Raw genomic sequence first — 50,152 nt, forward strand, 5'->3', positions numbered from 1 at the left:
ATGACACCATACGAATACGGATCGACACTGCTCAACGCATAGGGGTTGACGTGTCCAAATCAAAGGGTCCACCTTAGAAGGCCGCATTTTCCCCGCCCCCGGGGCCCCCACCCCTTTTTTGGCCGCGCTTAAGTTGTAAGAAAATGCCTGCGGCATTTTCTACAAATTGGGCCGTGTCGTGGAAAGAAGAATGTGCGTCGGGCGAAGTTTTTCTTTCGCCAATAAGAATTCTGCGCCCAACTCATTTTCTTTCTTCCGCGACACGGCCCAACAGGAATCAAATGCCGTCAGGCATTTGCACATATAGAAGGCGTTTGTGGGTGGATGGGGATGGGGCCCCGGGGAAGGGGCAGAGGGCGAATCGCAACGCCCTGGCCCCTTCCCCGGGTCTCAAAGCCGTGCGGGAATGGTACTTTAACGACTAAGAAAATACCGCGAGTCATTATTCGGTCCGCGATCTGAAGGCTTAGATAAAATAGGAGCGAATGAAAAAACACCATGCAATAAAAAAACCACCGCATCTTTCCCTGGGTATGAAAAAAACAGCCTCATTCAGAGACTGTCAGAGTGATGACAAAGGGAGGGAGAATCACCCGATTCACCCTCCCTTTTTTGTGCGCTTTAGCATGAATAAACCACCAGCTATGCTGGTGGTAGGCGTAAAAAGCTTTAGCTTTAAGTAAAAAAAGAACCTCCCATGATAAAATTATTGTGTTATCGGCAATAAAATATCAAGGAGNCTTAAGCGCGGCCAAAAAAGGGGTGGGGGCCCCGGGGGCGGGGAAAATGCGGCCTTCTAAGGTGGACCCTTTGATTTGGACACGTCAACCCCTATGCGTTGAGCAGTGTCGATCCGTATTCGTATGGTGTCATGTCGCCGAGGCCTTCTTGGTATCGGCGGTAGCGGTAGTAGCTTATGTAATCGGCGACGGCAGCTTCGATCTCTTGGTCGCTGGCGTTTTCGTCGAATGTTGCTTCTTGTTTCATTTTGCCGAAGAAGGATTCGCAGGGTGCATTATCCCAACAGTTGCCTTTTCTCGACATGGATTGAATGAGGCCCATGGATTGGATGGTGTCGCGGAATTTTTTCGCGGTGTAGTGGACGCCTTGATCGGAGTGGATGATGGCGTTTTGGCTGTATCCGCAGGTTTTGAGTTGTTCGAGGGTCTCGAGGACGAAATCGAGGTTGTAGTTTGTGCTGGTTTTGTAGGCGACGGGTTCGTTGGTTTGGGAATCGATGATGACGGAGACGTAGGAGAAGTGGCCTTGGTGTTTGATGTAGGTGATGTCGGTGAGGAAGAGTTTTCTGGCTTCGCCCGGCTTGAAGGCGCGTTTGACGCGGTTGGGCGCGATTTTGTTTTCTTGGCCGTCGTTTTTTCGTTTGCCGTAGGGTCGGGATTGTTTCACGGGGCAGATGAGTTGGTATTTCCGCATGATGCGTTGGATTTTTTTGCGGTTGTAGATGATGTCGTAGTCGTTTTTCAGGACCATGCGCAGGGAGCGGCTGCCTTTATGGTAGTATTTGCCGCTATGGTCGAAGGCTTTTTGTATGAAGTACAGGGCTTCTCGATCAGCGTCTTCTCTTCGTTGCCGGTTTTCTTTGCTGGCTTTGTAGTAGTAATAGGTGCTTCGCGGCAGATGAAGGTTTTTGCAAAGGGCTTTAATGTTGACGGCTTTTCCGTAGGTTTCGACGGTGTCTTCTACGATTTTGCAGAGATCAGTCTTTCCATAGGCCTTCTTGTCGCATCGCCTCCCTCCTAGCCAGCCAGCTTTTTTTAATGCTTCGATCTCCGCAGCTTGTTGCTGAATGATTTTTTCTTGCTTTGCCAGTTTGTCTTTTGCTTTTCTCATGTCGTCGATGGCGTCAATGGCCTGAAGGGCTTCATTCGCGGCTTCCTGGTCAATTGATGCGAGAATGGTGTCCCGAATGTGGCGTTCTTTCCAACGTGCAGTGGCCCGTTCGATGCGTTTGTCGCCTAAGATTTCAGGATCGAAGCCGGCCTCGATAAAGATTTGTTTTGGTCGTTTGCCCATGGTAAGGGCATCGATGAAATGCTTTTTAAATTCGGCCGTATAAAAGACACGATAATCATCGACTGATTCGACATTTGGATTGGCGCGTAAGATGGCTTGCTCTTCAGTGGTTAGTTTTCCTCGTCCCATGGTTTCCCTCCTTAATTGAATTATACACGATTTGAGGTGGGGGGGATGTCCAAATCTTGGGGACCGGGTTATTCCGCTCTGAGCTCTTTTCCCCGCCCCCGGGTTTCAAAACAATGGAAGAATGGATTTTTTGAGTTAAAGAAAAGAGGATCGCGAATCACAAAAACTGAGCACTTGGAAAGCGAAAACAAAACCAGGTAAAGAAAAAAAGAAAATGTCCTCACAAATTCCGAGCGCAATAAAAATAAGGAAAGGATCGATTCCTCTCGATCCTTTCCTTATTTTTTAAAAGTCTGCGGGTTTCTCTTCAACCACCATGTCTTCGGGTTTAGCCGCATCGCCGTAGGTGGGGGCGAGGGTTTCTTCAAATGCTTTGGTGAAGAATTTTTCTCCGTAGAGTTTTTCGATAATTCCGTTCACGCAGTCGAGCATTTCTTTGTTGCCTTTTTTTACGGCGGGGGCGATGTAGTCCACATCTCCCAGGGTTTTAATGCCCACGTCGTAGCCGTCGTTTTCAAGTGCCCAGGCCAAAACCTCGGTGTTGTCGGTGCTCATGGCGTCGCCGCGGCCGTCTAAGAGGGCGCTGTAGGCTTCGGCGTATTGGTCGTATTTTTGCAGTTTTACTTCGGGGTGTTTTTCAGTGAAGTAGGTTTCCGCCGTGGTGCCTTTGGAGATGATGAGGGTTTTGTCTTTCAGTTGAGAAACGTCGGTGATTTCGCCTTTCGGGGAAACGACGCCCAGGGAGACTTTCATGTAGGGCAGGGCGAAGTCGACTTGTTCTTTTCGCTCGTCGGTGACGGTGAAGTTGGCGAGCAAGAGGTCGATTTTGTTGGCGTTCAGGTATTCGACGCGGCTTGCGGCTTCCACGGGAATGTATTTGACTTTGACGCCCAGTTCTTCGCCGATGCGATCGCCGAGGGCGATGTCGTAGCCTTTAAATTGGCCTTTTTCGTCCATGTAGCCGAAGGGTTTTTTGTCGCCGAAGACGCCGATGGTGATTTCGCCGGATTTTTTGATTTCGTCGACGGTGCGTACGCCGGCTTTGTCGGCGGCCGGGGCGCCTTCTTCTTCCGCGCCGCCGCAGGCTACGAGGCCCAGGGCGAGTGTGGCGATCATAAGTACGGTAAGCAGTTTTTTCATTTTGTCCTCCTTAGTTGTAATGCAGTCCTTCTAAAAATCGGCGGCTTCGTTCGGTGGTCGGGTGCTCGAAAAATTCTTCCGGCCCCGTGTCTTCGATGATGTGGCCTTCTTCCATAAACAAGATGCGATTCGCGACTTTTCTCGCGAATTCCATCTCGTGGGTGACGATGAGCATGGTTTTTCCCTCTTTGGCCAATTCGCCGACGAGGGATAAGACTTCCTGCACCATTTCCGGGTCCAGGGCGGCGGTGACTTCGTCGAAGAGGAATATTTCCGGGTCCATGAGCATGGCCCGAAGGATGGCGACGCGCTGTTGCTGGCCGCCGGAGAGGTTTCTCGGAAAGCTTTGGGCTTTGTCTTTGAGTCCCACCCGATCCAAGAGGGCCAGGGCGCGCTTTTCGGCCTCGGCTTTGTCTTCGCCTTTGGCCTTCACGGGCCCGAGGGTAAGGTTGTCGAGGACCGTCATGTGGCCGAAGAGTTCGTAGGACTGAAAGACCATGCCGATTTTTTTCCTGACGCCGGGCATGTCTTTTTCTTCTTTTACGACGCTTTCGCCGTTCAGGAGAATGTCGCCTCCCTGAATTTTTTCCAGGCCGTTGATGCAACGAAGCATGGTGCTTTTGCCGCAGCCCGAGGGGCCCAGAACGGCGATGACGTCGCCTTTTTCAACGTTTAGGGAAAAGCCGCTGAAGATGGGGGCGCCGTCGTAGGCTTTTACCATGTCTTTTATTTCCAGTATGGCCATTATGCCTCCTTCCATTTCTTTTCTAAGTGCCCGGCCCATTTGGACAGGGGATAGCAAACCAAAAAGTATAAAATCAAGATGACGAGGTAGATCCAAAGGGCCGCGGAGGCGAATTCCAGCCGCACGGCTTCCACGATTTGTTGCCCGGTTTTGATGACTTCCACGACGCCGATGAGGGCGATGAGGGAGGTGGTTTTGATCATGCGGGTCACGAGGTTCATGGCCTGGGGTATGAGGCGGCGAAGTGCTTGTGGAAGCACGACGTAGCCCATGACCTGAAGGCGGGTGAGGCCGATGGATTGGGCGGCTTCGTATTGGTGTTTCGGAATGGATGAGATGGCGCCGCGGACGAGATCGCCCATTTCCGCCGTGCCCCAGAGGGTGAAGACGATGATGGCGGCGTTAAATCCCGAGATATGCACGCCCAGGGCCCGCGCCATGCCGAAGTAGACGATAAAGAGGAGCACGAGTTGGGGCATGAGGCGCATGAATTCCAAGTAGATTTTCGAAAGGATTTTGATGACCGGGGATTTTTTGGTCATGGTCCAGCCGAATACGAGGCCGAAGAGGATGGAGAGGGCCACGGAGATGAGAGACACGCGCAGGGTAACGGAGAGGCCTTTCAGGAGTCTTGTGATTGTATGTGGATTAAGCAATAGCGCTTGTGCCGATGCCACGTCGCATCCTCCTTTCAAGCAGGCTGAAGATCACGGCTACGGGAACCAGGATCACCAGGTAAGATAAGACCAAGAGCAAGAGGGCTTCGTCGGTTTCGTAGTAGATGCCGATTAAGTCTTTTGCCACGTACATAAGATCCGCCAGGGCCACGGCGCTGAAGACGGAGGTTTCTTTCAAGAGAAAGATGGTGTTGGCGCCCAAAGAGGGGATGGCGATGGCCAATGCCTGGGGCAGGACGACGTGGCGGATGCGCTGGTGCTTGGTGAGGCCGATGGCCATGGCCGCTTCGATCTGCCGCACATCCACGGCTTCGATGCCGGAGCGGAAGGACTCAGCCATGTAGCTTGCCCCGAGAAAGATCAGGCCCACGATGGCACAGGCTTCCGAGGAGAGGACGATGCCGATCTTCGGCAGGCCGAAGTAGAGAAAAAACAATTGAATCAACAGGGGGGTATTTCTGGAGATTTCTATGTAGGCTTTGGCCAAGCCGTTTAGGACGGGGACTTTTTCCACCCGAATAAAGGCGAGGATGAGCCCCAAGAGGACGGATCCCGCCACTCCGATGAGCCCGATAGACAGGGTGAGCTTCGCCGCCGCGGCGTACTGCGGCAGCATGGCCACGAGAAATTCTCGGTTCATGACAACTCCTTTCAGGCAAATAAAAAAGCGAGCCGAAGCCCGCTTCAAGATGCCTATGGAAAATAACAATCAGGACAAAACCATGTCGTTTCCCAACATCTGCGCAGGCAAATAACCCGTACAACAACAGGTACAGGAACAAGCACATTTGCAGATGCTTTGGAATAAGGTGTTCATGGTTTCTCCTTTTGATTTTTTCTTATCATAACACGGCACCCTTGCCTTGTCAAACCAATTTACTCTGATTTGTCCTTTTTCGGACTAAAGTGTTTCTTTCAAAAGACCTTCGAGTAGCCGGATGGCCCCGTCGATTTCATCTTTCGTCGTGTTGTAATCGGTGACGAAGCGCACAGGCACGGTTCCGTCTTCTTTCGGGCCCATAATGTCGAATTGGCCGTGTTTTTCCAGTTCGTCGGCCACAGCTTTCGGCAGGCGAATAAATAACTGATTGCTCTCGGGGGGATAGATAAATTCCACGTCCAGGTAGGCGAGTTCTCGGGCGAGGTAGCTCGCGGCCCGATTGGCGGCGCGGCCGTTTTCGAAGAAGAGGTCGTCGGTGAAGAGGGCTTCGTACTGGGCGCCCAGGGTAAAGCCTTTGGCCATCAAGAGGGCACGCTGTTTTTGGAAGTAGATAAATTCCCGGGCCAGGTCTTCGCTTTTAAAGACCAGGGCTTCGCCGAAGAGGGCGCCGTTTTTCGTGCCGCCGACGGAAAAGATATCGGCGTAGTTCATGTATTCGGAAAGCTTCACGTCGTTGACCTCGCTTGTGAGGGCGCTGGCCATGCGGGCGCCGTCGATATAGACGGGGAGATTGTATTTATCCGCCACTTTTTTAATGGCGGCGAGCTCTTCTTTTCGGTAGACGAGGCCGGTTTCCGTGGTGTTTGAGAGGTAGATGATGCCGGGGAGGACATTGTGGAAGTCGCCGAAGGAGGCGATGAATTCGTCGAGGGCCTGGGGATCGTATTTGCCGGCTTCGGTTTTCACGGTGACCACTTTGTGGCCCGCCGCTTCCATGGCGCCCACTTCGTGTCCCACCACGTGGCCCAGATCAGCACTTACGATGGCTTCGTGGGGGCGGAGGTGGAAGGTGAGGGCCAGGACATTGGCCGCCGTGCCGCCGTGGACGAAGTGTACGGGGTAGTCGCCCCCTGCAGCTTCCTGAATCAGGCGCGTGGCCCGCTCCGTGTGGGGATCGAAGCCGTAGCCCATATTTCCCTCGCCGTCGGTGGCGGCCAGTGCTTTCAATACATTCGGATGGCATAAATCGTGGTAGTCGTTTCTGAAATTAAACATAGGCACCCCTTTTTCATTGTCTTTTTGTTTTTGTCATTATATCATAGGTCCGAAAGGAAGGATCCTATGAAAAAGAATCGCCACGGCGCCGATCTCTACGCCTTGGAAACAAAATACCACTACCGCCCGGAAGACATACGGGATTTTTCGTCGAACATCAATCCCCTGGGCCCTTCGCCGAAAGCCATGGAGGCGGCGGCGAAAAACATTCGGGCTCTGTGCCGCTATCCGGATCCCGAGTACCGGAAATTGAAGGCGGCCATTGGTGATTACCTGAATGTGGATCAGGCGGCCGTGCTCTTGGGAAGCGGCACGTCGCAACTGATTCAGGAAGCCATCGCCTTTATTAAGCCCGCCCGGGCCTTGATCAACAGCCCCTGTTACAGCGAATACGCCCGGGAGCTGGAAAAGATCGGGGCAGAGATTTTTGAATACCACTTGGATTACCACAAAAATTTCTCCATCGACGTAAACGAAATCATCGCGCGGATCAACGAGGAAGCCGTGGATCTTTACGTGCTTACCAATCCCAACAATCCCACGGGCTCCATTTTAACCCGGGCGGACGTGGCGCGGATTTTGGACGAGACCTCTGCCCACGTGCTGGTGGATGAAACCTACATCGAGTTTACGGATCCCGCCATTTACTCCGCCGTGTCTTTGGTGAAAAGCCGCGAAAAGCTCATCGTAATCCGGGGCACGAGCAAATTTTTCGCCACGCCGGGGATTCGCCTGGGCTACGCCGTGACCGGAGATGAGGCCCTTCATGCGGCCCTTGCCGCGGATCTTTCCATGTGGGGGATCAACGCCATGGCCGATGTCATGGGGCGGGTCATGTTTCAGGATGTGGCTTTTCGCGAGGAAAGCTTTCGCCTAATTCAGCGGGAGAAGGCCAAGGTCATCGCCGCTTTGGAGGCCAAGGGCGCCCTGAAGGTGTTTCCCTCCTACGGAAATTTCGTCTTGGTGAAGATCAAGGACAAAAGTCGCACGGCGGCGGAACTTCGCGAAGCCCTTCTCGCGCAGAAAATGGTGATCCGGGACTGTTCGAATTTTAAGAATTTGGACGAACGCTTCTTCCGCTTCTGCCTCTTGGATCCGGAATCCAACGAGGCTTTGATGAAGGCCATCGACGATTTCTTTAAAACGCCTTAGCCGAAAACGGCTTGATTTCGCCATTGCAACCTGTGGTTGCGAAAATTCCAAGGCCTGTGTATGGCATGCAACCGGCTCATGGCGTATTCTTTTTTCAGAAAGCGAACCGACTATGTTTACAAGGAGTGTCTCATGTTATTTTCTGAAAAGCTCGTCTACCTAAGGAAAAAATCCGGCCTCACTCAGGAAGCTTTGGCCGAGGCCTTGGGCGTGTCCCGCCAATCCGTTTCGAAGTGGGAAGCAGCCGGCGCCATGCCAGAAATGGCAAAGATCATCGAAATCAGCAAGTACTTTCACGTGTCCACGGACTTTTTGCTCTTGGATTCCATGGATCCCTCCGAGGATGGGGCGGATCAGCCGGCGGAAGAAGCCCTCTCGTCCGTTGCATTGGAAGATGCCGATGCCTACATGAATTACCTCGCCGAGCGCGCGCCGAAGGTGGCCCTGGCCGTGAGTCTGTTTATTCTCTCCGCCATTCCGCCGATCCTGGCCGACATTGCCGATACCGACGCCGCCTCCACCTTGGGCATCATCGCCACCCTGGCCGTGGTGGCCGTGGGCGTCTTTCTTCTGGTCTACGGTCCGAAAATGCCCGACGATTTCGAATCCTTCGACGAACCCGTGGATACGGCCTACGGCGTGGACGGTGCCGTAAAAAAACGCAAGGAGAACTACGCCCCTCTTCACAACCGCCGCTTGAGCGCCGGGATCATTCTGTGTATTCTCTCCGCCGCGCCCATGCTCTTTTCCTCGGCGGCGGGAAGAGGCGATGCCTTCACCACCACGGGCTTTGCGACCACATTATGTATCGTGGCGGCCGGCGTCTTTTTCATCGTGCGCACTTCGGTCATCGAGGCGGGCTTCGATAAAATTTTGGAACAGGGGGATTATACCCGCCGCAAAAAAATCGCCCGTCGCCGCACAGTGCCTATTCAACGGGCCTACTACCTTTCGGTGCTCTTGATCTATTTGGCCCTGTCCTTTTACACGAATAAGTGGCAGTGGACGTGGATTATTTGGCCCGGGGCGGCGCTGGTCAACGTCATCTGCCGCAGCATCGCCGAGTCCATTCGGGCCTTCGACGAAGACTAGCCGGCTTCCCTACTTCAACCCGTAAATTTTCCCAATAAAAAATCCCCCACCGCTTGGTGAGGGACATTTTTATGCTTATCTTTGAGCCAATTCGCGGTCGAAGATGTAGAGGCCGTTCCAGGATTCGTTGATGCGTTCTAAACGTTCGACGATTCCGCGGAAGGTGTCTTCTTCTTCCCGTTGTTCTTCGATGAACTTGTTCAGGAATTCTTGGGTATCTAAGCAGCCCACTTCGATGGCTTCTTTGTAGATGGCCTTGATGCGGCTGGTGACTTCTTGTTCGTGTTCGTAAGCGGCACGGAAGGTGTCGGTGAAGTTACCGAATTCCTTCGGCGGTTTGGCGATGGCTTCGTATTCCGGAGCCCAGTCCATTTCTTGAAGGAAATCGTAGAATGCCTTGGCGTGTTCCATTTCTTCCTTGGCTTGATGCACGAAGAAGTGGTCGAAACCGGACATGCCTTGGGTGTCCATGTAGTTGGCCATGGCCATGTAGATGTAGGCCGATTCGATTTCAAAGTTAAATTGTTCGTTCAGCTTTTTGCTTAATTCATTGGACATAGTTTTCCTCCTAGTCTTACTCCTAAAAGTACGGTTCATAAACGCCATACACCGGCACGCCTTTATTTACGAGGAGTGCCAGGACAGTGGGGATTTCATCGACTTCCAACTTGAGACGAATGCCGTTGTAGCGAAACAGACAGCGCCCGGCATAGGGGCTGTCGGGCTTGTTTAATAGGTCCATGAGCTCGCCGATGTGCGCATCCATATCGCCGATTTGGAAAAAGACGTTCCGCAAACCGGCTTGATCTCTGTTGATTGTTTTTATTAAAAGTGTATCGTGCATGAACGTAACCCCCCGAACTCTGTTCGCATTACTTATACCCGAGGGATTCGGTTTTAATCGCTTTCGATACGAATATTGTCGATTTCCGTAAGGCCCCCCACGGTGATTTCCACGCGGCTCAGGTCCTTCATGTTAAAGGCGGGATTCTCGCTCGCCATGGCGCTTTTCGTGAGGCGCACCGTCTCCAGGGCCCGCTTGTATTCCCACTTTTTCGCCGCGTACTGCCATTTTAAAAGGCCGGTTTCGTGGGCGGCGTGGAGCGCGTCTTTTTTCGGAGTAAAGTGTACGGCCTCGCCGGAGGCGTCGATTAAGGTGATTTTTACATCGGCGCGACCGCTTTTTGCCGCCACGTCCAGGGCGAAGTCCCCGTCCCCTCCGCCGTTCACGTTGAGGGCGTAGGTGCCGATGAGTCGGGCCACGTGGTTGGTGCCGCCGCGATCGGAGGGAATGAAGGCCCCTTCCTGATAGGTGGTGGCGCCTTTTATGTCCGGCGCGGCGTCTGTGGCGGTGGTAAGGTCCGCGTCTTCTTCGAAATCAGCGAGGACGCGGCTCTTCGGCTGGGTGGCGAGGGCAAAGCCCGATTGAGGCAGGTAGGCTTTCAGGTCATTAAATAAATTGCGGTCCTCGATAAAGGCGTAGGCCGCCACTTCCAAAAAGTGCTCTTGATCGGCTTTGTCCAATATGTTTCCCGTGGCAAGAGCCAGGGCGGCGAGGCCTTCCCGGTCCAGGCGGCCCCAGTTGGAATTGAATTGGCTGTGATTGGCGTAGTCCACGAAGAGTTGGCCCCGCCAGGCGCCGGCGCGGAGGTATTGATCCATGCCTTCCAGGGAGGACACGTCCTGATCCCATGCCCCGGTGACGAGGAAGTAGGGCACATTTAAATCCACCGCACGATCCCCGGGCTTGTACTGGCCGTCGGTGGGGGCCACGGCCAGGACGCCGGCCACCACGATGTCTTTCGTGGCTCGGCCGGTGTCGGGGTTGTATGGGAGTTCAGCGAAGGATGCCGCCACGGCCGCCGCTTCGCCGCCGCGGCTGTGGCCGCCGAGGTAGACGCGATCTTTATCGATGCGGTCTTTGAAGCGGGGATCGTTCAGAATTTTGTCGGCGTGATCCAAAAGGCTCAGGGCCCGGGCGTCGTTTTCGCCGGAAAGGCCCTTGCCGAAGTAGGCGTTAAAATGGGATTGCTCCACGGATTGAAAGGCCACGCCCCGCGCCGCCAGGTAGCGGCCCAAATACTCGTAGCCCCCTTTGTTGTCTTCGATCATGTTGTGATTGCCGTGAACGAAGACGAGGAGGGGGGCATTTTTTACGCCTACGGGCAGGTAGAGATCCCCTTCGTAGGGCACGTGGGCCGGGGTGTAGCCGAAAAACAACTTCCGCCAGCGGTCCTGGCCCTTGGGCAGGCGCAGGTAGGAGGCGTAGTTTTCCTCCCCGTAGTCGTAGGCGCTCTTCGGGCCGTAGGTAATTTTTTCCACCTTATAGGCGGCGGGAATCGTCTTTTCTGCACGGGCCACGTCCGGGCGAGTCTTCGGGCCGGGCCAGGCGCAGACAAAGATGAGCCCCGCCATAAGTAGGCCGCCGAGAACAGCCGCCATGGGATAGAGCTTCCGCGCCCCCACGTCCAGGGCGAAGAGCCAGATGATCGCCACCACGGCGGCGGTGGCGCCGTAGATGTAGGCGTCGGAGGAAGGGCCCAAAGAGGAAGTGGCGCGAAGCACATCGCTTACCTCGTAGATCAAAAGCCCGAGAAGGATGAGCTCCGTCGCCGCCGGAGTAAGTATGGCCGAGGCGAATTTTCTTATGAGGACGAGGATCCCTAAAAGGGCACAAAAATAGATCCCCCACAGGGCCACGTCGGCCGCGGCGTGGGGAATCTTCGTCTGAAAGTAGAAGCCGGGGAATTCGTCGAGGAAAAAGAGCGCCAAGAAGCCTGCGAGCCACGCCAGTCGCCCGCCGTTGAACGCGCCTCTATTCAGCTTCTTCCATATCCCCTTCATGGGCACACCCCTTTCCCCGGCAGGGCTTTCTCGCCAGATCTTCGGCGGAGACCACGACAAATTCCACTCCGTCGTCGGTTTCGATCTTTACCTTCACCAAGGCCTGCAAGGTGTTGGTGGAAACCACCACGCCCTTTCCCTCGGCGGTGTAGACCGTGCGTCCCACGCGGGGCATGATTTTTAAATTGGTCTCGTAGCCCGGCTGTTCGTACCGGAGGCAGCACAAGAGCCTGCCGCAGACGCCGCTGATGGCGTCGGGATTCAGGGAAAGGCCCTGATCCTTGGCCATGTTAATGGACACGGGAGAAAAATCCCCGAGAAAGGACGCGCAGCAGCATTCCCGGCCGCAAATGCCGATGCCGCCCAAAAGCTTGGCTTCGTCGCGAACGCCGATTTGTCTGAGCTCGATGCGGGTGCGGAAAATCGCCGCCAAGTCGCGAACCAGGCGGCGGAAATCCACCCGGCCGTCGGCGGTGAAGTAAAAGAGGAGCTTGGAATTGTCGAAGGTATATTCCGCGCTGATCAGGCGCATTTTCAAGCCGTGTTCTTTTATTTTTTCCTCGCAGACCACCATGGCCTCCCGGGCCAAATTGCGATTGGACAGGTGGCGCCGCTCGTCGTCTTCTGAGGCCGTGCGGAGAATGGGCTTCAGCTCGCCCACGATGTCCTCGGCCGCGACGGCCTTGCGCTCCATGGCCACGTAGCCGTATTCCACGCCCCTGGAGGTCTCCACGATGACGCCGCCGTCTAAGGCAGGCTCGGCGTCTTTCGGATCGAAGTAATAAATTTTTCCGCGGCGCTTAAATCGCACGCCGACTACATCTCTCGTCTCTGTCAAATTCCCTGGCCTCCCATCGTTAAAAGCAGCCACTCAAAGGCAAAGCTTTTGTTTACATTCATCTCCACGTAGCGCCGCGCCCGGTAGAGGGCGTCGATGATGTCGTAGACCCGCATCCCCACGATCTGCGACTGACGGGCAATGGGCACGCGGTAGTCTTTGTTTACAACTTTATTTTCGTCGCCGGTTTCGTAATACACGGCCATGTCCCGAAAGTAGGCGAGGAAGTGGTCGAAGATCTCGGGCAGATGGTCCTTTTCTTCTTCGAAAAAGCTGCGCGCCAAAAATACTTCCTCGGGCCGGGACAACACTTTTTCCACGAGGCGATAGCTTTTGTGGCGCCGCTCGGGATCGTAGGCGGGCTCCTCGCTCTTTAAATCCAAAAAGCCCGCCCGTGAGCGCACCGTGGGAAGAATCTTCTCCGGCGATTCGCTTAAAAGCAAAAAGCGGGTCTTCGCCGGAGGCTCTTCCAGCACTTTTAAGAGGGCGTTTTGTCCCTCGACGGTGGTGGTGTCGAAGTCCGCAAAGACGAAGACCTTGCCTCCGCCGGCGTAGTCCGTCATGGCCGCCGCCTTCAGCACTTCTTCGATGCGCTCCTTTTTTATGGACGCCTTGGAGGTCTTTTTGGACGGGGCGATTTCCACGTAGTCCGGATGATTTTCCCCCCGGCCTTCTCCCGACAAAAAGAGCTTGCAGGAGGGGCAGCTGCCGCAGGGCGCCTCATCACTCGCGCACAAATAGCCCATGGCCAAGTGGCGCGCCGCTTCGAGAGCCGCCTCGCCGCTTCCCTTTAAAATGTAGGCGTGAAGGCCGGAGTGTAAGAGATCCGCCGTCAAATGTGAATGCCCTTAATTAAGTCGATGGCGAAGACGTGGGCCCCGGCGTGGGTTTCGTCTCGGCCGCTGTTTTTGCCGACGATGCGTTCAAATATTTCTTTTAATTTTTCGTACTGGCTGTTGGTGACGCCGACGACCACCGTCGTGTTTCCCTCTTTCAGGAAGCCGCCGGTGGAGGCCATTTCCGTGACGGAAATTTCCGCCTCCAGCAATTCGTCGATGACGTCGCCGACGAAGCGATCGGCGATAATAGCAAACACCATTTTATCCATGATGCGGCCCCCTTAATACCGATTGTATTCGGCTACGTCGAGAATAAAGATCGTGGCGCCCCCGACGCGCACGTTTAAGGGATAGGGCATAAAGGATTCCCCCGGCGACATGGAGACCATGGAGGTGGGCTCTTCGCGCACGGAGCAATTGGCTTCCATGATGTCGAAGAGCTCGTCCATGTCTTTTTCTTCCACGCCCATGAGGAGGGTGGTGTTGCCCGCTTTTAAGAAGCCTCCGGAAGACGATAATTTCGTTACGCGGAAGCGCTTTTCGGTCAATGCGTCGATTAAACCCGGTGCGTCCTGATCCTGCACAATGGCGAATATAAGTTTCATTTTACCGGTACTCCTTTTCGATGGCTTCCACGGCGGCCGAAAGCACCTGCTCCGCATCCATGGACGCGTCGATAAAGCAAAGTTCTCCTCGGCGCCGTTCAGCCAAGATTCTATAATAGGCCTCCACCGTGTCCGTGATCTTCTTGTCGGACTCCAGGCGATCGGCGAGGCGATCTTTCATGCGTTCCTTGCCCGTGCCTTCGGGCACGTCGAGATACAGGGTGATGTCGGGGACGAGGCCGTCGGTGGCGAAGGCGTTGATTGCTTCGACGGGCGCGAGGCCCAATTGACGGCACAGGCCCTGGTAGACCAGGCTCGAGAAGACGAAGCGTTCCGACAGGACCAAGGCCCCTTCGGCCAGGGCGGGACGAATCACTTCCTCCACGTGTTGGGCCCGGGCGGCGGCGTAAAGCAGCGCCTCGCAGCGCGGATCCATGGCCTTGTTCTCGGGATCCAGAAGAATCTCCCGCACGGCTTCTGAAATGGCCGTGCCGCCGGGCTCTCTCGTGTGGATCACGTCCACACCCTTTTCCTTAAAGTGGCGGCAAATGCCCTCGGCGACGGTGGATTTTCCCGAGCCGTCCGGCCCTTCGATGACGACAAACAATCCTTTCATGGAAACACCCCCTTGGCCTTATTATAACATAGCTCAGTGGAGCTCGTAGGCGTCGAAGCCTTCGGCGAAGCGGGTTTCGATTCCGTAGCTTGCGAAGACTTCATCCAACACCTTAAAGAGAGCGCTGAAGTTTTCCTCGGAAATATTGGCTCCCATGTGGCCGATGCGGATGATGCGGTCGTGGAGCTTGCCGGCGCCTTTGGAGATAAATACGCCCCTCTCCCGGCACTTGGCGAGAAATTCCGTGGCGGAGATTTCATCGGGCAGGCACACGGCGGTGACGGTGTCGGCGAAGGAATCCTTCGGGTAGAGCTCAAAGCCTTCCTTCACGAAAAGCGCCCGGGTCATCTTGCCGTAGGCCTTGTGCAGGGCGACGCTGTCTTTCGTCTCCCAAAGATCCAGGGCCTTGTTCAGGGCGCCGGTTAAGTGTTCGCTCATGGTGTAGGGGAAGGCGAAATCTTCTTGGCCGCTCATGTAGTTTAAGACATTCATGTAGTAGCTCGGGATGGGTTCCTTGCGGCTCCGCATCTTTTCTTCCGCCGCTTCGGAAATGGTAATCATTGAAAGACCCGTGGGGGCGGAGAGGCATTTTTGCGTAGCGGAAAGCATCATGTCCACACCGTAGGCGTCGAAGTCGATGTCCTCGCCCCCGAAGGAAGACACGCAGTCCACGATGGACAAAATACCGTAGTCCTTTAAGAGATTGCAAATGGCCTTTACGTCGTTGGTGAGGCCCGAGGGGGTTTCGCAATGGACCATGGTGGCCATGGCGAAGTCGGAATCCTTTTCCAGGTAGGCCTTTAATTCATCCAAATCGAAGCCCCGGCGATGGTCCTTTTCGTAAAGGACGGCTTCCCCGCCGAAGAAATTCACGTAATCGGCAAAGCCGCCGCCGAAGACGCCATTGCTCATGACCAGCACCCGCTCGCCCGGCTCCATCAACGAGCAGACGGCGGCCTCAAGGGCGAGCATCCCTTCGCCCAACATAATCACCGTGGGGCGGTCGGTCTTTACCACGGCGGAAAGGCGCTTCTCCACATTTCTGTGAAAGGCTTCGTAAGCCGGATCCAAGTCCGGATTGGTCACTACCTCGGTCATGGCCGCTTCCACTTCCGGTAAAAGGGTGGTCGGGCCCGCACATAAAATTCGCATGATCGTCTCCTTTATTTCATTCCTATTTTCTCATTCTTACTACCAGTATAACACGGCCGAGGCGGTTGAACGTAGGTGGAAATTGGGGTATACTGATTGCAACCGCGTATTCTATGAGAAATAGGAGGAAATCATGTCATTAAAAGGAACCAAGACCGCAAACAATCTGTTAATCTCCTTCGCCGGGGAATCTCAAGCCACGGCGCGCTACACCATGTACGCCAAGCAAGCGGACAAAGACGCTTCCGTTCAAATTAAGAACATCTTCTTGGAAACGGCCCGCAACGAAGAAGAACACGGCAAGCGCTTCTTCAAGTACTTAGTCGACGACTTTAACGAAGACGAACTCGAAGTGAAATGGGACTATCCTGTGGCCTTAGGCAGCACGGAATTGAACCTGAAAAACGCCGCCGAAGGGGAAGACGGCGAAGCCACCGACATGTATCCGAAATTTGCGGAAATTGCCCGCGAAGAAGGCTTCGATGAAATCGCCGACAACTGGATCGAAATCGCCGAAGTGGAAGAAGCTCACCGGGATCGCTACCTGAAGCTTTTGGAAAATGTAAAGGAAGGCAAGCTCTTTAAGCGCGACGAAGTCGTCCTCTGGAAGTGCAACAACTGCGGCTACATTCACGAAGGCAAAGAAGCACCGGAAAAATGCCCCGCCTGCTTCCACCCGCAAAAATGGTTTGAACTTTTCGTGGAAACCTATTAAAATAATCCGGAAACCAAGCACCGAGCCTCGGCTTCGGTGCTTTTTTCTTGAAAGGAGATACCATGGATCGAAACGAACGGGTGGCCGAAATGGAGGCCATTTTAAACAAACACACGGACGCCGTAAAGGCTTTTAAAAAAGCCCTGGCCACCTTCGACGAGGCGCAGATCGCCTACGACAAGCTGGATGCCTACTACAGCTCCAAGGATTGGTTCGACGATGTTGACGCCTACGACAAGGGCGAGATCACCGTGGACTGCGGCGTGCTCACGGAAGATGCCGTCTACGATTTAATCGGAGACAATTACGAAATGGCCAAGGAAATGATTCGCGTGGCCAACGATATTTTTCAAAAACACTGAAAAAGCGGGCAGCCCCCGCTTTTTTTATTGCAAGAAATCCGCCCGCTTTATGTCCGATCGCCGGTTGTTTTCCCCTTCACAAAAATTTCCGCAAAATAAACATCCCCCGGCGTTAGAGTGACCCCATAAAGTTGGACTTAATCGAGTAAGCATTTCGCTTGCTCGATTTTGTTTTACATAACATTCGTTCTATGCTGCGTTCATTCGTTCACGGTATTGCTTCGGACTTAGACCTCCTAACTTTTCTTTGATTCGATCGTTGTTGTAGTAGCGGATGAAATTTTCGATGGCCCGAACGAGTTCTTGTCGGCTTCGGTAGACGTAACCGTCGTAGATTTCTCTTTTCAAAACACTGAAGAAGTTTTCCATGGGTGCGTTGTCGTAGCAGTTGCCTTTTCTGGACATGCTTTGAAAGATGTGGTGTTCTTCCAACATGGCTTGATAGGCGGTCATTTGGTAGCCCCACCCACGGTCGGAGTGGAAGGTGCGCCGGTAGGGGCAGCCGTTGGTTCGTTCGATAGCTTCCTCTAAGCCTTGTAGCATGGTGACGCCGTTGGGTTGGTCGGAGAGGACGTAGCTGATGATTTCCAGATTGTACATGTCCATGTACGGATCGAGGTAGAGTTTCTTTGTTTGAAGTTTCCCCGCTTTGTCTTCGATGTAGTATTTGAATTCCGTGGTGTCGGTGGTAATTTTCTGGTAAGGGACAGAGGTATTGAAGCGACGGTTGATTCGATTCTTCTTGATTTTACCGACAACGCCTTTGTAGGAGTTGTACTTCTTGTATTTCCTGCCATAGGAGCGGACTTGAAGGCCCGTGACCTGAACCAGTCGTTGAACTTTCTTTTTGTTGATCGCCCAACCCCGGTTCTTCAGCTCCAGGTGGATCCTTCGATAGCCGTAGTCTTTGTGTTCGCGCCGTATGGACAAGATTTCATCTTTCAAGGATTGATCTTTATCTTCTTCACTCCACTTTTTCTGCCAGTACATAAATGTGGATTTGGGAAAGTTGATGGCGGCGAGGATCTCGTTTAGTTGGAATTGTTCTCGGAGTTTAGCGACGATCTTCGCCTTTTCTTCATTGCTTCTTCCCTCGCCAAACTCCTTAACTGTTCCAAGTACATCTTTTGAATGGTAAGTTTCCGATTCTCAGCTTCTAATTCTTTGATGCGATTTTCCAATGCCTCCCGTGTGGATGCATCAAGGGGCTCGTCATTCGTTGAAGACTTCGGTGTTTGATTGGAGTCGTCTTTTTTCGTCACAGGTCTCCCTCGCTTGTGTGGTCGCAGACCCTCAATGCCCTCCTCTCGGTATTTCCTGCGCCAGTTAACGATCATGGATGGGTTCGTCAAGCCGAGTTCAAGGGCCAATTGCTGGTAGCTGCATTCGCTCGTTTCGTAGCGTGTAATGGCTTCTAACTTAAACTCTACACTGTACGCACGATTATTTCTAGAGCGCATTAAACCTTCATCACCAAAATGTTTGTAATTATTCACCCAGTTCTTGATCAGTGATTCATCAATTTGATATTTATCTTCTAAGACGGAATAGCTTGTCTTCCCGGACAGGTATTCTTCGACGATTTTCTTCTTCAATTCATAACTATATTTTGCCATTAAAAGACCCCCAAAGGTTGGATTTCTTGGTCCAACTTTTGGGGGTCAGTGCACGTAGCCGGGGGTTTTCCTTTATCGGCCCAAAGGGCCTGTATTACTAGCTGCGCCTGAAGGGCGTCGGTGGTCTGCCCGTGCTATCGTTACTCGGCTACCCCTTAAAGGGGTTCGTCGTGTCAAAGGTTAGTTGCTCACTTATTTGATCCTCTTTCAGTTGATTTTGAATGTATTCCTGAATCTTTTTAGCGTTTTTTCCCGCGGTATCGACATAATAGCCTCTACACCAAAACTGCCTTCCCCTATATTTAAATTTCATGTCTCCCCATCGTTCATAGATCATGATGCTACTCTTCCCTTTTAGAAATCCCATGAATGAAGATACGGATAATTTGGGCGGGATCTCTAGTAGCATATGAACGTGATCCGGACATACTTCCGCTTCGATTATGTTTACGCCTTTCCAGCTACATAACTCGCGCAGAATCGCGCCTATTTCTAAGCGCTTCGATCCATAAAATACTTTTCGCCTGTATTTCGGAGCAAACACTACGTGATACTTACAATTCCATTTTGTGTGTGATAGACTATGGGTGTGATTTAGTGATGTCATTATTCCCTCCTGATTGTGATTGGTTGGCAGACCTTTCTTATCATACCATTCTGGGAATATCAGGTAATTATCGCTAAAGCTAAACGGAACCCCCGGTCTAACCGGGGGTTTTCTAATGCAAAAAGGGTAGGCCGAAGCCTACCCGATTTTGTATGACAGAAGCTCTTGAAAGCCTCAATTTGAATAGATTAGTCGTATTTGTAGAAGCCTTCGCCGCTCTTACGACCCAATTTGCCGCCGCGAACCATTTTGCGCAGAAGAACGTGTGCGCGGTATTTGCTGTCGTGGTAGTCGTTGTAGAGAACGTCCATGATGGCGAGGCAAACGTCCAAGCCGATTAAGTCAGCTAAAGCCAAGGGGCCCATGGGGTGGTTTGCGCCTAATTTCATGGCGGTGTCGACGTCTTCAACGGAAGCGACGCCGTCGCCGACGATGCCGATACCTTCGTTGATCATGGGGATCAGGATGCGGTTGACGACGAAGCCGGGAGCTTCTTCGACTTCGACCGGAGTCTTGCCGATTTCGTTGGTTAAGTCGATGATGGTCTTCTTGGTTTCTTCGTCAGTGTGCAGACCGCAGATGATTTCAACTAATTTCATTGCGGGAACCGGGTTGAAGAAGTGCATGCCGATAACTTTTGCGGGACGGTTGGTCACTGCAGCGATGTCGGTGATGCTCAAGGAAGAGGTGTTGGTTGCGAGGATGGTCTTTGCGTCGCAAAGTTCGTCGCATTGTTTGAAGTAGTCTTTTTTAACTTCGGGATCTTCCGAAGCGGCTTCGATAACGATGTCGCAGTCGGAAAGGTCTTTAAATTCTTCCACGATGGAGATGCGTTTCATGGCAGCGTCCATGTCTTCTTGCGTCATGCGTTCTTTGGAAACATTTTTGGCGTAAGCTTTTTCTACCTTGCCCATGATCTTGGCGATCTTTTCGTCGGTAAGGTTTCTACTCTTGATGATGACGTCGTGGAAAGGTGCGGCAACTTGAACGATGCCCAGACCCATAGTACCCGAACCGATAACTCCGATTTTCATAAGAACTCCTCCTGTTCTCTATTTAAAGATTGTTTATTTACCTGTAAATTCCGGAGCCCGTTTGCCCAGGAATGCGCCCATGCCTTCTTTTTGATCTTCGGTGGCGAAGCAGAGAGCAAAGGCCGATTTTTCAATGTCCATACCCGTTTGAATGTCCGCTTGCAGACCGTCTACAATGGCGCCCTTGGCGTAGGATACGGCGCGAGCACCCTTGGATGCGATGGTTTCGGCGAGTTTCATCGCTTCGTTCATCAATTCTTCCGGTGCGACCACGGCGTTGACCAAGCCGATTTCATAGGCGCGGTCGGCCTTAATGTTTTTGGCCGTGTAGATCAATTCTTTCGCGATGCCGACGCCGACGGTTCTCGGCAGGCGTTGGGTGCCGCCGAAGCCCGGGGTGATCCCGAGGCCCACTTCCGGTTGGCCGAAGACGGCTTTTTCGGAAGCGATGCGAATGTCGCATGCGAGGGACAGCTCACAGCCGCCGCCCAGGGCGAAGCCGTTGACTGCAGCGATAACGGGCTTGGAAAGCCGTTCGATTAACATAAAGGTATCCATGCCGAGTTTTGCAAATGCGTGGGCTTCTGCCGCATTGAGCGGTTGCATTTCAGAAATATCGGCGCCGGCGACAAAGGCCTTGCCTTCGCCGGTGAGAATCACGACGGCTACTTCGTCGTCCGTTTCCAGAGCGGTAAAGCAGCGGTTTAATTCGGTTAATACCTCGGTGTTCAGCGCGTTTAAGCTCTTAGGCTTATTGACCTTGACCGTGGCAATGGCGTTTTGTTTTTCGACAATCAGATATTGAAAGTCCACTATGGCACTTCCTTTCAGTTAATCCCGATTAGCGTTCGACGGTAAGTGCGGTACCCATACCTCCGCCGATACAGAGGGTAGCGAGACCCTTCTTGGCGTCGCGACGTTTCATTTCGTATAAGAGGGTGGTGAGGATACGTGCACCGGAAGCTCCGATGGGGTGACCGATGGCGATAGCCCCGCCGTTAACATTGGTTTTTTCCATGTCGAGACCTAAGGTCTTGGCAACTGCGCCTGCTTGTGCTGCGAAGGCTTCGTTTGCTTCCACGAGGTCGAGTTCGGAGAATTCCCAGCCGGCTTTTTCCATAGCTTTTCTGGAAGAGGGGATCGGACCCGTACCCATGATCTTGGGATCGACGCCTGCGGATGCGTAGCTTGCGATCTTAGCCATGGGCTCAACGCCTAATTCTTTGGCTTTTTCTTCGCTCATAACGATAACCATGGCGGCGCCGTCGTTGATACCGGATGCGTTAGCTGCGGTAACGGTACCGTCTTTAATGAATGCGGGTTTCATGCCGCTGATGCTTTCTTTGGTTACGCCGTCGCGGATGTATTCGTCTTTGTCGACGATGGTGACTTTACCTTTGCGGCCTTTAACTTCTACCGGAACGATTTCTTCGTCGAAGATGCCTTCTGCGCGCGCCTTGCTTGCACGTTGTTGGCTGACTGCGGCGATTTCGTCTTGATCGTCTCTGGTGACGTCGTATTCTTTTGCTACGTTTTCAGCGGTAACGCCCATGTGGTAGTCGTTGAATGCGTCCCACAGACCGTCTTTAATCATTTCGTCGACGAGTTTCTTTTCGCCCATGCGAGCGCCCCAGCGAGCGTCGTTTAAGAGGAAGGGTGCGCAGCTCATGGATTCGGTACCGCCGGCCAATACGACGTCGGCGTCGCCTGCTTTAATGATTTGTGCTGCGAGGGATACGGCACGTAAACCGGAACCGCAAACCTTGTTGATGGTCATTGCCGGCGTGGTTTCGGGCAGACCTGCGTGAAGGATGACTTGACGAGCCACGTTTTGGCCAAGACCTGCTTGAAGTACGTTGCCGATGATGGCTTCATCGACATCTTCCGGTTTGATGCCTGCGCGTGCGATGGCTTCTTTTGCTGCAACAACGCCTAAGTCGACGGCGCTTACGCTTTTGAATGCGCCCCCGAAGGAACCCACGGGTGTTCTTGCTGCACTTACGATGACGACATTTTTCATTATATAGCCTCCCTTATAAATATGTTCTGCTTGCTCGGTTGTCTTGCAATTGTTTTCCAACTTCTATCTGCATTATAAAATATAAATACAGGCGCGTCAATAGATTTGGGGAAAATTTGTTAATTATCTTTCAAGAAAATATTCGGGCAAGTCCCATGAATTAGGGATAATTATTTTTTATACAATCAGAAACGGGACTTTTACCCCTTCTTAACGGCGACTCGTTATGTTTTTTACATATCTTCGGGCTTGCGGGAAAATGATTTGCACCGCTTTCATGGTGATTCATCCGAAAAAAAAAGAGAGAGGCGCCGATGCTCTCTCTTCTCTTCAAATCCGCGGCCTTCGCGCGTCCTTTTTATAGCGCCTTTTCGAAAAGCGCTGTTCCCCTCCGCCGATCTTGACAGGCTTTCGCGGAAGGAGTAAAATACTGTTTACTTATGCGGGTGTAGCTCAGTGGCAGAGCCTCGGCTTCCCAAGCCGATCGCGAGGGTTCGATTCCCTTCACCCGCTCCACGGCCTTATGGCCGTTTTTTTATTGCCTAAGCGGGAAATTCCATGAGGGAGTAGACGGGCACGGGCATTTTGTCCCGGCCGTTTAATCCGTCGAGCTCGATCAGTACCAAGCAGCCGATGACATCGGCGCCGGCGTTTTTACATATTTCCACCGCCGCGCTTCCCGTGCCGCCGGTGGCCAAGAGATCGTCGACGATGAGTACCTTCTCCCCTTTTTCGATGGCATCCACGTGCATTTCCACCGTGTCGGAGCCGTATTCCAATTCGTATTCGGCGGAGTGGGTGTCCGCGGGGAGCTTGCCGGGCTTTCGGATGGGCACAAAGCCCACGCCGAGATCGTAGGCCAGTGGCGCGCCCAAGATAAATCCCCGGGCTTCGATGCCCACCACTTTGTCGATGGCTTCATCTTTTACTAAATCCTTCATGGCGTCGATGGCCTCGCGGAAGGCCTCGCCGTCTTTTAAAAGGGTGGTAATGTCCCGAAAGGTGATGCCTTCTTTCGGGTAGTCTTTGATGCTTCTGATTTTCTCTTTAAAATCCATAGTCGCCTCTCTTTCTTTTCTATTCATTTATACCCCAAAACTGGGTATAGGACAAGTAAGGAGGGGACTATGGAGCAATTATCCCAATTACAGAAAAACTACTACCGCCTCTTGGCCGAGAAATACCCGTCTCGTGACCGGGCCCTGGCCGAGGCACTATTACTCGAAAGCGGCCTGAATCTGCCGAAGCCCACGGAGCATTTCGTCAGCGATCTCCACGGGGAGTACCGAGCCTTTACCCACGTGATTCGAAACGCGTCGGGGGTGCTGCGCCGCTACATCGACGAACTCTTCCCGGAAAAATCCGAGGCAGACAGAAAGCGATTGGCCACGATTTTGTATTACCCGGAAGAAAAACTGAAGCTTTTAAAAGAAGCCATGGCGCCTGAGGAATACGACGCCCTGTTAAAGACCACTTTGGCCGACCTCATTCTCGTGGCGAAGCGGGTGGCGGCGAAGTACGACCACGATCAGATCGAGGCCACCTTCCCGGTCGACCGAAAGAAGATTTTGAACCTGCTCTTGCTGGAAGAGGCGGGTCTGCGCCACAAGGCGGGCTATGTGAAGACGCTCCACGATAAAATCGTGGCCTACGGCGAAGGGGAAATCTACATTCGCGATTTGGCGGATCTTTCCGTGCGCTACGCCGTGGACACCCTTCACGTCATCGGCGACATTTACGACCGGGGCGAGGAAGCGGAAAAGATCATGGACTACCTCATGGATTCGCCGAAGGTGGATATTCAATGGGGCAATCACGACATCGCCTGGATCGGCGCCTGCGCCGGGAATTTCGCCCTCATCGCCAATGTGATCCGCATCGCCCTGCGCTACAATGTGCTTCACACCATTGAAGACGGCTACGGCATCAATCTCATGCCCCTGGTGCGCTACGCCAGGAAGTACAAGGCCTCGGCGCCCTTTTATCCGAAAAATCCCGATCCCCACGAGGCCCAAAACGAAAGCTTGGCGAAGCTCCACAAGGCCGTGGCCGTGTTGCAGTTTAAGGCGGAAGGGCAGCTCATCGCTAAACATCCGGAATACGGCATGGACGCCATGGCCCTCTTGCACCGCATGGACCTCGAGTCGGGCACGGTGGAGGTAGGCGGAAAGACCTATCCCCTTTTGGACACGGACTTTCCCACGGTGGATCCCGCCGATCCCTACGCCTTTACGGAGGAAGAACAAGCGGTGGTGGATCGCCTCACGGAAAGCTTCACCTCCGGGGAGCGGCTGCGGAAGCACATTCGCTTTCTGATCGAGTCGGGAAGCATGTACTTGATTCGAAACGACAATCTCCTCTTCCACGGCTGTCTGCCCACGGACGATGAAGGCAACTTCGCCCCCACATCCGTTTTAGGAGAGCCTCTCGCCGGCCGAGAGCTATTAGATGCCTTCGATGCCGCCGTGCGGGACAGCTTCTTTGCCCGGGGCGAAAAGCAAAAAGAGGCGGCGGACCTCATGTTTTACTTGTGGTGCGGCGAAGCCTCGCCTCTTTTCGGCAAAGAGCGGATCACCACCTTCGAGCGCTACTTTATTGCCGATGAAGCCACACACAAGGAGGAAAAGAATCCCTATTACCGCCTGAGGGAGGAGGCGGATTTCGCGGAAAAAATCCTCCGGGCCTTTCACATCGACCCGGCCCGAGGCAAAATCATTAACGGCCACACCCCGGTGAAGCGCATGAAGGGTGAAGAACCCGTGAAGGCCGAGGGGAAAGTCCTCGTCATCGACGGCGGCTTCGCCCACGCCTACCGAAAGACCACGGGCACGGCGGGCTACACCCTGATCTCCAATTCCTACGGCATTCTCCTCGCCACCCACAGCCCCATGAAAGACGAAGAGCGCCGCATCGCCGACGACATCGATGTTACCTCTTCCTTGGCCTTCGTCACGGAATACGACCACCGGCGACTGGTAAAAGACACCGACGGCGGCAAAAAAGGGTTGGAAACCATAAAAGAACTCACTACCCTGGCAAAACTTTACGAAACAGGCGAAATCAAGACACAAAAATAAGGCCCCGCGAGGCCTTATTTTCTTGCGCGTAAATTCAATTTAATCTCTGTACACCCGCACGTGGTAGGTTTTTCCCCGGCTCTTCATGCCGTCTAATTGCTCGATGGCGCTTTTGGCGGCCTTCTTCGGCACTTCGATGACCGTGTGCCGGTCGCGGATTAAGATATTGCCCACCACGTCGCGGCCAAGATCCGTTTCTTTTTTAAAGATGGCGAGGATGGCTTTGGGAGTGATGCCGTCTTTTCTGCCTTTGTCCATGTAGAGTTTGGCGTTATTGGAGAAGCGCTTTTTGTTGCCCTTGCCCTTTTTCTCTTTGCCCTTGCGGTCTTTTCTCAGGCCCCGTGCGCGGAATTTCTTGCCGTAGTCCACCTCATCCAATGCGTCGTGTTTTTTCGACTGGGTGCTGTCGTCTAAAAGCTTCAAGAGGGCGGCGGAAATTTCCACGGCGCCGTATTCCAGGCGAAGCATGCTTTCCACCATGGGCTTGTATTTGGAAAGATCCGCATCGGCGTCCAGAATCTCGGCCACTTTGCCTTCCAGATTCTCCCGCTTGTTCACGTCCATTTGCTCCATGGTAGGCAGTTCCATGTAGGCGAGGTCGGCCTTGGTGTAGCGGACGATGTCTTCCAGCTTGTAAATGTCCCGTCCCACGATAAAGGAGAAGGAGAGGCCCTTGCGCCCGGCCCGCGCCGTGCGGCCGATGCGGTGCACATAGTATTCCTCGTCTTGGGGCAGGTCGTAGTTGACCACCATGTCCACGTCGCCTACGTCGATCCCCCGCGCCGCCACGTCCGTAGCCACGAGCATGTCGATGGAGGAATTTCTGAAGCGCTTCATGACGGCGTCCCGCTGGTTTTGCTTTAAATCCCCATGAAGGCCGTCGACAGCGTAGCCGCGGGATGCCATTTCGCTGACCAGGGCGTCCACCCGCTTTTTCGTGTTGCAGAAGACGATGGCCAGGGTGGGGTCGTAGATGTCCACGAGGCGGCTTAAGATTTCCGGCTTCATGGAGGCCTTCATTTCCAAATAGTATTGCTCGATGTTTTCCACGGTGAGCTGTTTGTGCTTGATGCGAATAATCTCCGGGTCCCGCTGGAATTTACGGGAGAAATCCATAATGTCTTTTTCCATGGTGGCGGAGAAGAAACAGGTCTGGCGCGTTTCCGGCGTCTCATCTAAAATGGTGCGCATATCGTCGCGAAAGCCCATGTCGAACATTTCGTCGGCCTCATCCAAAATGGCCACGGCGAGGTCGTCGAAGCGCAGGGTTTTTCGGCGCATGTGGTCCATGACCCGCCCCGGGGTGCCCACCACGATTTGCACGCCGCCTTTTAAGGCGCGGATTTGCCGCTCGATGCTGGTGCCGCCGTAGACGGGGAGAATCCTCACGCCTTTTTTGTAGGCGCCTAAATTGGCCAGCTCGTTGGCCACTTGCAGACACAGTTCCCGGGTGGGGCAGAGCACCAGGCCTTGGAGCGGCCCCTTTTTTTCTACCCGTTCCAACATGGGAATGCCGTAGGCGGCGGTTTTGCCCGTGCCCGTTTGGGCCTGGGCGATCACATCTTTGCCTTCTAAAAGAGGCGCCATGCTCTCGGCCTGAATGGGGGATGCTTCCTCAAAGCCCATGGCCTCGATGCCTTTTAAAATGGCTTCCGACAGATTAAATTCATTAAATTTCAAACGTTCCTCCTCGTTTCAAAAAAAAAGCAGTCCCGCGGACCACTCAGTTTGCTTATCTGATTATTTCACTTCTTTCCATTATGGGAGATGGGGCGGACAATTGCAAGGCTTTCGGCAAAAGAATTAATGTTTAAGTATCGGTAAAGATTTTTTAAAAGGCGAAAAAACTCCCCGCAATTTTTTGCCTTATGCTAAACTTAAAGTAGACTGCTTTGGATAAAAACAAGGCGTGAAAGGAGTTTCGGGATTGAAAGATAAAAATGCCATTGAAAAATTTGTGGACCGCGCCATGGAAGACGACGACTTTCAGGACGTGGCCGATGTCATAGAAAAAAGCGTGGAAAGCGCGATTCAGTACTCGAAGATGGGCGCCGGCGCCCTGATGCGGGGGGTGAAAAAGGGCTTCGGGCCGAAAGAGCCCGTGCGCCTTCCTGTAAACCGGGATCCCGCCAAGGTGAAGCAGAAGGTGACATCACCGAACACTTGGTTCTGGCTGAGAAATGCAGCCGGGCTTTCGGCCTTGGGCTCCTTTGTTTGCGCCCTCATGGTCTTTATCGACGACATCGCCTATGGTGTCTTCTCCTCCGACACCATTGCCGCGTTCCTCTTTCTTTTGATCTCCGCCGCGGTATTCGCCGCAGGCACCGTCATCAGCCAGCGCAATATGATTTTGGCACGGGACTTCTTCCGCATTCGCCGGGAGATTCAGGACCAATCGGTGCTGGCCACAGAAGACCTGGTCACGGCGCTGAATAAGCCCCAACAAACGGTGGCTGCAGAGATCAATCACATGATCCGAAAAGACTACCTGCCCCAGGCCCGCCTGGTGGAAGGAGGCGATCTGCTCCTCATCGATCACGCCGCCTACAAGGCCTACAAGGATAATTACATGGGCCGCACCATTCCCGTGAAGGAAAATGTGCCGGAAATCGAAGAAACGGAGGCGCCTACGGATGACGATCGGGCCACCGCCATGGAGGATTACGAAAAGACATTAAAAGAACAGCGGGATCGTGCCCACGACGGCGTCCTGAAGGATAAAATTTCCGCTCTCTTAAAGCTTTTGGATGCCATTCGCCATGCGGTGAACACGGATCCCGGCCGGGTGGAAAGCTTAAACAAGTTCGTAGACTACTACACCCCCACCACCATCAAGCTCATCGAGCGGTATCTGCAGTTTGAATCCTCCTCGGTGATTACGGATTCCATAAAAAAGACCATGGACGATATTTTGCGCTCCCTGGACAAAGTCATCGACGGCTACGAAAAATTATTGGACACTTTGTATAAAGACGACCTCTTGGATCTCAACGCCGAGATGGACGTCATGGAAACGGTGATGAAGCAAGACGGACTCATCGAAGAATCGGAAGGAGACGAATTCCATGAGTGATGAAATCAAATTGACCCTGGACGGCGCCGCGGACGCGGACATCGAATCGGAACTGACCTTGGAACCCAAGGAAGTGGACGCCCAAGTGAAGCTGACGCCGGCGGAGCAAAAGCAGGTGGATGAATTTGCCAAGACCATCGACCTGACCAATTCCTCGGTGATCCTGCAGTACGGCGTGGGGGCACAGAAAAAGATCTCGAACTTTTCAGAAAAAACCTTAAACTCCGTGCGCACAAAGGACCTCGGCGAAGTGGGAGGTCTCCTCGCCGAGGTGGTGACGGAGCTGAAGAGCTTTGAAGACGAAGACGAAAAGGGCCTGAAGGGCTTTTTGAAGCGCTCCACCAACAAGGTGACGGCCATGAAGGCCAAGTACGACAAGGCGGAAAAAAATGTAGACGACATCGCCCGGGTTCTGGAAGGCCATCAAATCACCTTGATGAAAGACATTTCCATGTTGGATCAAATGTACGATCTCAACGAAAAGTATTTTAAAGAACTGTCCATGTACATCCTCGCCGGCAATAAAAAGCTGGAGGACGTGCGTAACCGCGAGCTCCCCGCTCTTATGGCCTCGGCCACGGAGGGAAGCCTGGAGGCGCAAAAGGCCAACGACCTGCAAAACATGGCCAATCGCTTCGAAAAAAAGATCCACGATTTGGAACTGACCCGCATGGTGAGCCTGCAAATGGCGCCGCAAATTCGCATGGTGCAGGCGTCGAACACGGTCATGGCGGAAAAGATTCAGTCCACGGTGGTAAACACCATTCCCATCTGGAAAAACCAAATGGTTTTAGCCCTCGGCGTGCACCACAGCGAGCAGGCCGCCGAAGCCCAAAAGAAGGTGGCGGATCTCACCAATCAGCTCCTGAAGAAAAACGCCGAAACTCTGCGCCAAAGCACGGTGAATGTGGCCAGAGAAAGCGAACGGGGCATCGTGGATGTGGATACCATTCGCTACACCAACGAACAGCTCATCTCCGCATTGGATGAGGTCAGAAAGATTCAAATCGAAGGCCACGAAAACAGAGAAAAGGCCAAGCGCGAGCTGGAAGCCCTGGAAGCGGATCTGAAGCACCGCCTGCTTCCCCAAAACAATCAATAGAAAAGACCCCTCGCGGGGCCTTTTTTATTGGGCAAATTGATTTGTATGGAATTACCAAAATCCCTTTGTCTTGTCGTAAATAATCTTTCCCACTTGCACGACGAGGATGGCGCAGGCGAGGTAAAACAACAGATTCAGCGGATAGATTTTTACATAGTAGATGGGATTGGCGAAACAACTTCCGTCATGACGAAAAGCCAGCTCTTGATAAACCGGCGTTAAGAGAAAACAGATTAGAAACAAGAGGACATCCATGGCGAGGATAATCTCGCGCCTCGTAAAAAGTTTTTTCTGTCCTCTGCGTCCATGATCCACGGTTCCTTCTCCCGTCAAATCATCCATGGTCACACCGAAAAATGCGCAAAGCTTTAGCAGATTGCTCGTGTCGGGCACGGCTAAATCCTGTTCCCATTTCGATATGGCTTGACGGGACACGTGAATGGAACCTGCCAATTCTTCTTGGGAAATGCCCCGCTCTTTTCTAAGGGAGTGGATCCTTTCACCTATTGTCATGGTTCCTCCTTTCTTTTCCCTTCTATTTTGCCGTTATTTTATCTTTTTCGCCGCCCATTTTCTATCTATTTCGGGTGGCAATGGAGCAACCAAAGCTTCCAATTCAGTGTTTTTCCCTGAACGGAACGATTTTTATCCTATGTTCACTTCACACAGGAAGGGTCCTTCCGCAGGCGCTTGTTCTTCGCCTGATTTCGTTTTATCCGGATCTCTTTGCCTTGTCGTAAATAATCTTTCCCGCTTGCACCACGAAAATGATGCAGGCGAAGGCGAGGAGAATGTTTAGGGGGAAGTGTTGTAAGTATTCCCTCGAATCCGTAAGGTATTGGCCATAAAGAGACGAGTCTATCCATTGAAACAGGGGCGCTAAAAGAAGGCACAGGAGAAACAGGGCGGCGTCCAGAATCAAAATTATTTCCGCCTTTGAGAAACGGCCGTGCCGCACGCGGCCTTCCGCTTCCCTGCCCTCGAGGTAGGCCATGGTCGTATGAAAGTAGCCGCAGAGCTTCAGGCGGTCGCCGTAGGCGGGCAGGGCTTTGTCCTGTTCCCATTCCCGTAAATCGTCTACGGACACCTCCAAGGCTTCCGCCAAGGTTTCCAAGGACATGCCCTTCTCTTTTCGTAAATTCGCCATGCGTTCGCCTAATGACATACGCGCCTCCTTTTTTATTTAATACATTTTATCAAAACCCGCGCCCCTCTTACAATTCTTTCCGCAAAAAAACGGCTCTAAAATATCCATTGGGGAGTAACTCCTTAGAGCGACCCATAAAGTTAGACTTTATCGAGCAAGCAAAAATGCTACTTTTAATAACATAAAGATGGAATTTAAAAATCATCGGCCTTTTTATTTGACACGAAGATCCCATCCCGGTATGAAAACCATGGCGTTGCATGGTATGCCTACACATCGCTCCAAAGCAAAACGACCGGCTATTATCTAAGTTTTTTAAAGATTGCTGATGGATGGGCAAATTATGGTCGATGTTTGGGTATCACATCATTGAATGAATCTCACCAAGCTGAGTTACGAGCAATTCAAATCAGAAAAGGAGATTAGACATGAAAAGCAAAATGATTCGCTTAGCCCTATATGTTGCCGCACTATGTCTTATTCTATCAGATCCCGTATTGGCTTATGGGGGAGGCCGTGACCCTATGAAAGAGCCATGGTATGCCCCTGCAGTGAACTACTGGTCTCATAAGGGCTGCTTGGAAGAGGAGTGGGTTGAGGACCTAAACAGCTTGCAAAAGCGGGTGACCTGGTCTGACCTGGCCGGGACCTTGTCCAAGCTGGACAAGAATTATTCTGATGCCAACTACCAAACCGACTTATCTTCAGGTCCGGTGGCTTGGGCCAAGGACCTTGCCATAATGGACCGAAATTTAGAAGGGAATGATGCAGTCACCCGACTAGATGGAGCTAGAGCGCTTGCTACTTTCCTAAAGAAATCCTGCGCCAAAAGCCAAGTCCCTTTGAGTCGCACCGGCCTTTCGGATTTTTCCGACATTCCCCGGGCCGACCGGGAAGCTGTCCTCTTTGTAAAGGCCAATGGACTGATGAAGGGCCATGCTGACGGGCACTTCGGAGGAAATGAGCCCCTGCTTGTCTGCCAGCTGGTCCAAATTCTCTACAATGGGCGAGAGCTTTTTTCAGATATTAGGCTGGACAAGCTCTTTTTATTGGACCCGGCCCAGGTAGATTCTATTGAAATCCAAGATGGAACTACCGGAGATGTAAAGGTCATTAGGGAAAGGGACCAAGTCGCCAAGCTGGTAAAGCTCCTCAACAGCTTCCGGTTTCATAAGGCAGAATTTTCAGACCGCGACGGCTGGACTTGCCGGATGAAATTATATTCCTCTGCCGGCTTGGAGACAGACTTTACCTTGTCTGTCGACAGCGTGACCCTTAACCTGACCCGATACCAATCGAATGACCCTCATTTTTCCACCATCGTTAAGTGACCGGATCCTGCACAAGGGGCTTCATAAACGGAAGTCGAATGTTAAAAAGATGTAGCAACTTAGGCCTTTTGATCAAGAAATGAACTTGAGACATAAAAGATTGGTTCTAAAATGTCCATTGGGAGTAGCCTCCTCAATGGATATTTTTGTCTTGAATTTACAATCTAAGTGCAACAAAAAACAGCACCCCCTTTTGGAGTGCCGCTTCATTTCAATTTTTTATCAACCCGCCGTGGCGCGTCGGACGTCTTCCGCCACCAGGGATTTTTCCCCGTGGGTTTTAATGGGATCGAAGGTGAGGCGCGCGATGTTAAAGGCGTGGTCGCCGATACGTTCCAAGGTACCCAGGATGTCCACGAAGAGGGAGGTCGTGACCGTGGCTTCTTCGTGTTGAGAGGTCATGCGCCTGAAGTGGGAGGCACGAAGTTCGTATTCCAGGTAGTTGAGATTGTTTTCGTCTTCCTTCATGACATCGTAGAGGTGGTGGTCCCCGCCTTTATAGACGTCCACCCCGTTAACGTACATGTGGATCAACAGTTCGTAGATGGATATGAGCTCATCCATGGCTTCTTTATGGAATTCCTCGCCGGAATCGTAGATCATTTCGAAGTATTCCACGAGGTTTTGCACCAAGTCGCCGATGCGCTCAAAGTTTTTCTGCACCTGAAGGCTCGCCGAGTATTCGTCGGCCAGTTCTTCAGAGAGGGACTGCTTGGAAATCTTCAAGAGGTAACTTTCGATTTTCGTATCCAGGGAATTGACCATGTCTTCCAGCTGATTGACTTCGTGGAAGTATTTTTTGTCTTTGGTCAAGAGGTACTGCTTGCTGTCTTGAAGGGATTCAAGCACAATGTCGGACACCTGCAGGATCGCCGCCTTGGCCTGGGAAAGGGCCCCGGCCGGGAAGGTCTGGACCATGGCTTCGTCCAGCTGAATTTTCCCGAGCTCCAAGGTGAGGTCGTCGCGCCCCGGCATGATTTTTTTCAGGAGCAGGACGCATTTGGGAATCAGGGGCAGGAAGATGAGCATGCCCACGAAGTTAAAGGTGAAGTGGGCCACGGCGATGGTCATCATGTCGTTAAGATGAAGCGCCTCCGACATGTAGACGACGAAGCGTTCGTAGGGGCCGATAATGGCCAGGAAGAAAATAGACACGGACACGTTAAATAAAAAGTGGAACAGGGACGTGCGCCGCGCGGCCAGGCTGCCGCCGACGGAGGCCAAGGCCGCGGTGACGGTGGTGCCGATGTTTGCGCCGAAGACCAGGCCCAAAGCCGCCACCAAGGTAATGGATTTAGTGGCGTAGAGGGTTTGCACGATCCCGACGATGGCCGAGGACGATTGGATCACGCCGGTGACCACGGCGCCGATTAAGGCGGCCAGGATCGGTTGGCGACTGAGACGAACGACCATGTCGGAAAAGCCCGGGATGTACTGCAGTTCTTTTAATGCATCGCCCATGGTGTTTAAGCCGATAAACAAGAGGCCGAAGCCGATGATGATTTCGCCCAGGTAGATGGTTTTTTTCTTCGATGCCATCAGGGCCAAAAATACGCCTACGAGCAGTATAAAGTAGGCCAAGTAATCCAGTTGAAAACCGATTAAGATCGACGTCACCGTGGTACCGATGTTGGCGCCGAGGATAATGGCAATGGCTTGACTCATGCCCATGAGTCCGCTTCGTACGAGGGAAATGGCGATAACCGTCGCCGCCGATGAGGATTGGATCAAGCCGGTCATGACGATCCCGACGAGGACCGCCATCAGGGGATTGGACGTATATTTTTCTATATAGTCTCGAATTTTCGTGCCGGCAAACTTCGTCAGGCTGTCGCCCATGAGTTTGACGCCGAAAAGAAACAGGCCCAGACCGCCGGCAATAAAATGCCAGTCAATTTGAGACCATGAACTTACCTCGCCCATAGATTCTCCTTCCGTCACAATGTTTCATACATAGTCGATCTTATTATATCAAAAAGTAAAGTCCGGGTAAGGCTTATGTTATAAAATCTCTCTTTTTATTTCTTTCCCCGATTCGGCAGAAAAAAAGCGCCTGCGAGAGGCGCTTCGATTTTCTGTGAATGTTTACTTCCAATAATCCAATTTGCTTTCGTCCAGGCCGATGTTTCTGCCGATAAAGTGGGGATCTTTGCCGGCGTGGGCCTGTTCTTTGTAGTCTTTTAAGGCGGCCAGAGCCTGATTGCTCAAGAGCAAAATCGAGGGAATGTTCACGAGAACCATCATGGCCATTAAAAAGTCCGCCACATTCCACGCCAGTTCCATTTCCATGCTGCTGCCCAGGAAGATGAGCAGAATCGCCACGAGGCGGTAGCACAACATAAAGGTTTTGGAGGGCGCCTTTTTGTGGAGGTAGTTCAGGCAGCTGTCCACGTAGTAGAGATTGCCCAAAAGGGTGGTGAAGGCAAAGAGGGTCAACGACAGGGAGATAAAGACGTAGCCGTAGTGACCGAAGACCGTGGCCAGTGATTCCTGTACATAGGCGGCGCCGGCCAATTCTTCCGTGGCTTCCACGCCCGATGCCATGGCCATAAATGCCGTGGCGGAGCAGATCACCAGGGTATCTAAAAAGACGGAAAACATTTGAACGAGGCCTTGTTTTACCGGGTGGGACACGTCCGCCGAGGCAGCGGCGTTGGGCGCGGAACCCATACCGGCTTCGTTGGAGTACAGCCCACGCTTGACCCCTTGGACCAAAGCGGAGCCGGCCAAGCCGCCGAAGATGGCTTGGAAGTTAAAGGCGTCGGAGAAGATGTTTTTGAAGACCGTGGGCATGTAGGTAATGTTTTTCACGATCATAAACAGGGCCATGGCCACGAAGATAATCCCCATAAAGGGAACCAATGTGGAGGTGGCCTTGATGATGCGCTTGCCGCCGCCCAAGATGCAGAAGCCTGCGACGACGGCGAGGATGCCGCCGATGATCCAGGTGGTCTTTCCTTCCACGAAGAAATCGTAGACGCGGAAAGAGTCGGTCATGTTGAAGGACGCCAGCATATTAAAGCCCACGGCGTAGGTTAAAATCAAGAAGACGGCGAAGAGCACGCCTAATTTTCGGGAGCCTAAGGCCACTTCGATGTAGTAGCTCGGGCCGCCGTAGCTGTTGCCGTGCTCGCCCCGGCGCTTATAAATTTGCGCCAAGGTGGACTCGATAAAGGCCGATGCGCCGCCGATTAAGGCGATGATCCACATCCAGAACACGGCACCGTAGCCGCCGAGGCAAATGGCCTGTGCCACGCCGACGATGTTGCCCGTGCCGACGCGGGATGCCGTTGAGACCATGAGGGCCTGGAAGGAAGACACTTCCCCTTCGTGGGGCTTTTCACGCAACACCCGTAGGGATTCGCCGAACATCGAAATTTGTAAAAATCCCGTGCGCACGGTGAAGTAAAGGCCGGCGCCGATTAAAATAATAATAAGTATGGGGTAGTACAAATACCCGTTTACTTTCAGTAACAGATCCATTGTTCACCTCAGTTTCTTAACGATACGTACAACATTCATGGTTGTTCACATTCTATCACAACCAACTACATTGTAAAAGAATATTTTGCATTGACACGGATTTTTCCGCTCTGCTCTGAAAAAGCGGCCTCTTTGTTCTTTACATCAATCGGCAATTGACGCAAAAAACCTCTCCATTGCAAGCCGCGACGGAGAGGCTTTTCATACCTTCAGAAAGTGAGGCGCGTTTTATTTTTTATTGGCGATCTTCGCCAGATAGTATACGACGAGTACCATAAAGACGAGCTTTACAACGATGGTTATGCCGGAATATATACCTCCAAACAAAGCAGATTCCATAAAATACCTCCTAAATAATGGCTTCTACGAAAACGTCCATTTGCTTCCTTCGATCATAAAGCGCAGGTAATCTCTGCAAAGGCCCTTGTTAAATTAGTCGTTAAGCTTCGGCGCGATTTTTTCCATGTAGGTTTCGATGCGCGCGGCCATGGGCGGGGCGAAGTCGCCGGCGTTTAGCATGGCGCCGAGCTCCTCTTTGCCCACGAATTTGTAATCTTCCACTTCGCTTTTTTGCATTTTGATCTTGTCCACGTCTCTTACGAGGAGAAAGATTTTGGAAAATTTCTGATTTTCTTTCATGGTGCCGAGGAAGGTGAGGTCTCTGTCCGTGGCCCGAATGCCCACTTCTTCTTTGAGCTCGCGCAGGGCGCCCTCCAGTGGGCTTTCCTTATCCACGACGCTTCCCATGGTAAATTCCCATTGATGGGGGAAGGTTTTGTTCTTGGCCCGCTTCGTCACCAGGAGTTTCCCCCGGGAGATGACCATGACGCCCGAGACGACGAAATACTCCGTGGCCTCCAGCGGCTCTTTTCGGTCTTTTAAATAGCCCAGGTAGTTAAAATCTTCGTCGTACATGCGCCTCAGTTCCACGGCGGCCTCCTTTATTTGCTGACATTGTTTTTGACGCGCTTCAAGCGGAAGAAATCTTCCCGCTCTTTTTCCGCCAAAATTTCTTCGATTTCTTTTTTCGCGGCTTCGTACTTGGGAATTTGGATTTTTTCCAGGGCATTGGCCCGCTTCACGGTTTTTTTGATTTCCTTGGCCAGACGGTAGAGATCCGTTTCGATTTCAGCCAGCTCGTAAATCCTCGCCCGCATGTCGTGCATGCGAATGTAGGCTTCGTCGAAGGCGAAGTTGGATTCAAACATACTGAAGGTGGTTTGGGGCTTAAAGGCCTTGTAGTGGATTTCGGGGATCTCCACGCCCATGACGGAGCGGTAGCCGATGTGGTAGGGCTCTTCCGTGGGCATGGATTTGCTCATTCCCACCACGGACTCCCATCCCATGGTCACCGAGGCCATGGTGAGGGCGTCGTAGGATTGGCTGAAGTGCTTTTCCACCTCTTGTTGAATGGTTTGCGCCCGGGCGTTTAAGCGCATGATCTCGCGCATGAGCACGGCCCGCTTTTTATCCAGCAGGCTGTAGCCCCGCTTGGCAAAATCCAAAGCGTTTTTTACTTTGATTAAATTGGCTTTCGTCGCCGTTACGCGTTTCGCCATGGCTCACCTCTAATAATATTTCTCGAGAATCTTGGGATCGACGCGCACCAAACTGTCCTTGGGCAGGGTCCGGAGGAGTTCCCAGGCCTTGTCCAGGGTTTGGCCGATGGCGGAGGACTCGTTAAAGTCCTGGCCGATAAATTCGTTTTCGAATCGGCGGCCGAATTCCAAAAGCTTTTGATCCCCTTCGGAAAGTTCCTCTTCCCCGATGATTTGCGCCAAAGAGCGCACTTCGATGCATCGGGAATAGGAGGCGAAGAGCTGGGCGGAGACGTCGGAATGGTCTTCCCGGGTGTAGTCCGCCCCGATGCCGTCTTTCATCAAACGGGACAGGGAGTCCAGAATGTTAATGGGGGGATAAATGCCCTGGCCGTGCAAGTCACGGGAAAGCACGATTTGGCCTTCGGTGATGTAGCCGGTCAAGTCGGGAATCGGGTGGGTAATGTCGTCGGAGGGCATGGTCAGTATGGGAATCAAGGTGACCGAGCCCTTCACGCCTTTGATCATTCCCGCGCGCTCGTAGATGGCGGCGAGGTCCGAGTACAAATAGCCCGGGTAGCCTTTTCTGGAAGGCACTTCTTGTTGTTGGGAAGACACTTCCCGCAAGCTTTCCCCGTAGCTGGTCATGTCGGTCATAATGACCAGGACGTGTTTGTGTTGTTCGAATGCCAGGTATTCCGCCGCGGTCAGGGCGCATTTCGGCGCGATGATCCGCTCCATAATCGGGTCGTCGGCGTAGTTCATGTAGATGACGACTTTGTCCATAACGCCGGCTTCCATAAAGCTGTCCGTAAAGAAGGACGCCACTTCCCGCTTCAGGCCCATGCCGCAGAAGACCACGGCGAAATCGCCGCTTTCGCCCGCGTCGGAAACGTTGGCTTGGCGAACGATTTGGGCGGCGAGCTCGTTGTGGGGCAGCCCTGCGCCGGAGAAGATCGGGAGCTTTTGCCCGCGAATCAGGGTCATGACGGAGTCGATGCCGCGAATCCCCGTTTGGATGAAGTTTCTCGGGTATTCCCGGGCCACCGGGTTCATGGGCTGGCCGTTGACATTGTAAAATTTATCGGAATAGACCGGGCCGCCTTTGTCGATGGCGCGGCCGATGCCACTGAAGCGGCGGCCTAAGATTTCCGGGGACAGGGGGATTTCAAAGGGACGCCCTTCGAAGACCACGTTTAAATTTTCCGTGGAAACCCCCATGGATTCGCCGAAGACCTGAACCGTGGCGGCATCGTCGTTGATGCCGATGACCCGGCCCACGAGGATTTCCTTCGTGTCCCGATTGGTAATGGAGACGATCTCGCCGTAGCGCACCCGGTGCAGGCCGGAGAGCTGAATCAGGGAGCCGTCGACATTATCTAAGCGCAAATACTCTTTCTTCATGGCCTACACCTCCTCTTCTTGCGGTTCTCGGGCGGTTTTATCCGCTTCGCTTTGATTGTTTTCCTCCGCCTCTTGCTTTTTCTCTTGGATTTCGTAAGCTTCCATTTCGTTTTCGGCGATGCCGTATTCGATGCGGATTTCTCTGTAATGCTCTTGAATATCGTTGATTAAGTGGGTGAAGGCCTTCATGTCGTCGTTGGCAATGTTGTACTTCATGTTCACGATTTTGTTATGCAGGGCGTCGTCTTTTACTTCTTCAATGGAGATGCCCTGATCCAGCACCACTTTGCCCTCTTCGTACAAGGTGTCGATGACTTCCATCATGGCAAATTGTTTTTCCAGGGGCACGGACTGGTCGATGTCGTTAAAGGCGTTTTGTTGCAGGAAGGCGTCTTTGATCATACGGGCGATAATTAATAGGAAGCGTTCCTTGTCGGGAAGCACGTCCTCGCCGACGAGCATGACGATTTCCTGGAGCCGGGCCTCTTCGTTTAAGATGTTCATGAATTTCTTCCGCAGGCCCGGAAGGTCCCCGTCCAGGCGATTGTCGTAGTAGTTGGACAGGGCGCCGATGTAGCCGGAGTAGGAATGGAGCCAGTGAATGGCCGGGTAGTGCCTGGAGTAGGCCAGGTCTTTATCCAGGGCCAAGAACACATTGACGAAGCGGCGGGTGTTTTCCGTGACGGGCTCGGAGAAGTCGCCCCCGGCCGGGGAGACGGCGCCGATGGTGGTGACGGAGCCTTCCTCGCCGCATAAGGTTTTGGCGGAGCCGCTGCGCTCGTAGAAGGAGGCGATGCGACTGGGCAGGTAAGCCGGGTAGCCTTCTTCGGCGGGCATTTCTTCCAAGCGACCGGAAATTTCACGTAAGGCTTCCGCCCAGCGGGAGGTGGAGTCGGCCATCATGGCCACGTCGTAGCCCTGATCCCTAAAGTATTCGGCGATGGTGATGCCGGTGTAGATGGAGGCTTCACGGGCCGCTACGGGCATGTTCGACGTGTTGGCGATTAAGATGGTGCGCTGCATCAGGGGCTTGCCGGAGTTCGGGTCGATGAGCTTCGGAAAGTCTTCCAATACTTCCGTCATTTCGTTGCCCCGCTCGCCGCAGCCGATGTAGACGATGATGTCCGCGTCGCAGAATTTGGCGATGGAGTGTTGGGTCATGGTCTTGCCCGTACCGAAGCCGCCGGGAATGGCCACGGTGCCGCCTTTGGCAATGGGAAAGAATACGTCAAGCACCCGCTGGCCGGTGACCAGGAGTTGATCGGCGTCTAAAAATTCGTCGACGGGCCTCGGGATACGCACGGGCCAGGGATGACTCATGGCCACCTCGTGTTCCTCGCCGGCTTCGTCTTTGATTTTGCAGACGGGTTCCACAATGTTGTAATCGCCGGCCTCGGCGACCCACACCACTTCCCCGGAGACGTTCGGGGGGAGGATGATGCGGTGGGTAATGATTTCCGTTTCTTCCACGGTGCCCACGACGGCGCCGCGGTGAAGCACATCCCCCGCCTTGACTACGGGCTCAAAGGCCCAGAGCTTTTCCAGATCCAAATTCATCATGCCGATGCCTTCGGGGATAAAGCTGCCGTATTTTTCGTTGATGCGGTTAAGAGGCCGCTCGATGCCGTCGAACATGTTTCCGAGAAGGCCCGGGCCTAAACGCACGGAGAGCGGCCCGCCGGTGGAGACGATGCCCTCGTCCCGCATAAGGCCTTCGGTTTCTTCGTAGACCTGCACGATGCCTTCGTCGCCGTGAATGGCGATCACTTCGCCGATCAGCTTTTTATCGCCGACCTGCACCATTTCCCGCATGGAGAAATCCCCCATGGGCTTGCCCACGACGACGGGCCCGTTGATCTTTATGATTTTTGCTTCTTTACTCATGGTCCATCTCCTCTTGGAACAGGCGGTAGAGCAGCTTGCCGATGGCGTAGCGCTTGTCTTCGATCATGGTGTAAAGGTCGTAGTTTAAACTGTACGTCCTGTCCATGTCGCTGATGGTGTGCCCACCGATGCGCGCATCCTCTAAGGTCTCTCCGTGAAGGACGATGCCCTTTTCCTCGGCCATGGTCTTAAATGTATCGAAAAACCGATCCATGTCCGCCGCCACCATGTGGAAGCGGTACTCCCCGGGCTTTAATTCATTCAGGGACTCCTCCACGCGAACGGCGAGGTCTTCGCCGTATTGCGGGGTGTGGGTGTATTCCACGGCCCGGGCACGAATGGCTTCGATAAAGTCTTTTTTCAGTTCGTTGATCTTTTTAAGTTCCAAGACGCGCTCGTTTTCCTTGGCCTTGGCGATCTTTTCATTGCCCATGACCCGGGCGAGATCGGCGCGGCGACGAACGATGTTGTCTTTTTCTTCGTTCAGTTGTTTTTCCTTGCGCTCCAAAAGGTTGTTTTTTTCCTGTTCCCAGGCCTCTTTGCGCTTCTGTAAATCCGTTAAACGCCGCTTGTAGACGACGTTTTCGAATAATTCCAATTTGCTTTCGACTTGCAGCATTTTCTCACCTACTAATCCAGTTTCACCCCGATGGCGTCGCGAACGTATTTCATAATGAAATCATCTTCCGTGTAGCCATCTCTTCCGGGCAATGTGCAGATAAAGGGACTGCGCTTTTTCTCTTTGACAGCCAGAACCTTCTCTTCCAACGTGCGAAAGTCCTTTTCGTTTAAGATAATCATGCCGATGTTTTTATCTTCCAAGGCGGCGTCGAAGGCGGCATTCAGCGCCTCAGTATCGGCGCAGTACACCCCTTCGAATCCGCTCATACGAAGGGCGACGAGAAATTCGTCGTCGCGAGAGATGACCCTGGAGATCATTACAGTTTGCCCAGGATCATGATGGAAATGATCAAGCCGTAAATGGCGATCCCTTCGGCCAAGCCGACGAAGATCAGGGTCTTCCCTAAGATGGAGTCGTCTTCACTGACGGCACCCAATGCGGCGCTTCCGACGATGCCGACGGCATAACCCGTACCGATGGTGGCGAGGCCCGTGGAGAGGGCTGCGGCCAAAAGGCCCAGGCCGTTTACTTCCGTCGCACCGGTGGCTGCGTGGACGACGCCGGGGGCGAGGAGCACGTAGGCGGCGAGAACCGTGGGGATAAAGGCGAGCAGATTGGTGCGCATGGCTTTCTTAAGTTTTACGCGGTCGGAGGACACGCCCCGTTCCAAAAAGACGAAGCCGGCTGCAATGGTGGATAAGACCACGAGGGATGCTAAAAATAATATTTTTTCCATAATCAATCTCCTTCTCAGTGCTTGTTTTGGGTTAATTTCAGATTGTCGGAGCGGAATTCCCGTCCGCTGCCGTCGTAGTAGCGGCTGAACAATTCGTAGTATTCCAGGCGCAGGCCTTGGATAAAGACGATGAGCCCTTCCAGGCCGATGATTAAAATGTTTCCTAAAACCAAAATCACGTAACCGCCTGCGGTGTGGGGTGCCATTTCGCTCATGACGTGGAAGGCCATAAAGAGCCCCACGTGGTTAATGGCAAAGGCGCCGACACGAATAAAGGACACGATCCCCGACAAGGTGGAGATCAACAGCTCGATCATGGAGAACGAGCTTTCGATAAAGTAGCCGCTCTTGTTTCCGCCGTAATCCACATCGGTCTTTGAGATCTTCGCCATGAGGGGCTTTTTGAAGATCATAAGCACGATGGAGACGATGAGGATTCCCAAAGCCACGGGCATGGGAATAAAGGATACGACGCCGGCCACATCCAAAATCATGGCGAGGAGCATGGCGAAGACCAAAAAGCCGAAGAGGCCGTGTTCGCCGAAAAGCCCGCGGGCCAAGTCTCTGTTTTTAATGGCGTTGGCAAAGTTCATGCCGTAGGCCAGGACCAAAAGCACGATGCCGAAGCCGATGGCGGCCATAAGCACTTGGTCGATGTTTTGGAAGGGTCTGAGCCAGAGGGCGTCGATGATTTCTTCGTTTCCGAAGACCGAACCGTACAAGAAGCCGAAGACCACGGAGGATGCGCCCATGCGCATTAAGAGGCCGCCCATGTCTTTTTGTTTCTTTTTCGAGACGAGCCAGCCGATAAGCATAAAGATCGCCCCTTGCCCCACGTCGCCGAACATGGCGCCGAAGAGCAGCATGTAGGTAATGCCGACGAAGATCGTCGGGTCGATTTCGTTGTAATGGGGAATGCCGTACATGCGAACCAAGAGCTCGAAGGGCTTAAAGAACTTTGGGTTTTTCAGCTTCGTCGGCGGGGTAATGCCCCGAGCCGCTTCCTCCTCGCTTTGGGTGGTGATCACCACGTCGTCGAACTTCGCCGTGCGGCGTTTTATTTCTTCCACGCCGGCCTCGTCGGTCCAGCCCGTGATCAGGAAATACTCCTTGGCCGTGGCCATTTGTTGCTTGGCCTCTTCGATCCGGCCCAAAAAGAGCATGTGGCCTAAAATCTCCCGCACCTTGTCCCGGTCGTCGCGGTAGAGGGTCTTGCGTTCCTCGTCCAGCTCCGCCAGGCGGGTGTAGAGATCCGTTTCTTCTTTTTCGAGCTTGGCCAAGGTTTCCTTCGCCGTGCCCATGGCGTTGTCCATGACCGGCACGTCAATCCAGTGGAGGGATTTCAATACCCGGTCGATTTCATCGGCCACCTCGTTGGGGTAGACGATCATGTAGACTTCTTCGTCTTCGAAGGAGCCCGTGTGAAAGACAATGGCCAGGAGGTTTTCGTAGCTGTTTTTCAAGCGCACCCGGGCGGATTTTTCCAGGCGGCCGAAGCGGGCCGTGAAATACTTCATGTCCCGGATTTGGTTTAAGTCCACGTCCACGTTTTCAAAGAGGGCCATGTTTTGCTTGAAGTTTTCGATGGCCTCCAGGCGCTTGTGAATCGCCTCGTATTCCGTGCGCATGGGCTCGACCCGATCCAGGAGGGCCTGATACCTGCGGTTTAGGCTTTCCGCGTCTTCGAAACCGGTGATCTTTAAGTCCTTAATATGGAAGTAGTCCACCAATTTTTGCGCCTCTTGGGCCTTTTGTCTGATATCCGTGTTAATGGGAAAGGGCGCCAGATTGTTTAAATCCACGACCATGTCCACATTGTCTTCGAGAGAGTAAATATTGCTGTTCTCCGCCAATTGGGTCATGGCGTCGACCATATCCAGCGCTCCCGAAGCCAGGACCTGGAACAAAATATCCTTCAGATTCTCGATCCGGCCGACGACACTGAGCATGACCATTCTCTCTACTGCCATACTTCACCTTCTTTCATAGGAATCGTCAAGAGACTCCTGATTAAATCTTTTCCGAAGCCGAGCCTCAGCCCTTCCAAAGTGGTGGAGACGTCTTTTATGGCGTTTTCCAGCAAAATGGACAGGGCGACGATTCGACCCAGGCTTAAACCCGCCTGTTGGTAATGTTTTTCATAGACGGCGGCCAAATCCCTCGTGGCCAAAATGTCGGCCATTTGGTTGTTTCGCTTTTCCTGGAAGAGGAAGGAAAAAGACGAGTTCCTTACCGAGCGCACCAGGGCGTTCACATCTTCCGCATAGATCCAGGATTTTAAAAGCTTCGGGGGAATGTTTCCGCCGTGAATGACGAAGTTTTCCATTTCCGACTTTAATATGTCGTAGGTCTTTTTGCCCCGGTAAATGTAGCGAATGTTCAACAGATCCACATGGCGATTCAACATGGCCATAATTTCCTTGCGGTCTTTTTTCGGCAGCTCTCGCGCTTCCTTGATCAGGCGCTCGTAGTAGCTTCTGTCCAGCTCCATTTCGATGTAAAAAAGAATCTTATCGCGGGCGACCCCTTTGTAGGCGGAAAGCATCCGGCCGTAGGGCGTGGCCTCCAAGACCTTGAACAATTCGTCGGGACCGACGGTTTGATCCTTGGGCAAGAGCATGGGATCCAGGGCCAAGAGGCTTTTCCGCACGAGGCCCACGTCTTCGTCGTGATAGACCGCCCGGAAGATCCGCTTTAAATCCTGAATTTCATAGCGCGTTAAAAGGGCGTTGTAAAAGCTCCGGGCCGATCCCTGTAAGTAGTAGTGAAAGCCGTTTAAGGTATCGTAGACCTTTTGTGCCATCTTTACATTCACTTCCAACAGATGAGGGTTTTCGGTAAGCTCCAAGCCCCACGTGCTTTCTAAAATCGCCAGACCGTCTTTAATGTTTCCCGCTTCCAGAATCTTTAAAGGCACTTCCGGTTTAAGAAAACGGGCGTAGACGGCCACGGCTTTGGTGTTGACTGCAGCGTAACTCATACTCGCCTCCCATCAAATGTCCAGGAGTTGAAACGCTTCTTCCACCAATTCCGCTTTGTGGGCTTTATACACCGCATCCACCGATTCCAGCTTCTTGCGGTTGTTTTCTTTGATTCCCTCGACCACGTCCATGGCCTCGTTGTAAATCGCATCGTAACTGTCCTTCGCCGAAGCCTTCGACGCTTCCCGCTCGTCCACTTCCATTTCCGTGAAATGCTTTTGCAGATCCGCTTTTTCGTCGTCGATGGCCTTTTCTTCTTCTCGAACCATGGCGTCGGTTCGTTCGTCCAATTCTATGACGCTTCGAATCAAGTGTTCCAACGTACTCCCCTTTCCATTAAATATTCGGTAAATCCCCCGAAAAGAGGACTTACAGGTATGATCATTTTAGCACTTGCCCCTTCGTAAAGCAAAAAAACAACACTGCAGAATCGGCAGTTTTTTCAGATTTGCACCGTTTTATTTGTGAAAAGAAGGTTGCCGCGATTTAAATTTAAAATAGGGAAAAATCGCCTCGGGAAAATCTATTTAAAAACGGCGTTTTTACATCAAATAAAACGACAATTTTTCGAAAATACGATCCATTCTCAAAGCCGTTTCTTTTTGAGCCTCTGACAGGTAAAAATAATTGTGTTTTTGCAAATTTTTTCCATTTTTCGGTGAATTTGCGCCAGTTTTTTGGTATAATCTCATTAACCTATTTGTTTTGATTAAAGGAGGTGCATAAGATGCACATCAATCGCTTTACCGGTGATTCCATCGACACATATATCTTGTCCCTGCTCAACGAAAACAGCCGCATGTCCTTAAGCGACATCGCGAAAAAAGTGAGCCTTTCCGTATCGGCCACGCGCAATCGGATCCATCGCTTGGAAGATGCGGGCGTCATTGCCGGCTACACCATTCTCCTCGGCGGAGAAGAGGACGATTCCTACATCCACTCCTTCTGTCTCATCGACATCTCCGAGGAAGACAATACCTTGGAAGAATTTATTAACTACATCCAAACGTCCGATCAGGTCACCGACTGCTGGAAGCTTATGGGGGAATACCAGTTTTTAATTCGCATTAAATCCACCTCGTCGAAAGCTTTAGACGATTTTTTAATGCGCCTCAGGGAATCCATTTCCATTAAGCGGACCAACACCATCGGCGCCTTGAATCAGGTCAAGGGAAAGGACATTCGCGAACACAATGCCATTCGGATTCAGGAAAAGTAAAAGCGGGCGCTTCGGCGCTCGTTTTTTTATATGGAAGAAAAAAAGACAAGCCGCGGGGCTTGCCTTTCAATCTTTAGTCTTCCATGCGGGCGAAGAAGGTTTTTTCGTCCAGTTGCTTCAATAATTCGTCTCGGGCCATGTCCTTGGTGTAGGTGAATCCTTCTTCCACCCGATCCACGAAATCCCCTTCCAGTTCTTTTGCCACGAAGTAGCGGCCGCGAATGGGAGCGAGGGCCACATCGCCCCGCTTCAAGAGGGGCATGGCGCTTTTTGTGGCGGCGGCCACGAGATCGGCCACCACGGCGTTACCCGTGGGCTCTTTGCCGGCGCCGGGGCCGGTGAAGGCCAAATCGCCGACCCAGCTGCCCTTTACATTCACCTGATTAATGGCATCGGGCAAAATAGCCAAGCTGTCCGCCCCGTCTAAGAGCACCGGTTCCACCACGGCTTCGATGCCGCCTTCTACCGGTTTCGCCGAGGCAACGAGTTTCACCTTCTTATTTTGCCCTTTCAGATAGGCCACCACGGATTGATCGATTTGAGCGATGCCTCGAGTGGGAATGGCGTCGCCGTCCACGTGGCCGAAGGCCATTTCGATTAAGAGGTGCAGTTTTCTGCGGGTGTCGTAGCCTTCCACGTCGTCGGTGGGGTCTTGTTCGGCGTAGCCCAGCTTTTGGCACAGGGCCAGGGTGTCTTTGTAATCGGCGCCTTCTTTAAACATGGCGTTTAAAAGGTAGTTGCAGGTGCCGTTTAAAATGCCCTTCACATCCAAAATGTCGTTTTGCAGGCAAAGAGCCCGAAGGGGCGTCAGGACGGGAATGCCGCCGCCCACGGCCGCTTCAAACAAGAAGGGCGCGCCGGTTTTTTCCGATAAGGCCACGAGCTCTTCGTAGTGGGCGCTAACGCAGGCCTTGTTGGCGGTAACCACGCCCACGCCTTTTTCCAGGGCCCGGCGCATGTAGTCGTAGGCCATGTCCATGGCGCCGGTGGCTTCGGCGATGCAGTCCACTTCTTCGAGGACCTGATCGTATTCCTTGGCCGTGACCACGGGCTCGTCGATTTCAAGCTCCAGGGTATTTCTGCTCCGGTCCGATGCGACCACGTAGGCGATCTCCATGGGGCCGATCGTTTTTTCGAAAATCTCTTGTCGATCCTTTAAAATGTCGTAGGCGCCGCGACCCACGGTGCCGAATCCGATTAATGCCAGTTTCATGTTTTCCCCTTTCTTTTTCACTTCGCTGCATTCAGTCCATTATGAATTGACTATACTAGAGTGTTTTTGTTATAGTCAAGAAAAACATTGCTCACATATAAGAAAGAAGGTTTATTATGACGATCTATCGCACAGCTATTTTAGGCGCAACGGGCCTTGTGGGCCAAACCATGCGCAGCATTTTGGAAGAAAGGAATCTCCCTCTGGAACTTTCCATGTTTGCATCGAAAAACAGTGCGGGCAAGACCTTTACTTTTAACGGTGAAGAACACGTCATCGAAGAGCTTACGGAAGATGCCTTGCGTGAAGGCAAATTCGACTATGTACTCAGTGCTTTAGACGGCGATTTGGCCGCCAAATATTGCCCCGTGGCCGCCGAAGCGGGCGCCATTGTCATCGACAACAGCTCCCACTTCCGCATGGTCGACGGCATTCCCTTGGTGGTCCCCGAAATCAATCCGGAAGATATTTCCGACAAGGCGGGCATTATCGCCAATCCCAACTGCTCCACGATTCAATCCGTGGTGGCCTTAAAGCCAATTGAAGACCTCTTTAAGATGAAGCGGATCGTCTTTACTACCTTCCAAGCCGTCAGCGGCTCCGGCGTTCGAGGCATCGCCGATTTGGAAAACGGCGTCAAGGGCGAAGCCCCGGAATTTTACCCCTACCCCATCGCATTTAACTGCCTTCCCCACATCGACGACTTCCTGGACGACGGCTACACCAAGGAAGAAATGAAGATGGTGAACGAATCCAGAAAGATTTTCCACCGGCCGGATCTGGCCGTCACCGCCACCGCCGTTCGCGTGCCGGTGAAGGGCGCCCACGCCATTTCCGTAAACGTCACCTGCGAAAAACCCGTCGACCTCGACAAACTCCGCGCCGCATACGAAGCCATGGACGACGTAGTGCTTCAAGACGACGTGAAGAATCTGGTTTATCCCTTGCAAATCAATGCCGAAGGCAAAGACGAAGTCTTCGTGGGCCGCATTCGCAAAGACGATTCCTGCGAAAACAGCTTAAACCTTTGGGTCGTCGCCGACAACATTCGCAAGGGCGCCGCACTAAACGCCATTCAAATTCTTGAAAAACACTTAAACGCACGGGCATGAGAGTTTCCGTCATCCAGGCCCCCATCGGCCCCATGCTCCTCGATGAAAATCGAAAGACGATTTTCGGCGCCATGGAAGCGGCCTTAAACGACGATCCCGATGTGATCGTGCTCCCCGAAATGTGGAACTCAGGCTTTTATCCGGAGAAATTTTCCGCCGAGGACGATTATATGGAAGAAGCCCTGTGCCGAGACCTTTCCTCCTTTGCCAAAGCCCACGCCGTCAACCTCGTGGCCGGCAGCCTTACCGTGTGGGATAAGGGCCATCGGGCGAACCGCGCCTTTATCTACGACCGCACAGGCGCGCTCCTAGGCACCTACGACAAGGCCCACCTCTTTCCCATGGGGGCGGAAAAAGAATGCTTCACCCCGGGAGATAAAAGCCTCGCCTTCGAACTGGACGGCGTAGGGGCAGGCATCGTCACCTGTTTCGATTTGCGGATGCTCGAGTGGGTGCGCCTCGCCGTCATGGGGCGGGCGAAGATTCTCTTCGTTCCCATGGCATGGGGCCTTTCCCGGGTGCCCCACATGCATCTCTTCGCCCGGGCGCGGGCCGTGGAAAATCAATGCTTCGTCGTGGCGGTCAACTGCACGAAGCTCGCCGATTACCCGGCCATGGGCGGCGGCGGAAGCTGCATCTACGACCCCATGGGCGAGGAAGTGCTCATGACGGGCACGGAAGCCTGCGTCCACACGGTGGATTTGGATTTGAACAAGGTGGACGAAGCCAAGGCCATGTTCGATCTCTATAAAGAGCGACGACCGGCGCTCTATGGCGGTTTGGTGAAGTAACATGCAAAAACAAGACATTCTATCGGCGGCGGAGGTGGCGAAGGCCCACTACCGCCACCTCCACACCCATCCGGAACTGAGCGGCGAAGAGTTTGAAACCGCCCGCTACATTAAACGCGTGCTGGCGGAGCTTGACCTTCCCGTACACGACTACTCCAACGGCGGCTTTCACGGCGACATCAAAGGCACGAAAGACGGCCCCCTGGTGGCCCTTCGCGCCGACATGGACGCCCTGCCCCTTAAAGAAGACACGGGCCTATCCTTCGCCTCCGAAAATGACGGCGTCATGCACGCCTGCGGCCACGACATGCACATGGCCTCCCTTCTCGGCACGGCCATCTACTTCGCCGAACACCGGGACTTTCCCGGCACCGTGCGCCTGATCTTTCAGCCCAACGAGGAAAAAGACGGCGGCGCCGAAGTCATGGTCGCCGAAGGCGTCATGGACGGCGTGAGCCACTGCATGGGCCTCCACGTGTCCCCCTATTTGGACGTGGGCACCTTCGGCCTGCGACCCGGCTTTATGTACGCCGGCGTGGAAGATTTTAAAATCACCTTGACGGGCAAGGGGGGCCATGCGGCCAATCCCGAGCTCTGCACGGATCCCATCGTCTGCGGCGGCCACGTCATCGTGGCCTTGCAAAGCATCGTGGCCCGCCACGTCTCACCCTTTACCCCGGCGGTGGTCACCATCGGCGCCGCCCGCGGCGGCAACAAGCACAACATCATTCCCGATGAAATGATTCTTGAAGGGACCATTCGCTCGGACAACTTGGCCAATCGGGACAAGCTCCGCGGCCTTCTCACCGACATTTCCGCCGCTACGGCAAAGGCCCACGGCTGCGACTGTACCGTGGAAATCATCAAGGGCTATGTTCCCCTTATTAACGATGAAAAGGCCACGGAAATCGTGGCTCAGGCCCTTCGCGCCACATGCGGCGAAGACGCCGTCACCTTCCTTCCCACCCCCACCATGGGCGCGGAAGACTTCGCCTACTACCTGCAAAAAGCGCCGGGCACCTTTATCAATCTCGGCGTAAAAAATCCCGGAGACGAACGCAACGCCATTCACACGCCGCAGTTTTTCCCCGACGAGGCGGCCTTGAAATACGGCATCCTCGCCGAAGTGGCATCGGCCCTGGCCTTTATGGAAAAATAAGGCTCTATAATATCCGTTGGGGAGTAACCTCCTCAATGGATATTTTTGTGCAAAAAGATAGCACTTGTTTTCCCTATCACCTAAAATTAAATCACCACAAAATAATAAAGGAGGGCAAACAAGTGCA

General features: G+C 53.1%; 49 protein-coding genes, 1 tRNA gene and 1 pseudogene. 13 read left to right on the top strand and 38 right to left on the bottom strand.

The window, feature by feature from the left end; genetic code table 11:
- Window positions 1-831: 831 nt before the first annotated feature.
- The 6 genes from DG046_RS08100 to DG046_RS08125 all read right to left on the bottom strand — a co-directional run bounded on the left by DG046_RS08100 (window position 832) and on the right by DG046_RS08125 (window position 6,661).
- The gene (locus tag DG046_RS08100) at window positions 832-2,163 is read right to left on the bottom strand and encodes an IS3 family transposase (RefSeq protein ID WP_108832008.1); all 1,332 of its coding nucleotides are present in this window, start codon (window positions 2,161-2,163) and stop codon (window positions 832-834) included.
- Window positions 2,164-2,448: 285 nt separating this feature from the next.
- Window positions 2,449-3,303, bottom strand: a complete 855-nt coding sequence (locus tag DG046_RS08105) for a cysteine ABC transporter substrate-binding protein (protein ID WP_108832009.1) — start codon at window positions 3,301-3,303, stop codon at window positions 2,449-2,451.
- Window positions 3,304-3,313: 10 nt separating this feature from the next.
- The gene (locus tag DG046_RS08110; RefSeq protein ID WP_108832010.1) at window positions 3,314-4,048 is read right to left on the bottom strand and encodes an amino acid ABC transporter ATP-binding protein; all 735 of its coding nucleotides are present in this window, start codon (window positions 4,046-4,048) and stop codon (window positions 3,314-3,316) included.
- Window positions 4,048-4,725, bottom strand: coding sequence for an amino acid ABC transporter permease (locus DG046_RS08115; RefSeq protein WP_199909605.1), 678 nt, complete (start codon window positions 4,723-4,725; stop codon window positions 4,048-4,050). Before DG046_RS08115 ends, DG046_RS08110 begins: the two co-directional genes overlap by 1 nt.
- Window positions 4,697-5,365 (bottom strand): amino acid ABC transporter permease, encoded by a 669-nt coding sequence (locus DG046_RS08120; protein ID WP_108832012.1) that lies wholly within the window; start codon window positions 5,363-5,365, stop codon window positions 4,697-4,699. Before DG046_RS08120 ends, DG046_RS08115 begins: the two co-directional genes overlap by 29 nt.
- 261 nt (window positions 5,366-5,626) lie before the next feature.
- Window positions 5,627-6,661 carry a threonine aldolase family protein gene (locus tag DG046_RS08125; protein WP_108832013.1) on the bottom strand — a complete coding sequence of 345 codons (1,035 nt, stop codon included), beginning with the start codon at window positions 6,659-6,661 and terminating at the stop codon, window positions 5,627-5,629.
- 66 nt (window positions 6,662-6,727) lie between these two features.
- On the opposite strand from DG046_RS08125, the gene DG046_RS08130 reads away from it, so the two are divergent.
- Window positions 6,728-7,813 carry a pyridoxal phosphate-dependent aminotransferase gene (locus tag DG046_RS08130; protein ID WP_108832014.1) on the top strand — a complete coding sequence of 362 codons (1,086 nt, stop codon included), beginning with the start codon at window positions 6,728-6,730 and terminating at the stop codon, window positions 7,811-7,813.
- Window positions 7,814-7,945: 132 nt separating this feature from the next.
- Entirely contained in the window at window positions 7,946-8,905 is a 960-nt protein-coding gene (locus tag DG046_RS08135; protein WP_159082108.1) for a helix-turn-helix domain-containing protein, read from the top strand.
- A 75-nt stretch (window positions 8,906-8,980) separates the two neighbouring features.
- Here the strand turns inward: DG046_RS08135 and DG046_RS08140 are convergent, their stop codons facing one another.
- From DG046_RS08140 to DG046_RS08180, 9 genes are read right to left on the bottom strand one after another with little or no spacing between them, the layout of a single operon-like run.
- Window positions 8,981-9,463, bottom strand: coding sequence for a ferritin (locus DG046_RS08140; RefSeq protein ID WP_108832016.1), 483 nt, complete (start codon window positions 9,461-9,463; stop codon window positions 8,981-8,983).
- 22 nt (window positions 9,464-9,485) lie between these two features.
- The gene (locus DG046_RS08145; protein WP_108832017.1) at window positions 9,486-9,749 is read right to left on the bottom strand and encodes a hypothetical protein; all 264 of its coding nucleotides are present in this window, start codon (window positions 9,747-9,749) and stop codon (window positions 9,486-9,488) included.
- Window positions 9,750-9,802: 53 nt separating this feature from the next.
- A complete protein-coding gene (locus DG046_RS08150; protein WP_108832018.1) occupies window positions 9,803-11,749 on the bottom strand; it encodes an alpha/beta hydrolase in 1,947 nt (648 codons plus the stop codon).
- Window positions 11,721-12,587 (bottom strand): PSP1 domain-containing protein, encoded by an 867-nt coding sequence (locus DG046_RS08155; RefSeq protein ID WP_108832019.1) that lies wholly within the window; start codon window positions 12,585-12,587, stop codon window positions 11,721-11,723. Before DG046_RS08155 ends, DG046_RS08150 begins: the two co-directional genes overlap by 29 nt.
- Complete coding sequence (locus DG046_RS08160; RefSeq protein ID WP_108832020.1) at window positions 12,584-13,423, bottom strand: DNA polymerase III subunit; 840 nt, start codon at window positions 13,421-13,423, stop codon at window positions 12,584-12,586. Before DG046_RS08160 ends, DG046_RS08155 begins: the two co-directional genes overlap by 4 nt.
- Complete coding sequence (locus DG046_RS08165) at window positions 13,420-13,695, bottom strand: cyclic-di-AMP receptor (protein WP_108832021.1); 276 nt, start codon at window positions 13,693-13,695, stop codon at window positions 13,420-13,422. Before DG046_RS08165 ends, DG046_RS08160 begins: the two co-directional genes overlap by 4 nt.
- Window positions 13,696-13,707: 12 nt before the next feature.
- Window positions 13,708-14,031 (bottom strand): cyclic-di-AMP receptor, encoded by a 324-nt coding sequence (locus DG046_RS08170; protein WP_108832022.1) that lies wholly within the window; start codon window positions 14,029-14,031, stop codon window positions 13,708-13,710.
- A 1-nt stretch (window position 14,032) separates the two neighbouring features.
- Window positions 14,033-14,647 (bottom strand): dTMP kinase, encoded by a 615-nt coding sequence (tmk, locus tag DG046_RS08175; protein WP_108832023.1) that lies wholly within the window; start codon window positions 14,645-14,647, stop codon window positions 14,033-14,035.
- Between the two features lie 33 nt (window positions 14,648-14,680).
- Window positions 14,681-15,799, bottom strand: a complete 1,119-nt coding sequence (locus DG046_RS08180; RefSeq protein WP_108832024.1) for a pyridoxal-phosphate-dependent aminotransferase family protein — start codon at window positions 15,797-15,799, stop codon at window positions 14,681-14,683.
- 130 nt (window positions 15,800-15,929) lie between these two features.
- On the opposite strand from DG046_RS08180, the gene rbr reads away from it, so the two are divergent.
- Together rbr and DG046_RS08190 are read left to right on the top strand one after the other, a co-directional pair.
- A complete protein-coding gene (gene rbr / locus DG046_RS08185) occupies window positions 15,930-16,514 on the top strand; it encodes a rubrerythrin (RefSeq protein WP_108832025.1) in 585 nt (194 codons plus the stop codon).
- Window positions 16,515-16,576: 62 nt separating this feature from the next.
- Window positions 16,577-16,876, top strand: coding sequence for a DUF4298 domain-containing protein (locus DG046_RS08190; RefSeq protein WP_108832026.1), 300 nt, complete (start codon window positions 16,577-16,579; stop codon window positions 16,874-16,876).
- Between the two features lie 189 nt (window positions 16,877-17,065).
- On the opposite strand, the pseudogene DG046_RS09840 reads toward DG046_RS08190, so the two are convergent.
- From DG046_RS09840 to DG046_RS08215, 6 genes and pseudogenes are all read right to left on the bottom strand, one after another.
- Window positions 17,066-17,944, bottom strand: a pseudogene (locus tag DG046_RS09840) (IS3 family transposase); the annotation flags it as partial.
- Window positions 17,908-18,492 (bottom strand): helix-turn-helix domain-containing protein, encoded by a 585-nt coding sequence (locus DG046_RS09845; protein ID WP_234411491.1) that lies wholly within the window; start codon window positions 18,490-18,492, stop codon window positions 17,908-17,910. The pseudogene DG046_RS09840 and the gene DG046_RS09845, both read right to left, overlap by 37 nt.
- A 148-nt stretch (window positions 18,493-18,640) precedes the next feature.
- Complete coding sequence (tnpA, locus tag DG046_RS08200) at window positions 18,641-19,099, bottom strand: IS200/IS605 family transposase (RefSeq protein ID WP_068454115.1); 459 nt, start codon at window positions 19,097-19,099, stop codon at window positions 18,641-18,643.
- 188 nt (window positions 19,100-19,287) lie between these two features.
- Window positions 19,288-20,133 carry a 3-hydroxyacyl-CoA dehydrogenase NAD-binding domain-containing protein gene (locus DG046_RS08205; protein ID WP_108832027.1) on the bottom strand — a complete coding sequence of 282 codons (846 nt, stop codon included), beginning with the start codon at window positions 20,131-20,133 and terminating at the stop codon, window positions 19,288-19,290.
- A gap of 33 nt (window positions 20,134-20,166) precedes the next feature.
- Window positions 20,167-20,946, bottom strand: coding sequence for an enoyl-CoA hydratase-related protein (locus tag DG046_RS08210; protein WP_108832028.1), 780 nt, complete (start codon window positions 20,944-20,946; stop codon window positions 20,167-20,169).
- A gap of 28 nt (window positions 20,947-20,974) precedes the next feature.
- Window positions 20,975-22,156, bottom strand: coding sequence for an acetyl-CoA C-acetyltransferase (locus DG046_RS08215; protein ID WP_108832054.1), 1,182 nt, complete (start codon window positions 22,154-22,156; stop codon window positions 20,975-20,977).
- Between the two features lie 439 nt (window positions 22,157-22,595).
- Between DG046_RS08215 and DG046_RS08220 the strand changes: the two genes are divergently transcribed.
- Window positions 22,596-22,669 (top strand) — tRNA-Gly (locus tag DG046_RS08220).
- Window positions 22,670-22,695: 26 nt separating this feature from the next.
- On the opposite strand, the gene DG046_RS08225 is transcribed toward DG046_RS08220, so the two are convergent.
- Window positions 22,696-23,211 (bottom strand): adenine phosphoribosyltransferase, encoded by a 516-nt coding sequence (locus DG046_RS08225; RefSeq protein WP_108832029.1) that lies wholly within the window; start codon window positions 23,209-23,211, stop codon window positions 22,696-22,698.
- A 69-nt stretch (window positions 23,212-23,280) separates the two neighbouring features.
- Here DG046_RS08225 and DG046_RS08230 point away from each other — a divergent pair, with 69 nt between their 5' ends.
- Entirely contained in the window at window positions 23,281-25,230 is a 1,950-nt protein-coding gene (locus DG046_RS08230; RefSeq protein ID WP_108832030.1) for a fructose-1,6-bisphosphatase, read from the top strand.
- 39 nt (window positions 25,231-25,269) lie between these two features.
- Here DG046_RS08230 and DG046_RS08235 read toward each other — a convergent pair whose 3' ends face one another.
- Window positions 25,270-26,910, bottom strand: coding sequence for a DEAD/DEAH box helicase (locus tag DG046_RS08235; protein WP_108832031.1), 1,641 nt, complete (start codon window positions 26,908-26,910; stop codon window positions 25,270-25,272).
- A 247-nt stretch (window positions 26,911-27,157) separates the two neighbouring features.
- Between DG046_RS08235 and DG046_RS08240 the strand changes: the two genes are divergently transcribed.
- Both DG046_RS08240 and DG046_RS08245 read left to right on the top strand, forming a co-directional pair.
- Entirely contained in the window at window positions 27,158-28,303 is a 1,146-nt protein-coding gene (locus tag DG046_RS08240) for a 5-bromo-4-chloroindolyl phosphate hydrolysis family protein (RefSeq protein WP_108832032.1), read from the top strand.
- Window positions 28,296-29,405 (top strand): toxic anion resistance protein, encoded by a 1,110-nt coding sequence (locus tag DG046_RS08245; protein ID WP_108832033.1) that lies wholly within the window; start codon window positions 28,296-28,298, stop codon window positions 29,403-29,405. Before DG046_RS08240 ends, DG046_RS08245 begins: the two co-directional genes overlap by 8 nt.
- A gap of 51 nt (window positions 29,406-29,456) precedes the next feature.
- Here the strand turns inward: DG046_RS08245 and DG046_RS08250 are convergent, their stop codons facing one another.
- Both DG046_RS08250 and DG046_RS08255 read right to left on the bottom strand, forming a co-directional pair.
- A complete protein-coding gene (locus DG046_RS08250; RefSeq protein ID WP_108832034.1) occupies window positions 29,457-29,918 on the bottom strand; it encodes a helix-turn-helix domain-containing protein in 462 nt (153 codons plus the stop codon).
- A gap of 199 nt (window positions 29,919-30,117) precedes the next feature.
- Window positions 30,118-30,570 (bottom strand): helix-turn-helix domain-containing protein, encoded by a 453-nt coding sequence (locus tag DG046_RS08255; RefSeq protein ID WP_108832035.1) that lies wholly within the window; start codon window positions 30,568-30,570, stop codon window positions 30,118-30,120.
- A gap of 410 nt (window positions 30,571-30,980) precedes the next feature.
- Between DG046_RS08255 and DG046_RS08260 the strand changes: the two genes are divergently transcribed.
- Window positions 30,981-31,883 (top strand): S-layer homology domain-containing protein, encoded by a 903-nt coding sequence (locus DG046_RS08260; protein ID WP_108832036.1) that lies wholly within the window; start codon window positions 30,981-30,983, stop codon window positions 31,881-31,883.
- A gap of 222 nt (window positions 31,884-32,105) precedes the next feature.
- Here the strand turns inward: DG046_RS08260 and DG046_RS08265 are convergent, their stop codons facing one another.
- The 12 genes from DG046_RS08265 to DG046_RS08320 form a co-directional block, all read right to left on the bottom strand.
- Entirely contained in the window at window positions 32,106-33,806 is a 1,701-nt protein-coding gene (locus DG046_RS08265) for a Na/Pi cotransporter family protein (RefSeq protein WP_108832037.1), read from the bottom strand.
- A 162-nt stretch (window positions 33,807-33,968) separates the two neighbouring features.
- Window positions 33,969-35,366 (bottom strand): alanine/glycine:cation symporter family protein, encoded by a 1,398-nt coding sequence (locus tag DG046_RS08270; RefSeq protein WP_108832038.1) that lies wholly within the window; start codon window positions 35,364-35,366, stop codon window positions 33,969-33,971.
- A gap of 432 nt (window positions 35,367-35,798) precedes the next feature.
- Window positions 35,799-36,296, bottom strand: a complete 498-nt coding sequence (locus DG046_RS08275) for an NUDIX domain-containing protein (RefSeq protein ID WP_108832039.1) — start codon at window positions 36,294-36,296, stop codon at window positions 35,799-35,801.
- Between the two features lie 11 nt (window positions 36,297-36,307).
- Window positions 36,308-36,925: a V-type ATP synthase subunit D gene (locus tag DG046_RS08280; protein WP_108832040.1), complete on the bottom strand. Its 618-nt coding sequence runs from the start codon at window positions 36,923-36,925 to the stop codon at window positions 36,308-36,310.
- A 9-nt stretch (window positions 36,926-36,934) separates the two neighbouring features.
- Window positions 36,935-38,308 carry a V-type ATP synthase subunit B gene (locus tag DG046_RS08285; RefSeq protein WP_108832041.1) on the bottom strand — a complete coding sequence of 458 codons (1,374 nt, stop codon included), beginning with the start codon at window positions 38,306-38,308 and terminating at the stop codon, window positions 36,935-36,937.
- Between the two features lie 3 nt (window positions 38,309-38,311).
- Window positions 38,312-40,192 (bottom strand): V-type ATP synthase subunit A, encoded by a 1,881-nt coding sequence (locus tag DG046_RS08290; protein ID WP_108832042.1) that lies wholly within the window; start codon window positions 40,190-40,192, stop codon window positions 38,312-38,314.
- Complete coding sequence (locus DG046_RS08295; RefSeq protein ID WP_108832043.1) at window positions 40,185-40,811, bottom strand: hypothetical protein; 627 nt, start codon at window positions 40,809-40,811, stop codon at window positions 40,185-40,187. The genes DG046_RS08290 and DG046_RS08295 overlap by 8 nt, the downstream gene beginning before the upstream one ends.
- An 11-nt stretch (window positions 40,812-40,822) precedes the next feature.
- Window positions 40,823-41,131, bottom strand: coding sequence for a V-type ATP synthase subunit F (locus tag DG046_RS08300; protein WP_108832044.1), 309 nt, complete (start codon window positions 41,129-41,131; stop codon window positions 40,823-40,825).
- Complete coding sequence (locus DG046_RS08305; protein WP_108832045.1) at window positions 41,131-41,550, bottom strand: ATP synthase subunit C; 420 nt, start codon at window positions 41,548-41,550, stop codon at window positions 41,131-41,133. Before DG046_RS08305 ends, DG046_RS08300 begins: the two co-directional genes overlap by 1 nt.
- 14 nt (window positions 41,551-41,564) lie before the next feature.
- Complete coding sequence (locus DG046_RS08310) at window positions 41,565-43,520, bottom strand: V-type ATP synthase subunit I (RefSeq protein ID WP_108832046.1); 1,956 nt, start codon at window positions 43,518-43,520, stop codon at window positions 41,565-41,567.
- Window positions 43,511-44,530 (bottom strand): V-type ATPase subunit, encoded by a 1,020-nt coding sequence (locus DG046_RS08315; RefSeq protein ID WP_108832047.1) that lies wholly within the window; start codon window positions 44,528-44,530, stop codon window positions 43,511-43,513. Before DG046_RS08315 ends, DG046_RS08310 begins: the two co-directional genes overlap by 10 nt.
- A gap of 12 nt (window positions 44,531-44,542) precedes the next feature.
- Complete coding sequence (locus DG046_RS08320; RefSeq protein ID WP_108832048.1) at window positions 44,543-44,851, bottom strand: hypothetical protein; 309 nt, start codon at window positions 44,849-44,851, stop codon at window positions 44,543-44,545.
- 407 nt (window positions 44,852-45,258) lie between these two features.
- Here DG046_RS08320 and DG046_RS08325 point away from each other — a divergent pair, with 407 nt between their 5' ends.
- A complete protein-coding gene (locus DG046_RS08325; RefSeq protein ID WP_108832049.1) occupies window positions 45,259-45,750 on the top strand; it encodes an Lrp/AsnC family transcriptional regulator in 492 nt (163 codons plus the stop codon).
- 73 nt (window positions 45,751-45,823) lie between these two features.
- On the opposite strand, the gene DG046_RS08330 is transcribed toward DG046_RS08325, so the two are convergent.
- Window positions 45,824-46,963, bottom strand: coding sequence for a homoserine dehydrogenase (locus DG046_RS08330; RefSeq protein WP_108832050.1), 1,140 nt, complete (start codon window positions 46,961-46,963; stop codon window positions 45,824-45,826).
- 116 nt (window positions 46,964-47,079) lie between these two features.
- On the opposite strand from DG046_RS08330, the gene DG046_RS08335 reads away from it, so the two are divergent.
- Genes DG046_RS08335 through DG046_RS08345 form a run of 3 tightly spaced genes read left to right on the top strand, consistent with a single transcriptional unit; the run spans window position 47,080 to window position 50,025 of the window.
- Window positions 47,080-48,075 (top strand): aspartate-semialdehyde dehydrogenase, encoded by a 996-nt coding sequence (locus tag DG046_RS08335; protein WP_108832051.1) that lies wholly within the window; start codon window positions 47,080-47,082, stop codon window positions 48,073-48,075.
- Window positions 48,072-48,866 (top strand): nitrilase-related carbon-nitrogen hydrolase, encoded by a 795-nt coding sequence (locus tag DG046_RS08340; RefSeq protein WP_108832052.1) that lies wholly within the window; start codon window positions 48,072-48,074, stop codon window positions 48,864-48,866. Before DG046_RS08335 ends, DG046_RS08340 begins: the two co-directional genes overlap by 4 nt.
- A 1-nt stretch (window position 48,867) precedes the next feature.
- Window positions 48,868-50,025, top strand: a complete 1,158-nt coding sequence (locus tag DG046_RS08345; RefSeq protein ID WP_108832053.1) for a M20 metallopeptidase family protein — start codon at window positions 48,868-48,870, stop codon at window positions 50,023-50,025.
- The last annotated feature ends 127 nt before the right edge of the window (window positions 50,026-50,152 follow it).

Source organism: Aedoeadaptatus coli (genome assembly GCF_900343085.1).
In the GTDB taxonomy this organism is placed as follows: domain Bacteria; phylum Bacillota; class Clostridia; order Tissierellales; family Peptoniphilaceae; genus Aedoeadaptatus; species Aedoeadaptatus coli.

Excerpts from the sequence above, each read along its gene's own strand:
- DG046_RS08110 (WP_108832010.1), bottom strand. The coding sequence starts at position 4,048 with ATGGCCATACTGGAAATAAAAGACATGGTAAAAGCCTACGACGGCGCC.
- DG046_RS08130 (WP_108832014.1), top strand. The coding sequence starts at position 6,728 with ATGAAAAAGAATCGCCACGGCGCCGATCTCTACGCCTTGGAAACAAAA.
- DG046_RS08255 (WP_108832035.1), bottom strand. The coding sequence starts at position 30,570 with ATGTCATTAGGCGAACGCATGGCGAATTTACGAAAAGAGAAGGGCATG.
- tmk (WP_108832023.1), bottom strand. The coding sequence starts at position 14,647 with ATGAAAGGATTGTTTGTCGTCATCGAAGGGCCGGACGGCTCGGGAAAA.
- DG046_RS08125 (WP_108832013.1), bottom strand. The coding sequence starts at position 6,661 with ATGTTTAATTTCAGAAACGACTACCACGATTTATGCCATCCGAATGTA.
- DG046_RS08340 (WP_108832052.1), top strand. The coding sequence starts at position 48,072 with ATGAGAGTTTCCGTCATCCAGGCCCCCATCGGCCCCATGCTCCTCGAT.
- DG046_RS08260 (WP_108832036.1), top strand. The coding sequence starts at position 30,981 with ATGAAAAGCAAAATGATTCGCTTAGCCCTATATGTTGCCGCACTATGT.
- DG046_RS08205 (WP_108832027.1), bottom strand. The coding sequence starts at position 20,133 with ATGAAAATCGGAGTTATCGGTTCGGGTACTATGGGTCTGGGCATCGTT.
- DG046_RS09845 (WP_234411491.1), bottom strand. The coding sequence starts at position 18,492 with ATGGCAAAATATAGTTATGAATTGAAGAAGAAAATCGTCGAAGAATAC.
- DG046_RS08330 (WP_108832050.1), bottom strand. The coding sequence starts at position 46,963 with ATGAAACTGGCATTAATCGGATTCGGCACCGTGGGTCGCGGCGCCTAC.
- DG046_RS08135 (WP_159082108.1), top strand. The coding sequence starts at position 7,946 with ATGTTATTTTCTGAAAAGCTCGTCTACCTAAGGAAAAAATCCGGCCTC.
- DG046_RS08150 (WP_108832018.1), bottom strand. The coding sequence starts at position 11,749 with ATGAAGGGGATATGGAAGAAGCTGAATAGAGGCGCGTTCAACGGCGGG.
- DG046_RS08165 (WP_108832021.1), bottom strand. The coding sequence starts at position 13,695 with ATGGATAAAATGGTGTTTGCTATTATCGCCGATCGCTTCGTCGGCGAC.
- DG046_RS08245 (WP_108832033.1), top strand. The coding sequence starts at position 28,296 with ATGAGTGATGAAATCAAATTGACCCTGGACGGCGCCGCGGACGCGGAC.
- DG046_RS08140 (WP_108832016.1), bottom strand. The coding sequence starts at position 9,463 with ATGTCCAATGAATTAAGCAAAAAGCTGAACGAACAATTTAACTTTGAA.
- DG046_RS08100 (WP_108832008.1), bottom strand. The coding sequence starts at position 2,163 with ATGGGACGAGGAAAACTAACCACTGAAGAGCAAGCCATCTTACGCGCC.
- tnpA (WP_068454115.1), bottom strand. The coding sequence starts at position 19,099 with ATGACATCACTAAATCACACCCATAGTCTATCACACACAAAATGGAAT.
- DG046_RS08300 (WP_108832044.1), bottom strand. The coding sequence starts at position 41,131 with ATGATCTCCAGGGTCATCTCTCGCGACGACGAATTTCTCGTCGCCCTT.
- DG046_RS08170 (WP_108832022.1), bottom strand. The coding sequence starts at position 14,031 with ATGAAACTTATATTCGCCATTGTGCAGGATCAGGACGCACCGGGTTTA.
- DG046_RS08280 (WP_108832040.1), bottom strand. The coding sequence starts at position 36,925 with ATGGCGAAACGCGTAACGGCGACGAAAGCCAATTTAATCAAAGTAAAA.
- DG046_RS08265 (WP_108832037.1), bottom strand. The coding sequence starts at position 33,806 with ATGGGCGAGGTAAGTTCATGGTCTCAAATTGACTGGCATTTTATTGCC.
- DG046_RS08190 (WP_108832026.1), top strand. The coding sequence starts at position 16,577 with ATGGATCGAAACGAACGGGTGGCCGAAATGGAGGCCATTTTAAACAAA.
- DG046_RS08180 (WP_108832024.1), bottom strand. The coding sequence starts at position 15,799 with ATGCGAATTTTATGTGCGGGCCCGACCACCCTTTTACCGGAAGTGGAA.
- DG046_RS08145 (WP_108832017.1), bottom strand. The coding sequence starts at position 9,749 with ATGCACGATACACTTTTAATAAAAACAATCAACAGAGATCAAGCCGGT.
- DG046_RS08120 (WP_108832012.1), bottom strand. The coding sequence starts at position 5,365 with ATGAACCGAGAATTTCTCGTGGCCATGCTGCCGCAGTACGCCGCGGCG.
- DG046_RS08250 (WP_108832034.1), bottom strand. The coding sequence starts at position 29,918 with ATGACAATAGGTGAAAGGATCCACTCCCTTAGAAAAGAGCGGGGCATT.
- DG046_RS08325 (WP_108832049.1), top strand. The coding sequence starts at position 45,259 with ATGCACATCAATCGCTTTACCGGTGATTCCATCGACACATATATCTTG.
- DG046_RS08315 (WP_108832047.1), bottom strand. The coding sequence starts at position 44,530 with ATGAGTTACGCTGCAGTCAACACCAAAGCCGTGGCCGTCTACGCCCGT.
- DG046_RS08290 (WP_108832042.1), bottom strand. The coding sequence starts at position 40,192 with ATGAGTAAAGAAGCAAAAATCATAAAGATCAACGGGCCCGTCGTCGTG.
- DG046_RS08305 (WP_108832045.1), bottom strand. The coding sequence starts at position 41,550 with ATGGAAAAAATATTATTTTTAGCATCCCTCGTGGTCTTATCCACCATT.
- DG046_RS08335 (WP_108832051.1), top strand. The coding sequence starts at position 47,080 with ATGACGATCTATCGCACAGCTATTTTAGGCGCAACGGGCCTTGTGGGC.
- DG046_RS08105 (WP_108832009.1), bottom strand. The coding sequence starts at position 3,303 with ATGAAAAAACTGCTTACCGTACTTATGATCGCCACACTCGCCCTGGGC.
- DG046_RS08310 (WP_108832046.1), bottom strand. The coding sequence starts at position 43,520 with ATGGCAGTAGAGAGAATGGTCATGCTCAGTGTCGTCGGCCGGATCGAG.
- DG046_RS08270 (WP_108832038.1), bottom strand. The coding sequence starts at position 35,366 with ATGGATCTGTTACTGAAAGTAAACGGGTATTTGTACTACCCCATACTT.
- DG046_RS08345 (WP_108832053.1), top strand. The coding sequence starts at position 48,868 with ATGCAAAAACAAGACATTCTATCGGCGGCGGAGGTGGCGAAGGCCCAC.
- DG046_RS08285 (WP_108832041.1), bottom strand. The coding sequence starts at position 38,308 with ATGAAGAAAGAGTATTTGCGCTTAGATAATGTCGACGGCTCCCTGATT.
- DG046_RS08230 (WP_108832030.1), top strand. The coding sequence starts at position 23,281 with ATGGAGCAATTATCCCAATTACAGAAAAACTACTACCGCCTCTTGGCC.
- DG046_RS08295 (WP_108832043.1), bottom strand. The coding sequence starts at position 40,811 with ATGCTGCAAGTCGAAAGCAAATTGGAATTATTCGAAAACGTCGTCTAC.
- DG046_RS08225 (WP_108832029.1), bottom strand. The coding sequence starts at position 23,211 with ATGGATTTTAAAGAGAAAATCAGAAGCATCAAAGACTACCCGAAAGAA.